Genomic DNA, 57,671 nt, shown 5'->3' with positions numbered 1-57,671 from the left:
ATCCTCGAGCAGGCCAAGGTACACCTGGCCGCGCACGATGGAGCCGAGCTGAAGGAATCGAGGGTGCTGCGCTCTCAAGTGGCCGCGAAAGCGACCGAGATCGAAGACCTGATGGCTGCCTTTATGGGCGGCGTGCCCGCTGCGCCGATGACGGATCAGATTGCCGATCAGTCCGCACCGGGCCTGTCGTTCCTCGCTGCTGCGTGAGGGCGCGATGGACTCGCGCATTTCCAAGCAACGTACGGCACTGGTGCTTGACCACCCGTTCATCGGCGCACTGGCGCTGCGGCTCAAAGTCCGTGAGGACCTGAGCTGCAAGACGTTCTGGACGGACGGCGTATCGCTGGGCTACAACCCGGAATACGCCAAAACCCTGAACGACCTAGAGGTTCGCGGCGTGTTCGCGCATGAGGTATGGCACGTCGCCGACGGCCACTGCTGGCGTCAAGGTCATCGTGATCCTGTAGGCTGGAACGCGGCATGCGACTACGTCGTCAACTTGATGGTAGTGGCTGCAGGGATGCAACTCCCGCCTGGTGCGTTGATAGATGTCCGCTTCAAGGGGATGTCGGCCGAGGAGGTCTACGGCATTCTCCAGCACGAGAAGCGCCAGGCTGCGAAGAAACCGGGCGGCAAGCAGCCACCAGGAGCCCAGCCGGGAAGCCAGCCTGCCAATTCGTCTGGCTCGCCGGGCTCGCAACCGGCCGGCGCAGCGGATGACCAGGCGACGGAACCTGCGCCGTCTTGCGGGGAAGTTCGGCAGTACGCCGGGCCCGACAAGGCAGCGAAGGAAGCAGAGTGGAAGGTGGCCGTGCTTCAGGCTGCGAAAGCCGCGCAGGCATGCGGCAAGCTCGGCGGCGCGTTACAAGCCGCGGCCGAGAAAGCCGTGGCGCCGGTGGTCGACTGGCGTTCGCTCCTGCATCGCTTCGCGCAGGATACGGCGCCGACGGACTATACGTGGGCGCAGCCGAACCGGCGATACCTGCACCTCGGGATGTACTTGCCGTCGTTGGGCGAGCCGGCCGTAGGTGATGCCGTGTTCGTCCGCGACGCCAGCGGCTCGGTTTGGGATGAGACGCAGGCACAGTTCGCAGCCGAGATCCTGTCGGTTGCCGACGCGGTACGTCCGCGGCGGTTGATCGTGATGGACTGCGACGAGCGCGTGACGCAGGTGCAGGTGTTTGAGCGAGGGGAACCGGTCGAGCTGGCGCCGCTGAAAGGCGGCGGCGGGACGTCGTTCGTCGATCCGTTCCGACGGATCGAGTGCGACGAGATCGAGCCCGCGTTCCTCGTGTACCTGACCGACATGGAAGGGAAGTTCCCGTCCGAGGAGCCGGCGTATCCGGTTCTTTGGGCGTCGACAACACCGATCAATCGCGCTCGGCGCGCGCCGTTCGGCGAGACGATTGAGGTCATTTGTTGACCCGCATCTGTTGCACGCAATTTTCTGAATCCCGCCCGGTCATCGTGACCGGGCTTTTTTTTCGCCGGTCACAAACGCATGCCACCGGATTGCCGGTTCAGTTGGGGCGAAAGCTATACGTTTTTCTGGAGCATTTCGGGTTTGCCCCCTCAACCGGTTGCGCGCGATTCAGCGCAACGCAGGCGTCGCGGCGCACTTCATCAGGCGCGCGAAAGCTGTTCAATTTAGCCATCCTTTCGGTCGAATGGCGGATGTGCCAGCTTGAACAATAGCTGCATGTCTGAGATTGCCGAAAATCCCCTTCTGAAGGTCGCACGACTCGAAGAGAACGCCGTGCAGCTGTTCTTTGAGTCGCTGAACCCTATCAAGCCGTACCTCGAACATCCAAACGTCGCCGAAGTCATGATCAATTCGGAGACGAACATCTGGGTCGAGGAGCGGGGGGTGATGCGCCGCATCGACGTCAAGTTCAATCAGGCGACGTTGAAGGGCGCCATCCATTCGCTCGCGGCCTCGGTGGAGAAGTCGGCGCAAGCCGGCACGGCGCAGGGAATTATCAACGGGGGGCACAAGAACCTCCGGATCGCGACCGTCATGAAGCCGACGGCGATCGATGGTGATGCCCTCGCGATTCGCCGTCACCGCGAGACAAATTATTCAATCACCGACTACGCGCGGATGGGTGCGTTCGCGCGCGTCCATGCGAAGCGAGAAATTGATCGCCCGATCTTCCCGCCAGGCGTTGCTGACGAGGCGCTTGCCGATGCGTTTACGACGATGGTTCAACAGCGTGCCAACGTTCTCGTCGCGGGTGGCACATCGACCGGTAAGACAACGTTCCTCAACGCATTGAATGGCCTCATTCCCAGCGAGGAGCGAGTCATCACGATCGAGGACACGATGGAGCTGAAGGTCAACCTCCCGAACCGTGTCCGACTCCTTTCAAATCCCGACAAAGGCGTCACAACGCAAGTTCTCGTTGCGCTTTGTCTGCGGTTCCGGCCCGACCGAATCATTGTCGGCGAAGTACGGGGCGGCGAAGCGTATGACTTCATCCAAGCGCTCAGCACAGGCCACGACGGCGGAATGGGTTCGATCCACGCGAACGATGCACGAGGCGGCCTGACACGCCTCGAAAGCCTTGCGATGCTCGGCATCCCGCCCGGCAGTCGGTGGGCGCTCGAAGACATGCGCAAGGCTATCGCCGATTGCTTCCACTACGTCATCCATCTCCGGCGCACCGGGGAGCTGCGTCACGTCTCCGAGGTGGTCGCGATCAAGGGCTTTCGTGATGGTGACTACGTTCTTGAGCGAGTTTTCTAATGGTCGAAACGCCGATGAGCCTCCCAAAAATTAAGTTGGCGCTGGGCCGCGAGTTTTGCATTGACACGTTGGCTGATGCCGTTCGGGAGGGTGCAAACATCCTGATCACCGGCATTGCCTCGAGCGGAAAATCGTCGCTTCTCTGCGCACTTGCCGCGTACGTGCCGCACACGGAGCGCGTGGTCGTGCTCGACGACTTGCGGGCTGTGATGGTGCTCGGAGGAGACCCCGCGACTGTACAGCCGGTTCTCTTGGACGGCAGCTGCTGCTTCGTCCAGTGGGCGATCGAAACGTACCCCGATCGGCTCATCGTCGACGACCTTCGCGAAACCGAGGCGACTGGGTTTGTCCGTGCCCATAGCGTAGGCCGAGCTGGCGGCATGGTCTCGATGCCGGGCACGAGCGCCCGCGGGGCGCTGGAGCGCCTCGCGGTCTTGATGGCCGTCACCTCGGCACCTCCCGATTCCAAGAGCCTTCCCGATATTCGCCTGGCGATATCGAAGTGCTTCTCTTACGTCATCCATCTTCAACGCGAAAACAACCGTCGCTACGTGTCGGAAGTGCTCGCGGTGCAGGGGTTCAAAGACGGGGACTACGTCCTCAATCGTATTTTCTAACCACACGGGGTTCATCCAATGAAGAAGCACCTTCAAACGTTGTGTTCGCTGGTCCGGGAAAAGTCGAAAGACACCGCCCGCTATCTGTTCGGCCGCGGACAACGAAAGTCGACTTTGATCGCAATGGCTCTCGCGATTGCTGCGCCGGCCGCGAATGCGGTCAGCCTTGATGACCTGGGAAGTGCCACTGGTCTGATCTGTCTGATACAGGCCTATGTCAGTGGCCCGTGGCTGTATGCGATCGGCATCGTGCTGATTATCGTCGGCGCCGTCGCGATATCGAACTCGGAAAGCAACATCGGGAAGTTTATCTCGTCGGTGCTCGTTGGCCTCGGTCTCGCGGCGTGCGCGATTCCGATCGTCAAGAACCAGCTGAAGGTCAACTTCACCTGTGCGTGAGCCGAAAAAGGTCAGCCGGTCGCTTTCGTTGCCGCGCCAGATGGGCGGCGCCGATCGCGGCCTCGCGATTGCCAACGGAACGCTGACGGCACTGCTCTGCTATAGCAGCATGTCGCCGCTCTATCTGCTCGTCGGCGTCGTGGTCCATTGGGTGCTCCGCTGGCTATCGTCAAGCGATCCGTGGTGGAAGGAAGTGCTGGTCGTCTACAACCGGTATCCCGATGTACACGAGCCGGTGCCGACTGCCGATGTCGCCGCCCGATTTCGGCGGCCATATGGATTTGATCAGGAGCTGCCGCTGTGAGCGCGAACCCGAAACGTCGAGCGATACAGGAGATCGCGCCGTGGGCGACGATGGTTACCCCGGAAGTCATTCTGGACAAGGATGGGTCCCTGTTGACGCTGTACACGTTCGAAGGTGTGGACGCGGATAGTCCGAACTCCGACGAAATCTCGGCGGCCCGCGACAATCTAGACCACGCCTGCAAGAACTTCGATCACCGGATCACCGCATGGTGGCGTATGTCGCACCGCCGCGTTCGGGGCAAGATTGGTGGTCAGTTCGCGTCGGAGATGGATCAACGTGTTGACGAGATCAACCAGAAGAGCGTGGGGAGCGGAAAGTACTTCCGCAATACCCACTCGCTGGCTCTCGCGTATACGCCCGAGACGGGGATCAACAAGCTGTTCGAGAAGGTTGCCTATCACATCACGGTGGGTGGCAAGTCGGTGCCGGTCGCGTTGCTCGAGACCCTCAAGGACATGGTTCTGGCGCGCAGTGCATTCGTGTTCGACATGGAGCGGATCGCGTCGGACATCAAGCGCTTCGAGGGAATTCTGGACGCTTTCAAGGGCGGCGTGGCGCGGCTCAAGATGAAACGCCTCGAGCTGCAGAACGCACTCGCCTTTCTGCACCAGACGGCAAATCCCTCGGTTCCGCCACGACGCGTGCGTTACCCGGTCACGATGCTGGACACCCACCTGACCGAAAGCTTCGTCACCTATGGCGCCGAACACATCATGTTCGAGTCTGCCCACGGGACGCGGTACGCAAAGATCATTGCCGTGAAGGAGTGGATGGGCTTTCAAGAGGCCGCACTCGACGTGCTGGCCGACGTCGACGCCGAGTTCGATGTGTGCGTGATGTTCCGCTTCCTGTCGACCAGCAAGGCGCAGGCGTACATCGAGAAGATGCGCAAGTTCTACAAGGTCGCGGCTTTCAGTCCGGTCAAAGTGCTGAAGAGCTTTTTCTCGAAGGACGAGAAGAAGGAAAGCATGGAGAACGAGAAAGGACGCGAGATCCTCGCCACTGAGGCGGAGACAGCGCTTGCGCGCCTGATCGCGGACGGCCAGCAGTACGGCTTCGCGAATATCTCGGTAGTCGTCTATGGGGACACGATCAACGAATGCGACGACAACGCGCGCGAAATTATCGGCCGCATCGGCAACGCAGGTTTCGGGGTGTTGGTCGAGAAACGGAATCTCGCTGCAGCGTGGGCGTCGACGCTGCCTGGCAGGTGGGACCAGCAGAAGCGCCTGCAGTTCGTCGAGACGCCGGTGGTCTCGGACATCGCGCCGGTGCGTGGTGTCGCGGAAGGCAGCGACGTTAACCAATGGCTTACGCAGCAGCTCGGACAGAAGGTCGGTCCGCTGACGTTGCTTCCGACTCGCCACCGCACATTGCAGCGCATCACGTTGCACGATCCGAGCGGGAAGTCTCATACGTTTATCGTCGGCCCGATTGGTTCGGGCAAGACGATCTTCCTCAACTTCCTCGTTTCCCAAACCGGACGCTTTCGGCCGCGGCGTATCAAGTTCGACAAGAACCGATCGACGCGGATCCCGACCGTATTCGCAGATGGCAAATTCGTCGATGCGACCGGCAAATTCGCGGCCGCGACCCAGGTCAACCCTCTATCGCTGTTGGCAGATCCCCGGCACTACACCTACGTGTCGGACTGGGTTCAGATGGCGATCGAGGGCGACGGTGAGGACTTCCGGTGCAGCCCGCAGCAGCAGCGGACGATTTACGAGCGGGTGGTCACGCTCGCGCAAGGCTACGAGCGCCAGTTCTGGACGCTCTCGTACCTGGCTCCTCTGTTGCCGGCGGACCTGCGCGAGCGCCTGCAGATCTGGACGCAGGGCGAGAAGAATGGTCGCTTCTTCGATCACGTGGAAGATGCGTTCTCCCTTTCGGATGACCTGGCGATCGAGATGGGTGAGCTGTTCGAAAGCTACCCGGTTGCCGCCGCGCTGTTCATGGACTACGCGTTCTATCGGATTTCGCAGTGGCTCGACGGAAAGCGCGTCACGATCATCGAGGTCGAGGAGTGCGGCTTCTTCTTCCGGTACCCGCGCTTCTACGCACGACTGGAAATGTGGGCGGTCACGATCCGGGGCCTGAACGGCACCCTCGTCATGGCGACCCAGTCACTCAGCCAGCTTGAGCGAGTCCCGAACTTCGAGATCCTGAAGGAGAACATCCAGAACTTCTTCTTTCTGCCGAACCGCGACGCTGTCAACAACAAGCGCCTCTACCGCGATGTGTTCGGGTTGACCGACGACCAGATCGCCATGATCAGCAACGGCATTCCCAACCGTGACTACCTATGGGTCACACCGGACCACTCGCGGATGTTGCAGGCGAAGTTCCCGAAGGAAGCGCTCGCGATCCTGCGGGCCGACGGTGCGGCGCAGCGCACGCTCGACAAGCACCTCGCTACCGGCTCGCCGACATGGCGCGAAGACTATCTGCAGGAAATGGCCACCCTCGACTGACAGGAATACAGATGACGCGAATTTCGACTCCAACCCAACTGGCCCTGTACCGCGACGTGTTCGGGCTCACGGTCGACGAGATTGATCAGATCGCCGTCGGGACATCCGTTCGCGAGCGCCTGCCGGCATCACGGGGCAGCCAGCAATGCTCGGCCGTGCGTCCGCCGCGAGACACACCCATGACGCCGTGCGCCGATCGTGCGGCACTTTCCCCCCTCGACTGAAAGGCCCACCGATGAAACTCCTGCCGACCCTCCGCGCCGCGGCCTTCGCGGCCTCCATGTTCGTTGCCCAGCATGCGTCCGCGCTCGAAGTATTCGATCCGATCAACTACGTGCAGAACGTGATTTCTGCGGCGAAGGCCGTCAAGGGCGAGATCTACCAGAACACCAACATCCTCTATCAGTACCAGATGATGGTGAATGATCTGCTGCAGGCGCAGAACTTGAACCCCGCCGCATGGAAGGCCGCGTACGACCAGATCACGGGCGACATCAACAAGGTGAAGGGGTTGGTAGGCACGCTCCAGGGGCTCTATGGGGACCTGAAGAAGGGCGGTGAATGGGTCACGCAGGTGCAGGGGCTGATCAGCCGGTCGGGTAAGTCGAACGCGCAGTGGTTCTCCGACATGAACACGTTGTACCAGCAGAACGACAAGGTCGCGCGGAACCTGTTCCAGATGGGCTCCAACATCATGCAGCACACGACCGAGATGGCTTCGCGCCGGCAGGAACTGCAGTCGCAACTGTCGTTGTCGCCGACCCAGCAGGCGACGGCGGAGATCACGACACACTATCTCGATATCGTGACGAGCCAGAACGCGGACATCCTCCAGTTGAACGCAGCCAAGGCGCAGAAGGACGCTCAGAAAGATGCGCAGCAGGCGGAGGAGGACAAGGAAAAGTCGGCCGACGCAGAGAAGTTCATGTCGAAACAACAAGCCGAACGTGCCGCCTACGGAGTCACAGAGCAATGAAGAACGGCGTATTGCGTTCGTGGGTTGCTTGCGGCTTGCTGATTCTGGTGCTTGCGCTACCAAGCATCGCGAGGGCGTCGGTGATGGACACGCTCAAAGACATGCTGCCCTCTAGCTGGAGCTCGAGCTATGTGAAGGGCGAGGTAGCGAAGGGTGCGACCGCGGCGATCGAAGAGATCACGAAGATCCTCAAGGACCTGATCGACCTCGCGGTTGAGCTCAGCAAGACCCTCGACAAGGACTCGGACAAGATGGCAGGTGCCCTTGCCGGAATCACCATTGTGCTGGCGGCTGTCCGGTACGCCGCGACAAGGGACCCCATTGCTGCTTGGCAGAGTCTTTTCGAGGACCTGGCCATTTTGGGCATCTTCTGCGCTGTCTACGTGTCCTATGGCAGATGGGCGCCGGGATTCTACAAATGGTTCAACGACATGGCCATCGCTGTTTCGGGGACGGACGCGCAGTCGTTGCCGATGTCCATGGTGAAGACGGCTGGCGCGCTCTACGACGCGGTGATGGAGGCATTGAAGGCGGAGCATTGGTACAACTACATGGCGTTGTTGATCAACCTCTTGCCACTGCTCGCTGCCTGGGCGTGCCTGATGGTTGCTTCTCTGGTTTTTCTCTTCTTCATCTCGCTCGGGACGATTCAAATGGCCGTCGCGATCGTGATGGGGAAGATAGCGTTCGCGCTTGGCATGTCGGAATACACGCGAGGGTGGTTCAAGAGCTGGCTCGATTTCACGATCGGCGCTGGCATGTACATGGTCGTCGCAGCGATCCTTCAGCGATTGATGACGGACACGCTCGCGAAGGCGTTTGGAAGCGCGATATCGAAGGGTTTGACGACGCCTTTTGCGGGAAGCCTGGCGCTGGATCTGTCGATCTTCGTGCTGATTCTGTCCTTCGAGATTCCGAAATTTGCGTCGATGTTCGGTGGTGGTGCTAACGCAAGCGGTGGCGCGATCAAGGGCCTGACGAAGCTCGCGACGAAGGGCCTGGCGTGATGATGGAGGTTCGTCTCTATGAACCCGTGCAAGTCGGGGAGCTCGCGACGCGCAACGAACGCCGCATCGAGCTCATCGCACAATGTGCGAACGAGTCGTCGCGCGACGAGTTTGAGCGGAAGTGGATGTCGCTGGTCCGGCGCTGCGCGGATTGGTTCTCATCCGTTCCGTTTAGCCCGGAGCTGTACCGTGAGCCGGCCGGCGCGTTCCGCTGGACGGTGGAAACGGCGTTCTATGCGATGCGTCTTGCGGGTGGGCTGAAGTTCGGTACGAATCTGACGTCGGAGCGCCGCCGGCGCATTGAGTCGCAGTACAACTACGGCGTGTTTCTCGCCGCGATTTGTTCGGGCTTGGACGAGCCCTATCGGCACTTCGAAGTCGAGCGAGCAACGGACCGGTCGGTCTGGAACCCGTCCATCCACGGCGCGGTTGGGCCGTGGCTCGCAGGGGCGAACTATCGCGTGGCGCGTCGGGCGACACCGCTACCGGTCGAGCGCATGCGCACCGGCATGCTAGCGCAGGCGCTGGTCGGGAGCGAACTGCTTTCGGGGCTCGACTCGGAGGTGCTGGCCGAGATATTCGGCGCGATCAACCCCTCGCAGAGCCCAATGGGCGTGGAGTCGCTGACCCACAAGGTCGTGCGACAGGCGGTCGCAACGGCGGCCGATTTCGATCGGAAGGCGCAGCGAGCGGTTTTCGAGCCCGTAACGTTCGCCGTGCCGTCAGCTATCCATGTGGCCGCCGAGTTGGAGCCGAAGGTTGTCCCGGTAGAGGCCGCGCCGCAGCCAACACAGCCGCCGACGCCTATGCCGACGCAACCGGTGACGGAGGACTCCGCTCCGGCGTCCGCTGCCGTGGGCGCCGAGGCGACGTCCGGACCGACGCTGCCGCCAGCTACACCCACCGAAGGCGCGGTTGCTGCGACACCGGCAGTACAGGTGCCTCAGTCTATGCCGGCACCGAAGAGACCGGACGAACGGCAAATGGCGCTCGAGCTTCCGCCTCCGCCCCCGGCCGTTAATCCCGCCGAGATTCGGCGTGAGCCGGCTGCAGCTGCGCCGGCGGGGGATCGCTTTGAAGAAATTCTGAAGGGCACGCCGCGCATGATTTCCGAATTCTTCGCGGCATTGCAGCAGGACGTCGCTGGCGGCAAGGCCAAGGTGCGCTGGACCGAGAAAGGCCTTGCGGTGTCGAAGCGCACGATCGGCGGATACGGCGTCGCCAGCGACACCCTGATCGAGCATTTGCGCCGGCGTAACCTGCTGCTCGCCAACGAGCCGACCGAAGTGACGCTGGCACCGCGCATAGGCGAGCTGATTCAGGAGCGCGGCGCGTGAGGGGCTACATCAACCACTTTCGCCCGATGTACGAGGTACGTGCTGCATTCGGTTGGCTGATTGCGGTCCTTGCTTTGCCGCTTTCTGGCATGCCGTACGGCTGGGCTTTCGCGCTATTTGCGCTCAGTCTGCTCGCTTTCCGCTCGGGGCAGGTGTGGCGCGCACTCAAGTTCCGGATGGGGTTGTCGACGAAATGGCTGACGACGCTTGCGGTCCCTGCGCTGCTCGCGATCCAGGCCCGGATGCGTGTTGAGGCCAACGCGATGTATCTCGGCACCGGGTTCGAGTGGACGCAGAAGCATTGCCAGATGGCCCACGATATCCTGAGGATGCCGACCACGGAGATTCCGGGGCTGCCCAAGTGGTTGCCTAAGACGAAGCCCGGGCGCGCGTTCGAGGAGATGATCGAGAATCTCTTTGCGCCGAAGAACAGCATCCGGGATCGAACGCCGCAAGGCGCCTCCTGGATTCACGGCCTGGAAGCGAACAAGGGGTACGTACCGTTCCACTATAAGGCGATGGGCGGCCACACGGCGGTGGGCGGTACCACGGGCTCCGGCAAGACGCGCACGTACGAAGTCATCTCGACGCAGGTGATTCACTGCGGCGACGTGCTGATCGACATCGACCCGAAGAACGACAAGGACTGGAAGGCGCGCGCCGAGCGGGAAGCGAAGCGTACCGGTCGCAAGTTCCTCTACTTCAACCAGGCGAAGCCGTCCGAGTCGATTCGCCTCGAACCGCTCGATAGCTGGTCGCAGCCGTCTGAAATCCCCAGCCGCATCGCGCAGCTGATGGAGGAGGGCCCGTTCCGGGATTTCGCGTGGCTGTTCATCAGCCGATCGGTGAACGGCGAACTGTACATCGGCGACAAGCCGAACCTGCGCTCAATCCTGAAATATGCGCAGCTCGGGATCGACCCGCTCTTGGAGAAGGCGCTGAAGCGGTTCTTTGTCGAGCACGAATTGGCCGACTGGGAGGAGCAGGTCGCATCGGCCACCGTCAAGATGGCAAACAAGCCGGGATCCACCCGCCTCGACGCGATGATTGGACTGTACCAAGCGCGCTTTGGCGAGGACGATCGCGGGCATGAGGCGATTGACGGGCTGATCGCGACGCACGTGCACGATCGCGAGCATTACATGCGGATCATTGCGTCGGCACTCCCCCTGCTGCAGATGCTCGCCACGGGCGAGACTGGCCTGATGCTTGCGCCGAAGGCCGACGACTTCGAAGATGAACGCGAGATCTGGACGATTGAAAAGGTCATTCGTCAGAAAGCGGTCCTTCATATTGGGCTCGATTCGCTGTCCAACAGCGTCGTCGCGAAGGCGATCGCGTCGATGATCCTGGCCGACGTGTCGGCCGTGTGCGGCTCGATCTACAACTTCTACGACGAACCGCCTGAAGTCGTGCTGATCATCGACGAGATCGCCGAGGCGATCAACGAACAGGTGATCCAGATCCTGAACAAGGGCCGAGGCGCCGGCTTCAAGGCATTCGTGGCGTTCCAGACGCGCGCCGACCTCGAAGCCAAGCTGGGGAATGCCGCAAAAATGCTGCAGGTTTTGGGGAACTTGAACAACCAGATCATCTTACGCTTGGAAGACACCGACACGGCTGAGTGGTTCTCGAAGAAGGTGGGGGATACCGCGATTCGCAACCTGATCGTATCGAGCAGTACGAGTAAGGCCAGCGAGGGCCACGTTGGCGAGTTCACCGGGTCGGTGACGCGGTCGCAGCAGCTGGAGGCAGTGCCGTTGATTCCGACGCGGCTGATACAGACCCTCCCGAACCTGCAGTACTTCATGCGGATCTCGGGCGGCGCGGTGTACCAGGGACGTATTCCAATTCTTACAGGCTAAATAACCACGCATGTCTGCCGTTTTTAAAAAAATCATTCGCGAGCACAAACTGTCCGCACACCTGACCCCGGTGTTCACCTTCGCCCCTGAGCTGGAGCTCGTGTGTGCGCGCGTGGCGGACTTCGTCGGTGAGCACTTCATCGGGAAGGCCGAACCGCTCGTCAAGGAGATGTTCGTGGATGCGCTCAGCGCATTCAAGCGCGTGCGCAAGACCGGCGATCCGCACGTCGCATTCATGCAGGGCCTGTTTGCCTCGGCGCACATGCTGTATGCGCGGCGCTTCGTCGTCCGCGATGGCGAGCGCTTCCATGTCTGGTCGCCGATGTTCGAGCCGGTGACGACCTTCGAGTCGCGCCATAAGCTGCCGGCGGAGATGATCAACGAACGGTGCCCGGAGAGAATCAGCCAACGCTCGGCAGCATTCCAGCTCGCGTCGCGAGCGCTTACGGGTGAAACCTTCCGTCTCTACTTCGAGGAATACGATGTCGCTCACGCCTTTTCTGATTCGGACGTTGACCAGGGTTGATGAGTACACCGTGCGCCGGGCGATGTCGACCGCCGCAGCGCAGGACGATCCGCTAGCCGCACCCCCCGAGGAATTTAGGAAGGGTGCCAACGCGATGGCGTACTCGCTCGCGATGTTCATCAGGCGGCGGCCGGTGCAGTTCTACGTTGGGCTGTCCGGCTTGATCGCCCTGCCGATCTATCTGATCGGGAGCTTCGTGGGAGAGCTGTATGGCGGGTAGCCGATTCGTTGGGCACATCAAGATGTGGTTCTTCTTTGTGCCGTTGCTGTCGGTAGCGCTGATGCCGGCGGTGCCCGACTCGTCGCTATTCGAAATTCCGGATGCTGAGGCTGCTTCGGTGGTGGCGAGCCTTGGGGAAGTGCGAACCGCCGAGGCGATCAATGCGACGAATCGGACCTTCAAACACTACTTCGTTGAAACAGGGCTGGTGCAGGCATCGATGGAGCAGACGCGAGACCCGCAGATCGAAGACGGGGGAATGACGGACTTTGCGAACCGGTGGGTGCACAATTTCTGGCGACTCGTGTACCGGATGGTCTACCGCCTCACGGTGATGAAGTACTGGCTGCTCGGCACGCTGGTGTTCGGGGCCGCGATGTTCATTGATGGGACGGTGCGCCGCAAGGTGCGGGCGGCGGCCGCCGGCTACGTCAGCCCGCTCTCGTTTCATTTGGCCGGGCACGGGATTCTGCTGGTTTTCGGTGTGGCGTTCACGGTGCTGATCGCGCCGGTGCCGCTCCTGGCGCCGTATTGGTTGGCGATTGCTGGATGCCTCGGCGCGCTCCTCTGGAAAGCAGCGTCTTCATACCAGTAGCCCCGGAAAGCTCCAGTTTTCCGCATAGCTTTCTGCCGGGTGGCCCACAACCGGTTGCGCGCAGCGTGAGCGCGCGACCGCAGAAAAGGTGGTCGAAATACCCGACGTTTCGGGCGAATCGGACGGCCCGACGACGTCAGAATGAATCATGGTCTACGGTCCTCGGAAAGCTCACTCCCCGTAGAGCTTTCGGCCTTGCCCCCTCTCCCCCGGAGGGGGCTTTTTTTCGTCCGGCGCCGGGCGATCGCTGTGAAAGCCGCGCGAAATCGTTCACGTTTCGGACGTGTATCGGGGCGCGGGCCCGCAAGAATAGACGCAAGCCGCACGTGCGGTTAGTCAACCAGATAGGATCCACATGAGCACGATCAATGAAGAAGCGCACGTCGGCACCCATACCGCGGACATGGCACCTGAGCACGCGGCGGCACATCCGCCGGTTGGCGACGATGGGGCAGTGTCGATGCGCGGGCCGGCTACGGGCGACGCCCGGCAGACAACGGACGGCGCTGACGACGGCGAGGTCGAGCGCGAGCTCGACGAGATGGCGCTGTCGGCTGGCGTCCTGCAGCGCGAGGGGCTGATCAGCGCCGCGGAAGCTGAGCAAAAGCTGGAGGAGGTGGCGCGCACGCGTACGCTGTTCCGCGATCTGTCGCCAGCGGAGCGCGCGCGCATCATCCAGCGCCGGCGTGAGATTGGCCGCGAACTGATCAACAAGCAGCTGTCCGGCGCGGCCGTCGTGACCGCGCGGGTCACGATGAGGCATACGCGCCTGAAGCCGCTGTTCGAGCAGTGGTGGCCGTACCTGAACCGGATGACGATCAACATGCAACGCTTCGGCCGGACAACGTACGGTGCGAACGAACAGGGCATCGTCAGTTCGTGGTTCGAGAAACAGCTCGACCAGCTCGAGGCTTATGTGAACGAGCAGCTCGACGTCGCGCAAGGTTTCCGGGAAAAGACCGAAGCCGAGATGCGCGAGCGCAAGGAGACCGTATTCGAGCCGAGCGTGACGAAGCCTTCACTCGACATCGAGGTCGAGGCATATTCGCGATTCTCGATGCGCCTGCTGTCCGTGATCCTGAAGTTCGATCAGGTGATGGACCATTTCGACTTCCTCGTCTGGAACGGAATTCGTGATCAGTCCGACGTCGATGACGAAACCGCGCGCTTCCTGCGCAAGTTCCATCCGGTCGGTCTGCGTGGGTACACGACCCACCTGAAGCTGATGAACACCGTTCGCGGCAACTGATCGGGACGGACGGTGCCATGCTCGACGAGTTGAATCCACAACAGCGCGAGGTGGCACTCCTGCGCCGCCATTGTCTCGCTATCGCGTGCCCGGGCGCGGGAAAGACCAAAATGAGCGCGACGAAGGCAGCGCTCCTTCTGGAGGATCCAACGGCGATGGTGGGTGCCGTGACCTTCAGCAAGGACGCGGCCGTCGAGCTGCGCGAGCGAATCCTCGCGATGGCGCCGCCCGATGCCAAGCGACGGTTGATTGCAGGTACCTTCCATTCGCTTGCCTTCAAGCAGCTTCAGCGGCCTGGCCGCGGCCGGCCTGACATCGCATCGGAAGGGGATCGCCTCGGGATGCTCGGGCGGGTGCTCGCCGAACTCGGGTACGACTGGAAGGTCGAAGAGGCGGTACCGATCGTCGAGCGGATCAAGACGAACTTCGGCCGAGCGGACGAAGGGTCGGCCGAGTCCACGCTCTATGCCGCCTATCAGGAGGCGCTTGAGCGCAACGGAAAGATCGATTTCCAGGACATGCTGCGCCTTGCAGTTGAGGGCATGCAGAGTGAGGACATCAGGCCGTATCGCTTCACCGACCTGCTCGTCGACGAGTTCCAGGATACGGACCCGCTGCAGTTCCGTTGGGTCGAGCTGCACGCGCGCGCCGGTACGCACGTCACTGTAGTGGGCGACGACGACCAGAGCATCTACGGCTTCCGGGCCGCGCTCGGCTTCCGTGGAATGGAGAATTTTGCCAGCACGTTTGAGGCCCAGCGCGTCGTACTCGGCAGCAACTACCGCTGTCGCTCGGAGATCCTGGCTGCCGCCGACAAGGTGATCCGGAACAACGTCGATCGTATGCCGAAGGTGCTCCATGCTGCGCGGGGTGCTGGCGGCGCGGTGGCAGCCCGGCGATTCGATGACGAGTATTGTGACGCCGTAGCCGCGGTAGAGGCGCTGCGGCCGCAGCTGGCCGCCGGCGCGACGTGTGCAATTCTCGCTCGGACCAACCGGATCCTCGACCCGATCGAGTCCGTATGTCGATCGCAACTCGTACCGTACTACCGCGCGTCCGGCGGCTCGGTGCTCAACAGGCCGCAGGCAGCGCTGATGTGCAACCTGCTGCAGGTTGTGGAGGGCCACAAGCAGAACGGGATCGACGCCGTCCTGGGCTACATGGGCATGAGCTCCTATGACCTCGGCGCGTTGCACAAGCGGATGGGCGCTGCATTCGTCCAGATGCAAAAGCAGGAGCTGGTCGGCCTCGGGCTGCGTGACGAAACCGCGACCGCTTACCGTGCTTTCATGAAGCGGCTCGGCGAATGGCAGGCGCTATGCCAGCGGTCGTTCCACTCGCTCGCGCTCGAAGGCGTCTTCGAATGGATGATGACCTACGCCAAGGGTGACGTCGCGATCCGGGCGATCCAGTGCACGTACGACGTGATCAGCCGGCTGAACGGCTCGTTCAATGAGCGCATCGAGTTCCTGAAGCGGGACAACAACAAGCCGGGCGATGGCGTGCTTGTCCTCACGACGATGCATAGTTCGAAGGGGCTCGAGTACGACCACGTGTGGATCAGCCGATCGGAGGAGGGAGTGGTGCCTGACGAAAAGAGCCCGGAGTCGGAGGAGCGGCGACTGTTCTACGTCGCCATGACCCGGGCTCGCGACAGTCTGACCATTTCGTCGATCAAGAGGAACGCCGTATCGAGATTCGTTATCGAATCGGGGATTCAGTAGAAATTGGCGACACCGCGCTGTCGTCAATTTTCGATGTGGCTACTAGCTCCCCTGAACCGTTCATGTGTTCTCTGCAGGGAATTTCGCTCGCGCTGCGCTGGCGTGCAAACGGTCGCGGCTTCGCGACCGATACCATTACGCTCGCGCCCGGGCACGATGTACCCGGAAAGCGAGGACGAACGCACAGCGGTTGAGGCCCAGGGTGAGCGCGTAGCCAATGTGAAGGACCAGGGTCGCAAGGACGAGGTCGATAACCACGCCATAGAAATACAGGATCCCCCATTCGACGAGAGACAAATCCCCGAGTGTGATTGGAAGGAAACGCCACTCGCTTGTCCAGATGCCAGTAGTCGACCTCATGCAAAAGTAGGCTGCGGTTTGGATGAGCCAGACAATTCCCGAGCTGTTGTCGTCCTTGAAAAACGGTACGAGGCTCCACACGATGTACCAGGAGAAAATCAGCACGGGAAGCGTCCAGCCGCATGCGACAACGAGGGAGGAAATGCGGAGAAGGCGGCGAGCGCTCTTCATCGCGTTGCTCCACTGGCTTCGAGGCGTTCCGTTGCGATCTCGCGCTCGACGGGAGCGTTCTCGATCACGAGTTCACGCGGCACGCGCCGCAACTGCCCATTGAGCGCGGCTTGCGGGCCCAGGCGGATCGTGCCGCAATAGAGCACGTCCCCGTTCACGCGGCCGTTGATTTCGAGCGTCTCACGCGCGTGGACGTCGCCCTCGACGACGCCGTCGACTCGGACGATCTCGCCCTGTACCTTCCCCTTGACGATGCCCCCGGCGCCGATGTGCAGGAGCCCGGCGGTCGAAATGATGTCACCGTTCGCGATGGCAAAGACGCTCAATCCGTGGTCGAGGATCAGGGTGCCCTCGACGACCAGGCCGGCCATGAGGACCGACACGTTTTGCGGTTTGGCTTTCATTCGGACCTCTTTCAGAACAGTGGGACGTCGCCGGTCTTGGCGGGCGTCGGTGGTTTCGGGGCGTGTTCGATTTTTGCCGGCTCGGCGTGCGCTGCGGGCGACGGCGTCTCCGCGCTGGCCGCCTCCTGCCGCTGGCGTGCAGGAGCTCGGTGAGCGCGGGGAGGCGCGGGCTTCGCTTGCGCGGTCGGCGCGACGGCGGGGGCAGCGGCTGTTGGGGCTTGTGCCATCGTGGGCGACGGTGGGGGTGCCGCGTCGGCCGGTGTAGTCGCGGTGGACTGCTGGCCGACCGCCGGCATGGAAGCGGCGCGCGAGGCGCGAATGGGCGACGCGGCGGCCTTCTCTTGATCTGTCATTGGCGACGGCGTCGCGCGATCCGCGGGCACGGTCGACCCTTGCGGTTGTGAAACCCGTGATGGCTGGGCGGTCGTGGGCTCGGCGTCGGCTGCGGTCCGATCTACTGGCTCGGCGAAGTCAGCACTGGTGAGCGGTCGCTTGGACTCGTGGGGCGCCGAGGCCGCGGCCGGCGCGGCGGCGTGCGCTGTTGCGGCACTTGCACTGTGCGTTGCGGCCGGCTCGACGTGTGCTGCGGCTTGTCGTGCATGGGCGGCGTGCCAAAGCTTCGCAGCAGACACTCCCGCAACACCGGCGCCCAGCGCCAAGGCGAAGGCGATGGCCGTCGGCCGGCCGAAGCGTCGACAGGTCGACGTTAGCCGTTCGATCGTACGTTTGCGCATCTTGTGGTGCCCGGCCGGAGCGGGAAGCGCCCGGACGTGGCTGTCGATGTCGATGACGACCGGTTGCGACGAGTACTGGGCGTGCAGTGCCTGGATCTCTCGAATATCCAAGATTTACTCCTTGGGTGGGGTGTTGCCGCCGGCGACCGGCGCGACGCCGGTATCGGACATGAGCTTTGCCGTGCGGATCAGACCGACCTCTTTCATCCATCGCTCGGCTGCAACGAAGCGGGCGTCGAGCGGCTGGCGAGTCTTCCAGCCCGCCATGAGGCACGACAGATGAAAGATCAACTGCGACCCGCGCTCACTCTTGTCCGGGGCGGTACCGGGACTTGCCGCGTCGATGCCCAGTGTGCGTTCGCTTACGTGTGCGTCGACCAGTTCGCTTGCCAGTAGGTCGCGTTCTTCTCGCAACCCGGTGAGTTCCGAATCCATCCGCGCGATCCATTCGGCCGCTTCCATCTCTTCCGGGCAACCCGCATCGGCGAGTGCGTCGAGCATGCGTTCGTTCGTTTGGTTGCAACGCTCGACGAATTCGAGAAGGCGGTCGCCGGCGCGTTCGGGCGTCTGTTCATCGAACCCGGCCAGTAGCGCGGCGTGCTCACGAGCCCGGTGAGCGTAGGGATGGGAGTCTTTCGTCGTGGACGGCATCCAGAACGCGAGGGCACGCTGGAGTTGCCGGATCCGAGCGTCGCGGTCGACGATGAGCGGGGAAGTGGCCGTGAAGGGGCGATCGGGATCGAGGAACGATGCGCCTTCCTCGGGGTGATCTTCGATCCACGCGTAGACGCCTGCGCCACTGTGCCCGGCTGAACTCAACGACAGGACGATGGTGCCTTCGAGGCCGCCGTAACATTCGAGCAGCTGGCGGGCCTGGGCCAGGTTCAGCGGGATCGACCTCCCGAGCTTGCTTGCGGGCCTGGGCTGATCGACAGATTCGCGGTGCGGGGCTACAGGTGAGGGTTTGCTCACGAGATAGGTCTCCGGAAAGGGTGATGGGTACGTCGCGATGCGGTGCGCGCGACAGGCTCAGGACGAGCTTATTCACCGGACGACGAAGTCAAGATCCGGCGATGCCGTGCTGCAGATGCGGTTGGGTCAGTCGCGAACGGTGCCGTCGGCGTCGTAACGATCGTTGTCCGGGATGCACGCCGTTCTCACGTACAGGATGCGGCCCTCGGCATTCTTGAGAATGTTGGCGCGCTCCTGCGCCGTGATCTTGTCGGCGAGCTGCGCCTCCATCGTCGCGGTGAACAGGCGGTCGTACTGGGTCAGACACCGGACCAACAGGCCGGCCAGCGGGCGCGTCACCTTCAGCTCGATCTGCTCACTCGGAAAAGCCAGGGAGCGCGCGTTGTGCTTCTCGACCCATGCGGTGGCCTTGCGCATCCAGTCCGCTGCATCGCGTAGCGCTATCTCGAGCGCACGGACCTTGCCGCCGCGGGCGACAGTAATCTTCGCCGCGCAGAAGTTGTAGTCGCTGCGGACGAATGTGCGTGCAAAGAGCGAGCTGTAGTTCAGGATCGTGACGGCGTCGGAGTCCGGCACGATCTTGTCGATCCGGCTGTCGCTCGTCAGCCGCTGGATCGGCTTCAAGCCCGTCGATGTAGCGAGGTTCACCGCGGGCTTCTCAGCGGTGGATGGAGTGTTTTGTGCGGGCGTGTCAGGGTGCCCGCGCCCTTCGTGCGGTGGTTCGAGAACGGCAGACATGATTTTTTCGGGTGGTCTCTCTCATTGACGATTCTGAGCGAGGCACCTGCGATGGGTACCGGCAAAAGCGTGGCCCATTTCGTGAGCTTTTCGGGAATTGCGGGCCGCAATATTCGCGATACTGACTCTACTTCTCGCGTCCCAGACGCATCGACCTTGACTTCGCTGGCCGAAGTCCATCTTTTGTACAAGCCGTGCCAATGGGCATGCTCCGACTGGTTGGCAACCAGTGTGGAATTCCTTTCTGATGAGCGCCTCGCCCGCGCTCCCCATTTCAGTCATGAAACTCGTTGCCGGCCGCATTCATTTGCGCCGCGACGTCGTTCGAACCCGGACAACGGGTGTCTCTCTCCAGGCCTCTGTCCTGGGTAGAACGACAGTAGTCGACTGAGCCGTGATCCTGCGGCGGAATGGCACTTCCGAAAATGGGCTGTAGCGCAGCGTGACCATGCTGTGCGAGGACGACCTAACGTCCTCTATATGAGCCGTCCGGCTCCCTGAGCACCACGTCCCCGGAAGGGACGTGGTGCTTGGGTCATTTATCCGAATCCACGAAGCGCGTCCCTCTGCCGAGGAACGCGCTTTTTTTTCGCCCTTTTTTCTGTCCTGGAGGTACGTGTGCTTCCCAATCGTCTCAATTCCCGGATCGCCTCTGTGATCAGCCAAACGATCGCCGAGGAAAGGTCGGCCATCGACACGACGTCACCCGCATGGCGGGAGCGTTGCGAAGTGGCACAAGTCGCGATGTTCACCGACTCCGACCGCCGGATTTTTCTGTCCAGTATCGCCACCCGCCGCGGAGAGGCGGCCGCCAACGCCCTCGAGCAATCGGCGGACGCATTGCGGACCCAGGCGATCTTCAAACTTGCGAGGAAACCTTCATGAATGCAGTTGTCAGTATGGTCGGCGGTCCTGTCAGGAGCGTCGTCGAAGAGCGGGCCATGCGGCCGCCGGTGATCGGTAAAATTCGGCCCGGCATCAAGGTGTTGACGTCGAGCGCGCGAGGAAATCCGGACGCGGTCACACTGTACGACGCGATGGTCGCCGCCGGTGACTCGTTCGAGACGATCGGGAAGGCGATTGAGTCACGCTGCAGAATCAAGCATCCGTTGGCGCCGCGCAATACCGACTATTTCACCTGCCGCCGCTCGGACTTCAACAACCCGGACGTGGCCGAGGAGATTCTCAAGCTCTACGGCGAGGATCGCGGCCAGGGCGTCAGGCTCTACCGCTTTCCGGTGCTGTTCGCCTTCAACGACTGGATGCAGAACATCCCAAACGAGATGGCGGCGTGGGGCTCGAGCGGTCGCAAGTACTTCTCACAGTACGGGCCCGATGGCCTTCGCTATTGCAAGACATACGCAAAGGTCGAGCGCGATCCTCGCGCAACGCGCACGGTCCGGCATTTCGGCGGCCGCGATGTGATCTTCCGTCAGGATGAGGCTATCCCCGATGGCATCTGCAACCCCGAGCAATGCCCGCAGTATCAAAGCCGGCAGTGCAACCTCGGTGCCAACTTCGTCTTCGCCATTCCCGACATCAAGGGTCTGGGGCTGATCGAACTTCCCACGAACTCAATCTACGTGCTGCAGAAGGCATACGCGGCGATGAAGACGGTCCAGCTGGCCCGCGGCAAGCTGACTGGCACCCGGTTCTGGATCTCGAAGCGGGAATTCGACATCACGCGGATCAACGAGGCCGGTGAAGCGGTGCGTCAACCGCAGATGCTGACCGTGCTCGATGCGGATATCGACATCGGCGCGTTGCTCGACGGTGCAGAGGAGGCGCCGGCCGCGATCGAAGCCGCTGGCTCACCCGCACTGGCAGATTCTGGCGGCACCGTGATTCAGCTTCACCCTACCGAAGATGAAAGTCCCACGGGACACGCTGATCAGTCGGAAGCCGGTGACGGCCCGCCCGAGTCGATGGAAGAGAAGCGCCACCGCATGCAGGACCTGCTGCAGCGTCTCCGCTTCGTTGACGACGAGCAGCGCCGGGCGTTTCGCATTTACGGGCACTTCCGATTCAGTCGTGGCTGGATGGAGCGGTCCGCCGACGTCGACAAGATGATCGCGCGGCTGACGACAGCGCTCGAGGATCCGGATTCGCTTCAACGTGAAATCGGCGTGGCGGTCGAATCGTTCAACAACGCGTAACTGATACCCCTTTCGCCGGCCCTTCGGGGTCGGTGTCCTTTTCTTTGGCAGCGCGAAACAGAGAGTCCTTCAGCAAAGCGATTTGCTCAAGTGCTTTCGAACGCGTGTCTCACGCATCGAAATCGTCCGCGCAAGCGGCCATATCTTGACTATCCATCTTGGAGAAAACCATGCGCCGGATCGGCAACTTCGCGGCGTTTTTCGGCGCCGAGGACGTCCTGAGCAATTGGCATCCTAGCCGCTTCACCTACCACGAAGTGGAATTCAATTGCGTTGAGCAGTTCATGATGTACGCCAAGGCCATGCTGTTCGACGACCATGTAGTGGCCGCGAGGATTCTGGAGACGCCTTCTCCGAAGAAGCAGAAGGAGCTTGGTCGAGACGTGTCTGGCTTCGACGAGGAAATTTGGCTCAGGTCTCGCGAGTCGATTGTGTTTGTGGGATGCCGAGAGAAGTTTCGGCAGAACCCGGACCAGGGACGGGTGCTGAGTGGAACAGGCTCGACGATTCTTGTTGAAGCCAGTCGGTCCGACGGCATATGGGGAGCGGGGATTGGGAAATTCGATCCGCGAATCACCGACCCTACAAAGTGGCCAGGACTGAATCTGCTCGGTAACACGCTGATGAGGGTCCGCGACGTTCTCTTCTCAACGTAATTTCCATGTCCGTCCCTTGTCGACGGGCATCGCTTATCGGCTGCCGTGAGGCGGCCGTTTTCATTTTGGAGGCGCAGATGAAGATCGCGCATTTTTCTGACCTGCATTTCTCACCCGGCAACCTCGACGAGGCGGACCGTTGTTTCACCTACGCGGTGGGCGACGCTATTGCGCGGCAAGCTGGTGTAGCGGTGATCAGCGGCGACTCGACCGATCACCGGCTCGACGCACATTCGCCTGCTCTCCACGCGCTCGCGAAGCAAGTGCACCGACTCGCGGAAGCAATGCCGGTGCTCATGCTTCAGGGCACGTTCTCGCATGAACCGCCGGGCACGCTGAAAAACTTCGCGCTGATGGGCGCGCGGTATCCGGTGGCAATCGCGGACCGTCCGTGCCAGATGGCGCTTGTAGATGGCGAATTCTGGTTCTCACAAGGGCCGGTGTTCACCGACGAGGAGTTCCGCTATGCGATCGACGGTGGCGCCAGCACGATATTTACGTGCCTTCCGACGATGAACAAGGCGGATTTGGCGTTGCGCGTCGGCGCGTTGGCAGCATCGACGGACCTCGCTGACTCGCTCGCCAGCTTTCTGTCTGCTGCGGGCCGGATCAACACCTTGGCGCGTGACGCAGGCGTTCCGACCGTCGGCGTGTCCCACGGGACCGTCAATGGGTGCGAGACCGAACACGGCGTCACGATGGCAGGGTTCGATCATGAGTTCAGCCTCGGTGCGCTGTTTGCCGCGGAATGCTCGGCGTTCATGCTTGGGCATATCCACAAGGAGCAGACGTGGGAGCGTGAAGGGCGCTTGGTGGGGTATCCGGGCTCGATCGGGCGCTTCCACTACGGCGAGCTCGGCGACAAGGGCTACCTGTCGTGGGACGTGACGGCATCCGATGCACATGCCGTACTGGTTCCGACACCATCTCGCGAAATGGTATCCGTGTCGTTCGACGGGCCGCCGGACGCGAACGAGCTCGAAGCGCTCGCCGCAGCATCCGCGGGAAAGTTCGTGCGCATTCGCTGGCAGATCGATGAAGAGCATAAGCAACTGGTCGACCGCAAGGCGATCGAAGCGATGTTCTCGGCGGCGGCCGGCGTGAAGCTCGAGCCGCGCGTGCTTCCAGTCATGCGCAGCCGGGCAGAAGGGATCAGCACCGCGCCGACGGTCGACGCAAAGCTGACTCGCTGGTGTGAACTGGCCGACGTCGATGCTGCTCCGCTGGTTGATCGCCTGCAGCTGCTCGAGACTGGCGAGCCGGAAGCAATCGCTCAATCCATTCTGGCGCGTCTCGCCGCGACCGGCGGACCTGCAGGTGATCAGTCTGGCCTGCCGGAAGTTGCATCGGTGCTGTCGCTGGCCACATCGGCGACGAGCAGTTCGGATGCTCCCCCGAGCGCCGGCGACCCGGCCTGGCTCAGCGACGATCTGTTCGCGGCGTAATGCCGCCCACCGACGGTTTGTTCTCCGTCACTTTTGAACACTAGCCGTGTTCCGATAGCCCGCGTGGCTATCGAAACAAGGTTCACCCCGCGCCCATTGGCGCATCGACGGCAGCATCGCTGCATCCATTTTCTTACTACCCTGACGGGGCGTGTTCTCCGTCAGGGGCGCACTCCGTCTCAATTCCGGAGTGTGCTCATGTTTGGTCTCTATCCTGCTGGTGTCCGTTGGGCCCAGACCTTTACCGCGTCGACCGACGCGAAATCGCTGCAGAAGCTTCTCGTCGAACACGGCGGATGCACGGCGGCACTTTTCCACCAACCGTTCGGTGTCCAGCGTGGCGCCGTCATCGCGCAACGCGATGGTCTGTTCGTGATGACCCACGTGGTCGAAGCTGACGAGGCTGAGATCGTCGTGACACCGGGCGTCGAGCTGCAGAACCTCCTGTGGTCGTTCGACTCGGGGTACTCGGGTCAATGGTCCGGCCGCGAGTTGCAGATTCTCACGGGTTGCCCCGATTGGGAGTCGGTGCTCAAACAGACGTCGGACGCGTTCCGTCGCCTCTGTGGAATGGTGGAGGCGGCGGTTGCTGGCACGTTGGGTAAGCCGGCTTCCCGGCCTGAGCCGACGCTCGCCGTCGATGACGACGAAGTCCCGTTCTTCTTTCCCGACGAATATTCGCAGCCCATCTCGCTTTCGGAGATCCAGTCATGCGACCTCTGAGACTGCTGCTCGAAGGGTTCACGGGCGTCCGGGACGGGATGAAGCGCGACAGCGTGGAACTCGATCTGGAGTCGTTGCCCAATGGGTTGATCGCGTTGACGGGGCCGAACGGCGCCGGCAAGACGACGATCATGGACAACCTGCACCCATACCGGATCATGCCCTCGCGCGCCTCGAAGTTGTCCGTTGATGCGTTCTCGTACTGGGATCACATCTGCGGCGTGCAGGCGCGCAAGGAGTTCGAGTGGGAGCACGACCGCCTGCGCTATCGGTCGACCTTCGCGTTCCGCAAGCCGGGCAAGACGGGCAAGGCGGATTACTTCCTGTTCTATCGCTCGATGGACGGGGAGTGGCGACCAGTCTCGCTTCCGGACGGCACAGTGTCGGACGGTAAGAGCGAAACCTACGATCGATGTGTTGACGCGATTTGTGGCTCGCTTGAATCGTTCTTCACGAGCGTGTTCTCGGCACAGAACCGTCGACCGCTCGCGTCCTACGGTGCGACCGAGATCAAGGGGCTCCTCGCGGAGCTGCTGAAGATCGATCACCTTCGCGCGTTGTCGACGAAAGCTGCCGATGTCGCGAAGGCACTCGGCCGGCAACTCGGTGTGGTGCAACAGGACCTCACCGCGTTCTCTGGCAAGCGTGAGCGTGTCGAAGAGACGCGCAAGGCCATCGCAACCGACGCAGCAGATATCGCCGCCGCACGGGACAAGCGTACGACCGCGCAAGCGGAGATTGCCACGCTGACGCAACAGCACGCCGTGCTGGTTGCCAAGCAGGGCGAGAACGCTGGCACGGCGGCGCGCTTGGGTGAACTCGGCGCGCGGCGCGGTGAACTGCAGGTCTCGCTTCAGACGTTGGAGCGAGACAAGCAGGCCGAAGAGAAGCGCTTCATGCAACGCGCAGCGGCGCTGCGCGAGACCATCGCCGGCCACGCAGCTGTCATTCGGCAAGCCGAGCTGATCCGCGGTGCCGCGGCTGCCCGCGACGAAGCCGAGCTTTGTCTCGGAAAGGCCGAGGCACTGGTTCAGCCCTTGCAGAACGCGATCGAGGAGCTCGATGTGAAGCGGTTGCGCGCGGCGACTGTCGAGTCGACGCTCTCCGGGTTGGAATCGGAGGGTACGACGAAGGCAGTCCTGATCCGCAACCTGACCGAGCAATCCTCGGTAATTGGGGCCGTGCCGTGCGCCGGGCTGGATATCCATGCGACGTGCCCGCTACTCGCGCAAGCGAGGAGTGCCGCGCATCAAGTGGACGTTCAGACCGTCTCGCTGAAGGATCTTCGGACGCGATATCGACAACACAAGACGGAGCTGGACCAACTTGCGCCGTCTGTCGCAACGCTGTCGGTGAAGCGTGCTGAGCTTCAGCGTGTGAACGCGGAAGTCACGGCCGCACGTCAGGCGCTCCAGCGTGCGACCGAGCTTGCTGCCCGGAAGCCCTTGCTGGACGCTGCCGAGGCCGGGCTGGCGAAGGCCCATGCCGATCTGGAATCGCTCGATGTAGAGCGAAACGAGGCGATCGCCCGTCGGGAGATGGAGTCGACGCGCCTTACTGGGCAGTTGCGTGAGGTCGAAGCGGAGGTGTCGCGCCTGGCTGCGGTCGATGTGACGCAAGCGATTGCGGATGTCGATCGCCAGCTGGTCGCACGTCGCGATCTCTGCACGGGACTGGATGCGCGGATCGAAGCATTGATCCGGAGCCAGGCCACGCGCGAAGCAACGATTGCTGTTCTCGAGCGGGAGCTGGAGGGGTTTTCAGCGACGCAGGCGCTCGCCGAGCGCATCTCCGACGAGATCGCGAAGTGGAAGCTGCTCGCGAAAGGGCTGGGCAACGACGGCGTGATCGCTTTGACGATCGACGACGCGGGCCCGGCACTGACGCAGAAAGTGAATGACCTGCTGCTCGTGTGCTACGGCACGCGGTTCACGGTCGAGATCCAGACCCAGCGCACGTTGGCCAATGGTGAAACGCGCGAGGGCTTCGAAATCCTCGTGCACGACGCCGAAAATGACAGCAGCAAGGGTGTCGGCGTGATGTCTGGTGGTCAGAAGGTGTGGATCAACGAAAGCCTGACACGCGGAGTCGCTCTGTATATCGCGGGCAACGCGGGACAGCCGTACGAAACGCTCTTCAGCGACGAGTCGGATGGACCGCTTGATCCCGATCGCAAGGTGCAGTTCATGCGCATGAAGCGCGAGGTTCTGCGTCAGGGAGGGTATTCGCGGGAGTTCTTCATCTCGCAAACGCCAGACCTGATTGCGGAGGCCGACGCCGTCATCGACGTGGCCGCACTCGCGAGGTAGTGCAGCACACATTTTTTAACCCTGGTGGGGAACGTTCCCCACAGGGGCGTTCCTCGCCTTTTTTCTTTCCGAGGAACGCAATGAAACTGAAGTCCAAATCGGCTGCGCTGGTTCGAAGCCTGACGCTCTCGATCCGTCCGAAGCCCATTCGCATGGGTACGGAGCATGTCTATGAGCTGAACGGCTCGCGCCTGCGGGACGTGCTCGTCAACGGGCGCTGGGTAACGGTGGCGGCTACGGCCGCCGTCGCATCCTGAACCGTCGACGGAGGAACGCTCGATGAACGATTTGACGAATCTTGTGATGCTGTTGATTGCGATGCATGGCGGCGGCCAGCCGCCGGCGTCTGCTTACCGCTACGCAGTGGTCGCGCAGGCCGCAGTCGAAAAGCGGCAGGCCGTGAGAACGGACGCGGTCATCTGCAAGGATGGCCTGGTCCACACCTTTCCGGCAGGGCATCCGAAGCCCTGCATCTGAACCCCTGAACGTCGGCCCCATTCTCGAAGGAGAGCGGGGCCGCTTTTTTTTGAGACCCCTGAATGCCACTTTTGAATATTGATCTGGCGCATCTCGCGTCGGACGTCTTGCCGGAAGGTGCTCGAGATTCGTTCCACGCGATGTCAGTTCGGGCGCGTTTGGCCACCCTCGCCATTGCTTCCAACGGGGCGGGTAACACGTCGGTGCGCGATGTTGCGCTGCATGCGCTGTCGGTGATTGACATGCCCGCGTACGTGGGAATTTCGGCGATCCGGACTGCGCTTCAATGCAGCAGCGCGCTTCTGCGGAGTCCCGTCGATCGCTTCGGCTTTCTCGTCGCAGTCGCCAGTTCGACTGTCCCGCAGAAGGAAGGATTTGCCGAGTACACCAAGTGGCCGCGGAAGGAGTGCGATCGCTGGCTCCTGACCGTAACCGCACGTGATGTGGCGAAAGCACTGGCGAGCCGCTAGCTCACTCGCCAGTTGGCGTCGATGACGCATCTGAAGTTCACGCTCACGGAATGTGAGCGAGGCCGTTCCTTTAGATATGGAGATCATCATGAAGAAGCAAGTCGGTTGGGCGGTTCTGGTGGCGTGGTTGTGCTGTTGTGTATTGATCGCCCTTACCGGGCGTGCGCACGCGCAACCCGTGCCGCAGATCGAAGTTGCGTTTTCGCCGGACGGCGGGGCGGAGAGTCTCGTGCTTCGGACCATTGGGTCTGCCCGTCAGTCGATTCGAGTGCTGGCCTACTCGTTCACCGCACCCGCAGTAACGCGCGCGCTCATCACCGCGAAGCGTCGCGGCATTGACGTTGCCGTCACTGTCGACGCGCGCAGCAACTTCGACGAGGACCGTAGCGGCCGCGCTCGCGCTGCTCTGGGCTCGCTCGCATACGCCGGTATTCCGGTTCGCGTCGTGAGCGTCTTTCCGGCTCAGCACTCGAAGTACGTCGTCGTCGACGGCGCTACGGTTGAGACCGGAAGCTATAACTACTCGCAGCAGGCGGCGCGGTACAACGCCGAGAACGTTGTTGTGGTGCGGGGCGACACACGCGTCGCAGATGCTTACCTGAAGAACTGGGAGGCGGTGTCGGCGCGCGGCGAACTGTATCGCGCGCCCTGATTGTTTCTTCTCTTAACCCACGCGGGAACAGCTCCCGTGTGGGGCTGCTCCTGCACTTCTGGAGCAGCACATGTTTTCTGAAATACTGTTGAAGATGGAATCCGCTATCGAAGCGCTCGTCGGGCTGATTCGGCAGGGGTACACACTTTCGAATGCGATGAGCGGCGGCAAGGACTCGACCTGCACGGCGATCCTGATGCTGGAGGCGGTGCGGCGAGCCGGCGTTGATGTGTCGCGCGAGCATTTCGTGACGAGCGCGGACACGACGATCGAAAATCCGAGCATGCACTGGCATCTGCAGGCCATGCTTGACGAGATCCGAGCCGCCTGTGCGGCGGCTGGCGCGCCAGTATCGGTGCACGTCGCGAAACCGTCGCTATCGTCGCAGTTTGTTGTCGCGACGATTGGCCGCGGCACGCTTCCCCGCACCCCGGAGAACGGGGTCAAGAACGGGAAGCGGATACGTGCCTGCGCCGCTGACTGGAAGGTCGACCCGCAAGACCGAATGCGTGTCTCGCTCGAGCGATCGGCGGCCGCCGGAGGCGGTCGCGAAGTGGTCACCGTGCTTGGCAATCGGTTCAGCGAAAGCGGCACTCGGTCGGCAGCGATGATCGGTCGCTGTGAGAACGCGCTGAAGCCCGTTCGTAACGCGGACGGTTATCTGACGCTCTCGCCGATCGCGGAATGGTCGACCGACTGCGTGTGGTCGATGCTTGCGCTCTTCGCGGAGGATGCCGGCAGACCTTTCCCGTCGCCGGTATCCGGCGAGTCGGTACGGCGCCTGTCGGAGCTGTACCGCGCTGGAAACGAGGGGACGTGCGGCGTGATCCTCGGCGAAGGTGGTGCGCGGTCGCCGTGCGGCAGCCGATTTGGTTGCGCATTTTGTTGCGTGACTGGCGAACGCGATCGCTCGATGGAGTCGATGGTGAAGGAGGTGGATCACCAGCATCTGGAGGGCCTGAATCGTTTCCGGAACTACCTGGTCGCGGTGCAGTGGGATCTCGGTCGCCGGGAACTAGTTGGCCGGAAGGTGAGCGCCGCCGGATACCTGGCGGTCAAGCCGGACGTGTTGTCGTATCTGGAGCGTGTTCGCTTGCTGCAGTATCTGCTCACGCTCGACGTGCTTGAAGTCGAGCGGGCCGAGCGGCATGGGGGAGCGTTGGCCGCGGGCGAGATCCCTGACACGCCGCATAACCGGGCGCTTTGTGACGTGCAGTTCGAGATGGTCACGCCGGCGCAGTTGGCGGCGATCGATTTCTACCTCTCGATGCACCACTACGCGCCGCACGCCTTTCCTGCACTTTCGGTCTGGTTCGACGTGCATCGGCTCGGACGACGGTACCACGTCCCCGTCCTCGATCCGTTGGCGAAGACCGATATCCCGCACCACGGGTGGTTCTTCGTCGGCGCGTACGATGCCGAGGTACCCACGGATGGGCTTCGCGACTATGCCGCGGAGCAGTGGAATCGCTATACCCATCCGAGGCGGCCGAGCCGGTATGCTCGCACGAAGTCTGGCGAGCAGATCGTCTATTTCGAAGAGAGCGACCAGTTCGAGGTGGACGCCGAGGCAGCGTGTGCATTCGTGACCTGTAGCTTCGATGCTGGCTGGTCGGTGAAGGTGCAACTGCATTCGGGGATGGAGTCGGCCCGCTTCTGGTTGAACGAAGGGATCGTGCGGCTACCGGCCGGGATGGCCGGCCGGTATCAGGAGATGGCAAAGCGCGGGCAGTATTTCGCCCACCTCGCCGAGCGACACAACCTGACGCCAGTAGAGCTGGACCGATTTCTCGTCGACAATGCGATCTCGGACTCCGAGCACCGTACGATGCTGAACCTGGCGCCGGTCGACCTGTTCTCGCAGGCCGCATGACGGAAAGTAATCTTGGACACAGCCCGGCACTCATGTGCCGGGTTTTTTTTTCGTCAGCTGCCCTGGGATCGAGTCTTACATTCCGAGTGTGTAAGCGTGGATGATCGCGTAAATGTGATACACGCAAGCCAAAGCCATTGCCGCAGTCATCTTCCGGTCGCCTCGACGGGCCGGCGACTGATCGCTGAGAAACACCATTGCCTCAAGCGCTGCGCGTGCTAGGTCAAGTATGAACTTCATTGTGTGATTCCTCGCCACGTATAGGGCACGACGTGCGCCCTCTCAATGAAGCAATACGACAATGCCCCGAGATGTTTCACCCCCCCTTGCGAAATAAATCTCGACGGGCACCGGCTCGATGTTGGCCGCGTCCACCGTGGGAGTTCGATCGGCGTGGCGACACCTCGACGAGGTGTCGTTGTCGCCTACCCACAAGGCTTCTTATGCCGCGCTGTTATCGGGGCTTTTCAGCAATGCGGCGAGGTCAGCGTCCGGCGATGTCGGGGTGGAATGCGCCGTCAGAATTCGCGCGCGACCGATTACGAGGTTTCGAGAGTCGATCGAGATGCGCTCGATATGTCGGCCGCGGGCAGCGCGCTCGGGGGTCTGCTGAAACGGATGGCCACGATGGATGTAGTCTTCGAGGTCCGGCTCGCCTAAAACGACCTGGTGCGTGTCGTTCCCGGTCAGCGCGACGCAGAGCATTGCGAACGGGATTCCAGCCAGCTCCCGATCGGCGATACGATTGAGGACAGCGTCACGCGCTTGGTGATCTGCTCTCAAGATGCCCTGCGAGCCCTTGTGATTGTCGATCTGAACGACGATTTGCTTGGCCTCGGAACGGCGGGCAATGAGCCTGTATCGACAGATCACGAAATCGCCGCCCGCGAAATAAATGAGGTCTGTGTAGCGCGTTACGTAGTCCATAGGAACCCTCCGATAACAAAGAAGCCAGCGAAAGTGCTGGCTTCTTCAGGCTATCGACGTGGCCAAGAAGTCAAGTTGCGCCGTTGGCTTGCGGAGCGGGTTGGAGGGTGGCGCGAATTCGGATCACGGTCCGTTGGCTTGTGAGGCCCAGCGCGTCCATGACGTCATCGTTGCTCCGGCCAGCGAGCAGGAGGCGGCGTGCGAAGGTGTTGCGAAGGGTGCGCGGGCTCATGTCGGGCACGCGGATGTCGAGCGCGAGCAGTTCGTCGCGCACGATCCGGCCGAGCATCTCGTCCGTCATCGGCCCGCCCGCGCGGGGCGACGGGAACAGCAGCGCGCTGGCGGCCGCTGCTGTGTGGTTCCTCCATCGCTCCAGCACCGGCCGCGCGAAGTCTTCCAGGTTGATTCGACGCGCTTCGCGTGGGCCTCGCTTGGGGATCAGGATGTGCGGCCGCGCCGGCGAAAGGTCGAGGTCGCTGGTTGTCGCCTGACGAATTTCCTGCGCGGTGATGCCTGTCGAAAGCAGCAGCGCGACGACCGCGCGATTGCGGACCGCACGCTCGTCGAGGCCGTCGAGCGAGGCAACCGACTCCTGCAGGCGGCGATCGTCGGCCTCGAGCAGGTACACCGGGACGGGCTCATCCTCCGGCCACGTCTGCGTCAGCGTATAGGCGGCCGCTGGATTGGTCTTGCGCACGCCGACGTCGACGAGGTGTCGGCCGAGCCGGTCGAGGAGCTTCTGGTAGCGAAGCCGCGTCGTGGTGCCTGGTTTGCACCGGCGGTCCACGTCAGCTAAGAACGATTCGAGGTGATCCGGGCCGAAGGTGGCCAGCGACCGCTGCGCGGCCGCGAGGTGGCGCATGAAGCGCTCGAACATGGCTTCGTGTTGGACGATCGACCGGGGCGAGAACGCGCGCCGATCGGCGCCGGCGGCTTCGGTGCGCTGCCATTGCTGATAGGCCTCGGTTGGTGCCGACAGCCAGAGAGTCGGATCGCCCATTCGACCTTATATACTGAATATTGAGTGCCCCAAGCATAACGCGAATCTACGATTCGCGTCCTTTGCCAGCAGACGGGAGGGGTGACCCGGTCCCGTCACTCGGGCGACGCTCGCTTGTTCGACCTGCATTCCAGCCAGGTTTTCGCACACCAAGCAATGTACTGACAGACCGCTCATGCCGTTGCTTGGACGCGGTCTGATAGATCGGCCGCGGACAACCGTTCGCGAACGCTGAGATAGACGATCGGAAGTGATGCGTCCGCCAACGTCCAGTCGATCAGGCCGCTCAGATCGACACCCGGAAAGGTCGCTGGGCCTATCCGCCGAAGGGCATCGACGACTGCCGCTTCGTTCCGGCTCTGGAACGCGAGATCCGAAAAGGCTTGCTCTTCGATTTCGAGCAGGACGGGCCAGCTCCAGGCGTGCGTCAGTCCTGCCTTCAGATGGCGATCCGCGATCGACGTGGCGATGCGGCGCAAGTCTTCCGTGGCGCGAGCGAGCGCGTGCTCGAAGCGCACTGGGTCGGGTTGCGGACCGGGCGGCGTATCGGTTTCTGAGTTTTCCATAGGGGGCGTCGAGGTGATGCGGCGGCCGGTTGTGTCGAAGCCGGCCGCCGTCATGCGTTGCACTGTAAATATATCCAGTGTCGAGACTCAGTTCAAGAATTGGAGGGCTGGGGCGCGATCTCGAATGGTGCGCGGTCCTTGCCATCGATCCAGGCCGGCGGACGGCCACGACCGCTCCATGTTGCGCCGGATTCGGGATCTCGATAACGTGCTCGCGTGGATTGGTGTTTGCGCGCTTTGCTGCCGCCGAAAATCTCTCGGGCGGAAAGATCAAATTCCACCACCATGCGCTTCACTTCGGCCAGCACGGTTTGGCGTGCTGCGGTCTTGGCATTCTCGATTTCGGCCTCGAGGACGGCGCGTTGTGCAAGCAGCGTTTGGTAAGTCGACATCATTTCTCCTGTCGCGGTTAGGGAATCGATATCAACCAGCGTACCGGCTCACATGGAAAGTCAAGTTCCGCTCGTTGTAGCGCAACAACCGGATCAACTCCATCGACGTTCGCGGCGCGGCTGCTTGTCCACTCAATCGCTTTCAATCGAGACGAAGTAGCGTCGATTATTTTCGGTCAGTTTCTGATCGGAAAATCACTGACAGCTCTATCAGTCAAACTCTTTAACGTTTAGCGCATCGACGGCGCGCTGCGGCCATGGCTAGACCGTGTACGGCCTCGCCGGCAAAGACGTCGACGTTGCGTGGCAATCGTCCCTAACTCCCGGGAGCACGATTTTAAAGATTGGTGTTTGATTGAGCGGCCTATTGATATAGATAAGCGAATAACTTATTAATTAATTTCTCGTATGGTATTTGTAAGTAAATGCCGTGAGCTCATCGCCAAGCCTGACAATTGTTGACCATCTTTCAGTTTTGGCTGTGCGACTATCTGCGAAAAATTCAGAGCGAGACCAACTATGCGCCGCAGCACGCGCGATATTGAGATTCGGCACGTTCAACGGGAAACGGCCAAACAGGCGATTATCCTCGACCATGCTCCGCTGAAAAGCGAAGGGCGTGCGCTATGGATCAAGGCGACTGCGTGGGTCATGACGGCGGTGATGTATTTCGCGCCGGCTGTGTTTCTCGCGGATCAAACGGCGCATGCCGCACCGATTGTCGATCCGCGGGCGCCGATTCCCTTCCAGCCGACGGTCACGCAGACGAGCACGGGCGTGCCGGCAATCAATATCCCCGCGGCCAATGCGAATGGGATCAGCGTTGGACAGTATCAGTCGTTTAACGTGGGACCCGAAGGTCTCGTGCTGAACAACAGTACGGTGGCGGGGACTCCGCTGCTCGGCGGTACGCTGGGCGCGAATCCGAATCTGAATGGCCGGCCGGCGACGACGATCGTCAACCAGGTCAGCTCGACCGGGCCAGCGGCCTCATTGTTCGGGCCGCTCGAGGTGTTCGGGTCACCGGCGGCCGTGGTCGTGGCATCTCCAAATGGCGTCAGCGTCAATGGTTTGAGTGTGACGAACGTCACGAATTTGACGCTCACGACCGGCACTCCGCAGTTTCTCACCGGTGTCGGCGGCACGGCAACCGATTTTACCCATGCCGGTGCCGTTGCGTACGACGTACGCTCCGGCAATATTTCGATCAGTGGGCCAGCAGGTAATGACGGCACGCCGGGGGCTGGGGTGGAGGGCACTGTTGGGAATCTGGACCTCATCGGCCAAAGTGTCTCCGTCAATGCTCCGCTGCGCGCCGATCAGCGCGTGAACATCGTCACGGGCAACCAGCTCGTGACGCCGGCGTCATCGAATGCGACCGGCATCACGTACGGAACGGCTGCAAACGGCACGACGAACACAGCGGCGGCGATCGGCAAGAACGTCGCGGTCGACGCGAGCCAGTATGGTTCGGTCACATCGGGCACCGTCTATATCGTGTCCACAGCAGCCGGTATGGGAGTGAACACCCAAGGCCCGCTGTCGGCAACGGCGGGCAACGTAGTCGTCAATGCAAACGGCGACGTGTCGGTCGGTCAAACGTTTGCCAATCAGAACGTGAATCTGACCAGCGCGGGCAACACGACGATTGCCGGTACGGGCCTGGCAAACCAGAACTACACGGTCGCGGCGAACGGCGACATCAACGCGCCGGGCTCGGTGTCGGCCGGGCAGAACGTCACGATGACGGCGGGCGGCAATTTGAACGCCGCGTCCGTCGCCGCGAACGGTGCGGCCAGCCTGACGGCCGGCCAATCGATGACGATCGGGGCGCTGTCGGCGCACGACATCGCGCTGCAGACGACGAACGGCGATCTCACGGTCGGTGGCTTGAGCGCACCCGGCACGGTGTCGGCCAAGGCCGGGCGGGATCTGACGGTCAACGGCGCGGTGCAGGGCGGTAGCACGGTCGCGCTGGCGGGTGCACGCAACGCGACGGTCAACGGGCAGGTGTCGGGCGTCGGCGATACGACGATCACCGCGCAAACCGGCTCGGCCATGGTGAACGGCAATGCGCAATCGAATGGCGCGTTGTCGGTGACGGCGGGCCAGAACGCTGCGGTTGGCGGTACGGTGCAGGCGCAGGGGCCGGTAACGATCGCTGCACAAGGCGGCTCGATCACGGGGCAAGGGAACGTCGCGTCGTCGCAAGGCGCGGTCAACCTGAACGCTGGCCAGGCGATCGCGCTGAACGGCGCGGTCCAAAGCGGCAGCACGATCAACGCGACGGCCGGCACGAACGCAAGCTTCGGCGGGACGGTTTCCGCGCCGGGCGCGGTGACGATTCAGGCGGGGCAGGATACGACGGTCGGCGGAAACGTCACCAGCGGCGGGGCCCTGAATGTGACGTCGGGCGGCAACACCAGCGTGCAGGGAACGGCCGCGTCGGTCGGCGACATGGCGCTCGCGGCCAGCGGCGGCACGTTGACGACCACCGGCAACGTGGTGTCGCTCGGCACATTGAACGCGAGTGGATCGCAGGGAGTGAGCCTGGGCGGTCTCGTCTACAGCGGCGGCAACGCATCGATCGGATCGAGCGCGGGTAGCGTCGCGATCGCGGGTGCCGTGTCGACACCGGGCGCGGTCAATATCAACGCCGGGCAGGACGCGACGGTCGCCGGAACGATCCAGAGCGGCCAGACCACGACGATTGCAGCCGCGCGCGATGCGAACCTGAACGGTGGCCTCGCAGTCAGCAACACGGGCAACGCAAGCGTGACGGCGGGCCGCGACATCAACGGCACGGGGGCGATCAGCGTCGCGAACGACACGACGCTCAATGCTGGCAACAACGTCGCTATCTCAGGCGCGATCCAGACTGGCAACAATCTGAGTGCAGCCGCTGGCCAGAACCTGTCGGTCGGCGCGACGACGGCGGTCGGCAGCAGCACGCTGACGGCGACCAACGGTAGTGCGACGCTCGCAGGCGATGCCCTGTCGGGCGGGGCGACGACGGTCACGGCCGGCACGGACGTGAACGCACAAGGCAGCTTGAAGAGCATCGGTGATCTGAACGCCAATGCGAAGACAGGGAATCTGACGGCAGCCGGTCCAGTTTCGACGGCGGGCAGTGCGACCCTGAACGCCGGCCAGAATCTGACGCTGAACGGCCAGACGACCGCGTCGAAGAATGCGAACCTCACGGCAACCAACATCACGACGCAGGGTGTGGCCGTCGGCGGCAATCTGACCGCCACTGCAACGAATAGCCTCGACACGTCGGCCGGCCAGCTCAGCCAGCCCTTCAGCGCTACCGCACCGGCCTTGTCGGTCGGCGGCAATGCGACCCTGTCGGGTGCGAACGTGAAGACCGCGAATGCAGTGGTCGGCGGCACGACGCAGATCACTGGTACGCAAAGCCTGACGACGGGTGGCACCGCCGCGTTCAAGGGCGACGCGACGCTCGGCGGCAGCACGGTCAATAACGTTGGTACGCAGATGGCGGCCGGCAACCTGAACGTGTCGGGCACGACCGTCTCGAATTCGGGCAGCCTGTCGTCGCTGCAGACCGCGAACGTCACCGCGACGAACCTCAATAACTCGGGAACGATCTACGGGCCGACGTCGAATTTCGACGTGTCGGGTGCGACGACCAACTCGGGCGGCCTGCTCGCGACGAACGCGCTGAACCTGACGACGGGCAGCCTGAGCAACGCGAACGGGCTCATTTACTCGGGCGACGTCAACAACCCGACTACGGCGGTTGGCAACACGACCGTGACGGTCATGGGCGGCAATGGTTCGTTCGACAATACCAACGGTCGGATACTCGCGCAAAACGTGGCGACGCTGAATCTGCCGAATCAGACGCTCGACCCTTCGGTAGCCAGTTATGGGACCGTCAACGGCGGCAACGGCCTGAATCTGTCCGCGCAGTCGGTGAACAATTCCGGGACGTGGACGCTGCCGGGGACGGCGGTCACGGTCTCGGCCACGCAAGGCATCAACAACGCCGGCACGATCAATCAGGGCACGGGCTCGCTGACGCTGAATGGCGCGGTCGGCAACACGGGAACCGTCAACGGCAACGACCTGACGATCAACGGCTCGCTGGCGAACCAGGCCAATGCCACGGTGACGGCGAACGACGCGCTCACATTGAACGGTTCAGGGACTAATGCTGGCGCTGTCCAGGCCGCCAACACGCTGAAGATTGCTGGTTCGAGCTATGACAACTCGGGCGGTACGACGAAGGCGGGCAACAGCAGCAGCCCGGCGGGCAGCGGCAATGCGACGATCCAACTGAGTGGGGATCTGACGAACGCAGGCGGTACGCTGAGCGCGACCAACGATCTGTCGGTGACCGCGAACAATGTCAACAATTCGGCCGCGTCGAGTGCGACCACCACCACGACCACGACGACGGTAACGAATTCGGCGCTGACGATGGCGCTGCTTGTGGGAACCGAGCAGTTCGATTCGGGACGCTGGTATCACGCGAACCAGGCCTGCTGCATAACCGCGACGTGGTCGCACGATACCTCGCTCGCGGATCTGCTGTCGGTGGACGGCCTCGCGAGTCTGAGCACGTTGAATCAACCGACGAACGCTTGGTCGGCGACCGGTCCGTACATTACGGCAAGCGCGCCCGTCGCCACGTCGGGCACCGTGACGTTCGTGCAGGTGCCGACGGTGACCGGCTACAACAGTCACGGCACTGCGATGACGGCGAATCTCTGGTTCGTCGAAACACCCGATAACGCCGGCATGGCGATCGCTAAAAAAACAGTCACCTTGCCGAGCGTCACGGAGACCACCACGACGGTCGGTGCGGTCACAACGACCCCATCCGTCATCGCGGCCGGTCACGATCTGAATCTGACAGCCAGCACGTTGAACAATCAGGGCGGCTCGGTGAGCGCCGGCCATGATGCGAACGTCAACGTCCAGGCGTTGAACAATGGCGGATCGTCCTATACGTCGACCGTGTCCGATACCGTCAATGTGGCGTCGATCAACGCGATGCTGTCGCAGTTGCCGTCGACGGTTTCGATTTGGAGCACCTACTACGGGCCGAACGCAGTCAACGACTGTCTGGTCAACGCCGGGACGTGTATCGATCCGGCCGGGATTCGGGTGGCAAGTCAGGGAACGGTGACACCGACCACGACGTCGCAAACGGTCACGGTGCAAGGTTCGACGGGGCAGATCGTTGCCGGCAATAATGTGAATCTGTCGGGCGGCAACCTGACCAATGCTGGCACGATCACGGCCGCCAACGACGTCACGGTGCATGCGGCGAGCTTCACCAATCAAGGCACGAACGTCGGTTCGAAAACCGTGACGGCAGGTTGCGCGCCGGGCTATTCCGGTTGCACGTCGAACGGCACGACGAATCCGAACTCGGAAACCTATAGCTACCAGCAGACCAACAGCAACGTCACGGCGGGCCATGACATCGTCATTGCCGCGAATCAGGTCAGCAACACCTACGGGAATCTGGTCGCGAAGCGCGATGTCGTGATCGGTGGTGCGGGCACGACGGCTGCTGCCTCGACGCAGGCATCGACTGTGACCAACACGTCGGGCGCAATTGAGGCGGGCAACAACGTTCAGATCAACGCAGGCACGGTGACGAATACGATCGCCGCGCCGGTCACGATCCACCAGAACTACGGAACAGGCTCGCCATATTCGGGTTGCGGGCAGAACTGCGAAGCCTATATCGAGGTGCAGTCGGCCAAGCCCTCGACGATCACGGCGAACAACAACTTGTCGATCACGGCTGGCGTGTTCAGCAACACCGGCAGTCTCGTGACGGCTCTGAACAACGCGACGATCAACGCCAGCTCGAGCGCGTCGAGCGACAACCAATACCTGCACGCGTATTGGACCGGTAACCCCGCCGGCATGCGCACGTGGGGTTGCCAAGGTTCGGCCGCGACCTGCCAGAACCTGTACGGCGGGGCGTTCAGTCTCGGCGATGCGCAAGCCGCACCGGGGCTGCCGTCGAATGTCGGGATGTCGGATTTCGTGCCGGCCACGATTCAGGCGGGCAACTCGCTTGCGGTGAACTCGCCGACGTTGACGAACACCGGCAACGTGATCGGGCAGTCGATCGCGCTGACGGGTTCGCAGCTCGTCAACGGGATCACGAATCCGAACGTCTTTACGCCGCCGCCGGTCGTGTCGGGGCAGGTGATCTCGCTTGGGCCGGTGTCGGCTCCGGCCGGCGTAGCGACGACTGTCAACGGGTTCGGCCAGGTCGTCGATGCAAGCGGCCAGCCGACGTCGGTGACGGGCACGGCGGGCTTGCCCCCGAACACGCCGATCGGCGCGCGAACCGTCGGCACGCCGGTCGCACCGACCGTCACGCAGGCAAGCGCGCCATTGAGCGCGACCGTCAAGACGATTTCGGGGCAAACCACCACGATCACCTACCTGACGAACAACCCGGCCGCGCAGGTCGTGGACACGGTGTCGTCGGCGTCGTTGATCGCCAATCTGCCGGCGAATCTGCAGCCGGCCAATGTGCCGTTCTACTACGACCCGTACACCGAGAATCAGCAGATCGAGTTGGCTGCGCTGCAGGCGACCGGCAAGAGCAGTTTCTACAGCACGACGAGTGCGACGGACAGTACGAGTCAGGCGTCGATCGCCAATCAGGACAAGGCCGCGCTGTACGGTGCGGCGCTCGAGTACGCGAAGGACCACGACATCGCGCTCGGAACGACGCTGTCCGTCGCGCAACTGGCGATGGTCGATCATCCGATGCTCTGGTACGTCGAGCAGTCGGTGCCGGAACCGGGTTGCTCGGCGACGGGTGGCGCGACGTGCCCGACCGTGCAGGCGCTGATGCCCGAAGTGTTGTTGCCGAAGAACTACGCGGTCGTCAATGCCGATGGCGAGATCACGGGCACGAACGTCACGCTGAATTACGCGAACAGCATCCTGAACACGGGCACCGTCACGGCGCAGAACTTGACGGTCAACACGAACTCGCTGACCAACGAACAGCGCTCGACGAACATCGGCACGATCTACCAGACTGGTCAGGACGGCGTGCTCTTGCAGACCACGGGCACCGTCGCGCAGCAAGGCGGCTTCATGTCGGCGGCCAATTACGATCTGCAAGTGCAAAGCCTGAACCAGATCGGCGGTGCGCTTCAGAAAACCGGCGCGGATGGCACCGTCGACGCAGCCGGCACACAAGCGATGCTGGCGAATCTGAAGGGCCAACTTGGCGGGAACTTCACGCAGCAGACTGTCAGCGACAACCTGCACACGGACGTGGTCGACGGAGATGCGTGGTACGACCAACTTTTCATGACGGGTGTGATCGTCGGGCTGTCGATCATGGGCGGGATGGCGGCGTCGGCGGCGATCGGCGCAGCGGCAGGAGCGACGGCTGGCTCGGGTTCGGCATTTGCAGCAGCAGGAACGACCACCGGTGCTTTGGGGGCGGGCACCGCAAATGCGGCGCTGTCGGCGGGCTTCGCCGGCATGATGAACAGCACGATGAGCCAGTTGAACAGTGGCGGCACGTTCAGCGTGGGCACCATGCTGACGACGGCCGGATCCGCAGCGCTGACTGCTGGTTTGACGAACGGCATCACGTTTAGCAACGGCGCAGCCGGTTGGTCGTGGACTGCCTCGAACAATAGCCTTGCTGCGCTGGCCGGGGTGCAGACGGTGGGGAACACCCTCGTCCCGCAAGCCGGTGCGGCAACGGGTTCATTGCCGACGACGATCACCGCAATCGCAGCCGAGTCGGTACTTCAAGCGACGATTCAAACGACGCTGCAGGGCGGCAGCTTTCTGACGAATCTGCGCAACAGCGCGGCGACGAATGCGGCAGCATCGATTGCCTACACGATCGGCAACCTGAACCAGGACGGCGCGCTGACCGGCGCGGCGTATGTCGCAGCTCATGCGGCGCTCGGTTGTGCGGCAGGTGCGGCGACCGGCCAAGGATGTGGTGGCGGTGCGATTGGCGGGGCCGTGTCGGCCGCGTTGACACCTGACGTGTTGAGGGTGATTGACCCGAGCGGTGCGGCGCTTGATCAAGGCCAGATGGCTATGCTGGCGGCGATTTCGACATGGGCCGGTGGTGGCCTCGCGGGCCTCGCAGGTCAGAACGCGATGGCTGGTGCCACAGCGGCTCAAAACGAGGCGCTGAACAACGACGGAGGAAGTCCTGACCATACTGCGGCAGCCGTGAAGAATGGTGGGGCGCTTAGTGCCGCTGTAGACATGATCCTGACCGCGGTGATGCCGTGGAGAAGTCAGACGGGGCAAACCTACATGCAACCCGTGACGTCGACGGTCAAAGGTGTTGGCTCGCTGGTGCAGGCCAACTATGGGAACAAATCCCAACCCCCCGCTGATGCGAACAATCAGCTTTCAGGGAACGATAACAATACGAGTGGGACCGCTGGCGCTGTAGTGACCCCACCGACGTTGATTTGCACACCTGGTGGCGGTTGCGTAATGATGGTGCCGCTCGTATCGTCGGGATCTACCGTAGCCTCGGGTCAGGCACCGCTGCTAAGCGATTCCAATAGCACGAATGGCACGGGCACATCCGGAAATAGCGGAATTTCGCCCGACCCGGGTAAGACAGCGGTTTATGTTTCAGTTGCGCCGGATGGTACAGTTCAATACGTTGGAATAACGGATAATATTGATGCCAGAGCCGCAGCGCATATGTCTCAAAAGGGAATTTCCATTGATGCAATACCGGGGCTGGAAAATATATCTCGTGCGGATGCGCGTGCGGTAGAGCAAGTTTTGATTGAATATAATGGCCTTGGTAAGAATGGAGGTGCGTTATTGAACAAGATAAATAGCATTTCAACCTCTAACCCGATATATGCAAATTCGCTGTCTCGTGGAATGGGGATATTGAAATCTGTCGGATATAATGGATTTTGAATTATGATTAAATCTGGTGACGTATTTTGCATAGAAACTTCGAAAGGGGGGGGATATTTTCAATATGTGAAGAAGGTATCGCCGATGGGGGCATTGATCCGTGTTCTTCCTGGAATCTATAAGGATCTGCCAGATAATCTTGCAGAAATGGTGGAGGTGGAAACAAATTTCTGGATATTTTTCCCGGTTGGTGTTGCAGAAAAAAGAGGGATAGTAAAGAAAATTGGGAATTTTGAAGTTCCTGGGCATGCACGAGCTACGCCATTGTTTCGGACTGGAATTCCGGATCAGGAAACTCGGAAAGTTGAGAACTGGTGGCTGTGGGATGGGGAGAAATCATGGCCTGTAGGAGCAATATCTGAAGAGCAACGGCGATTGCCAATACGTGGGGCATGGAATGATACGCTGCTCATTGAAAGAATTGAGCAAGGGTGGCTTCCAGAAAAAGACCCGTTTTGAGTTTGTTGAGGTTATTGGAGAGCTTTGAAGGGGAAATGCAATGCATGCGAATCGGCTGTCGATAGCCTCGCTACTTGTGGCAGTCAGTTTTTCTGTTCAAGTATCTGCGGCCGGCATCATCCCCGACGGCGGCACTGCGACGTCCGTATCGACTGGCGCTGGCGAACGGCAGACTGTCAACATCGCCCCCGCCATCGGTGGCGTCTCGAACAACACCTACTCGGCCTTCAACGTGTCGAAGGCCGGTGCCGACCTGAATAACGTCGGCATCAACGCGCGCACGATCGTCAACCAGGTCACGAGCACGAATCCATCGCTGATCCAGGGCAACATCAATGTCCTCGGCCCGCGCGCGAACGTGATCCTGGCTAACCCGAACGGGATCACGGTCGACGGTGGCAGCTTTACCAACACGGGGCATGTCGTATTGTCGACCGGGCAGGTGAGCTTCAACGATCTCACGCTCGCACCTGGCGTCGTACAACGCAACGTCGTGCTGACGACCAACCGTGGCGGAATCGCGATCGGGCCCGGCGGCTTGTCCGGAACGCTGGTCAATCTCGACCTGATCGCGAAGCAACTGAGCATCAGCGGCCCGGTGACCAACGATTTCACCAGCTCGACGAGCGGCATCCGCGCGATCGTCGGCGACAGCACGACCACCTACGACACCAGCTTTTCTCCGTCCGACAACGGCCACGACTGGTTGATCGGCACGACCTCTCCCGGCACAAAAAGCAATGCAGTAGCAGTCGACATCACGGCAGCTGGCGGCCTCACGGCAGGCCGCGTCCAACTGATCGTCACCGACCAGGGCGCGGGTGTCCGCAGCCTCGGCAAGCTCTACGCGAACGCCGGCGACGTGGTGGTCACGACGAGTGGTGATATCGCGATCGCTGACGGATCCGTGAAGGCAGAGCGTGACGTCGCGCTCACGACACCCGGCTCCATGTCGTTGCAGGGCGCACAGGTCACCGCCGCAAACAATGTGAACGTACAGGCCGGCGATATCGCGCTGTCCGACGATGCCACCGGCCCCACGACCCTGAGCGCAGGCAACACGGTCAACCTGACGAGCAGCGGCGCGATCAGCAACACCGGCAGCCTGATTCAGGCAGGCGCGACGGCGAGCGACGGCACGACAACCGGCGGTGACGTGATCCTGACCGCCGCCGGCGACATCACGAACCGTTCGAGCGCGACCAACCTCGGGATCGTCTTTGCCGCCAACGGCCAGACGAAGCTGACGGCCGGCGGCAACATCATCAACGACAACGCCCGCATCCTGTCGAACGATGCAGTGAGCCTCACCGCGGCCGGCGACGTGCAGAACATCATCGACCATACGGGCGGCACGAACGGCGGCCAGCCGACCGCGTATTCCGATCGCGGCGGCAGCTTCCTGTTCTTCACGCACACGACGAGCGGCTTCAACGTCGATTACGGCACCGTCAGCAATCCCGACCAGCTTGCGTATATCGCCGCCGTCCACGGTCCGGTGACGATCAACGCGCGCAATTTCAGCAACTCGGGCGGGATCGTTCAATCGAACGATAGCGACGTCAACGTCACCGCCCAGAACGCCTTCACCAACGCCGCCGTCTTCACGGGCCAGGCGAGCTATACGCGCAGCTGCTGGATCTTCTGCCACGCCGACGCGTCGAGCAACGTCACGCCATACGGCGGCTCGATCCAGGCGGGCGGCAACATCGCGATCAAGGCGGGTACGGTCGCCCGCAACGTCGGCGGCAACGTGTTCGCGACGGGCGACATCAAGGTCGACGCCCCCATCACGTACGCGCAAGGCGTCACGGGCTATTCGGCGATCAACCAGCACCGGGGCTTCAAGGCGTTCTTCGGCAGCACGTGGGCGCAAATCATCGCGATGGACATCGGTGGCGGCTTCACCGCGAACGGCAGCGTGACGCTGACGGGCGACGGCGTGATCGACGGCGGTTCGTTCAGCGGCGGAAAAGGCGTGACGGCGGCCGGCGGCATTACGACCGTGCGCGCGCCGTCGCGCACGCCGGTGCAGATCGACCAGCACCTGGGCCTGACGACGTGGTGGTGGCGCTAACCCATGAACTATCAAAGCAAAAATCGTCTCGGGCTGGCAGTCGTCGTTTTCCTCGCCGTGGTGATTTTCATTGCCGCGTCGCAAAGCGGCGGTTTCGGTAAGGCCGCATTGACGCTCGGGCATCCGCACGCACAACAACGATGAAACCACGCGTTTTCCCTCGACTGAAGCTGCCGCTGCTGGTCGCGAGCCTGGCGGTGCTGCATGTACCGGCACATGCGCAAACCCCGCCTCCGGCGGCCCGCCCCGTGCAGGACCCGGCGCAACTTATCATCGAACAGCAGCGCGAACAGGCGCGCCAGCGCCAGCTCGAGCAGCCGCCCGCATCGATCACGATTGCGCCGACGTCCGAGACGACGCTCGATATCCCGCCCGGCACGCCGGTCGATTCCATCGTCGAAACCGGCCCGACCTTTCCGGTGCAACGGATCGTGCTGCAAAGCGCCGACGGCAAGCCGTTCGAGCCGCCCGGCGGCATCACGGCCCAGCAGCTCGACGTGGTCGTGGCGCCGTTCATCGGCCACGATCTCGGTTCGCACCGTATCAACGTGATGCTGAAGCGGATCACGGACGTATTCGTCGAACATGGCCTCGTGACGACGCGCGCACTACTCGGCCCGCAGAATCTCGCGTCCGGCACGCTCAAGATCACGATTCAGGTCGGCGTGATCGAAGCGTTCACGATCAACGGCAAACCGATTCACCGGCTCAAGGCGGGCGAGTCGTCGTCGGGCGGCGGCTGGTTCACGGACGCCGGCTACGAGAGCGCATTCCCGGCGGCGTCCGGCGATCCGCTGCGCCTGTCCGACATCGATCAGGGCGTGGCGCAGATCAACCGCCTGCGCCGCAATCAGGCAACGGTCCAGATCCTGCCGGGTCAGAATCCGGGCGAATCGATCGTCGATATCGGCAACAAGCCGGGCGATCGCCTGTACTACACGTTGGGCGTCGACAACTACGGCAGTTCGGCCACGGGTGTGACGCGCTATCGCGCAGGCGTCGAGGCCGACAACCTGCTCGGCCTGCAGGAATCGTTGAGTCTGAATTTCCTCGACAGCCTCGACAGTAACGCGATCGTCGGCTCGTTCGCCGTGCCGTTCGGCCGCCATACGTTCAGCTACACGATCTCCGATTCGGAGTATCAACAGCTGATCGGCACGACCGCGCTCGAATATGGCCGGACGCTGTCGCACATCTTCGGCTGGAACTATCTGGTCAGCCGCAGCCTGAGCGACATCACCAGTGTCGACGCCACGGTGTCGTGGCGGCGCACCGACCGCGAGGTCAACGGCATCGATCTCGATCCGCAGCGCGTCGCCGTGTTGCGGCTGGCCGGCAACTGGCTGCACAAGTTCGTGATGAACGATGCGCAGGGCAATTTCACGATCAACGGCGGGTTGTCGCAGGGGCTGCCTTGGTTCGGTGCGAACCACGATCCGCATGGCATTTCGCGCGACGAAGCGCACAGCCAGTTCACCAAGGTGGATGCGACGGCCGCGTTCACGCTGCCGCTGCCGAAGGTCGGTCGCGCATTGCTCGCCTATCGGGGCGTGTTGAGCGGGCAATATACGAACATGGCATTGTTCGGCTCGGAGCAACTGTACCTCGGCGGGATGGATACCGTCCGCGGCTTCCGGTCGGGAGAAATCGCCGGCGATCGCGGTTTCTATTCGCGCAACGAAATCGCGTGGGTGAACGCGCCGGCGTGGAAGGACGGTCGGATCGAACCGTACGTGTTCGTCGACGCGGGCAAGGCGAGCCTGGTCGCGGTGCCGGGTTTCCCGACGCTGGCCGGGGCGGGCGCGGGATTGCGTGCGCAATGGCAGTGGCGCAAACAGTTTCTCTCCGGCGAGGTCCTGATCGGGCGCGCGCTGACGCAACCGGCCGCACTCGGTCCGAAGGCAACGCTGGTGCTGGCCACGATGAACTGGAATTACTGACCGGTCGCACCCGTCATTCCAAGAAATGGGTGCATTTGTGCGAAGCGCCTGCTTCGCGGCTTCTTGTTCGACGACTAAACGATGATGAAAGTGACACTGAATCACGCGCTGATGGTAACCGTGCTTGCCGGCGCATTCGCCGGTTCCGCTCACGCCCAAACGCCGACCGCGTCCGCGGCAACGAACACCGTAGCGACGGTGAACGGCACGGCAATCACGCAGGCGGAAGTCGATGCCGTGTTGCGGGCGTCGCGGCAACCGGATACGCCGCAGGGGCGTCAGGCGATCAAGAATCAACTGATCGCGCGCGTGCTGATCCAGCAAGCCGCGGAGAAAGCGAACTACGGCAGCAAGCCGGAAGTCCAGGCAGCAATGCAGGTCGCGAAGGCGAATGCCGAGACGCAGTTGTATCTGAAGGACAACGTGAAGCCGGAGCCGGTGACGGATGTGCAGGTGAAGTCGCGCTACGACGAAATTGTCGCGTCGCTCGGCAAGGACGAATACAAGCCGCGCCTGATCGTCGTCAGGGATGCCGCGACGGCGGCGACCGTCGTGAGCGAACTGAAGGCGGGCAAGTCGTTTGAAGGTCTGGCTCGCCAGTACAGCATCGCGCCGAGCCGCGATAGCGGTGGGGAGTTGCCGTGGGTGAGCTTCAAGACGCCGGCGACGGAAGGCAAGACGTCCGGATTGCCGGTTGCGATCGCCCAGGCGCTTGAGAAGCTGCCGGTCGGTGCCGTTACGCCCGATTCGATCCCGGTCGACGGCGCGCGCGCCGTCGTGAAGCTGGACGCCAAGCGACCGACGCAGGTGCCAGCATTTAATCAGGCGCAGGCCACGATCCGCCAGCAACTCGAGGCGCTTGCACTGGAAAAGGCAAGTGCGCAGTTCGTCGGTGGCCTGTTGAAGACCGCAACGATTCAGCAGTAGGCAATCGATCGGTATGTCGCATCATCGATCCGCGCGCCGGGTTAGAACGAAGGCAGAACTGCTGCCCTTGCCGACCGCCCATGTCCGCGCCATTTCGCTCGAAAATCACCTCGCGCTTGCGGCTATCCGCAGCGGTCATGGAACATCGGAAACGATGATCTCATTGCTGCGGGTGCTGTACCTCGGATACTTCATCGTTGCACCCGATGTGGCTGAAGGCGACCTGGCGCTTTTTCTCAGAGCAGAATCGCTGCTGCAAGAGAGTATCGATTCTGCGGCGAGCGGACTGGATTGGAATCTTCCGACCGAGCGTTTGGGGCCGATCGAGCAACTGCTGCTGAGGATGGATGCACTCGTCGCCAGCGTTCCGAAATACCGCTATCTCGAGGCGTGGGACAAGCTCGGCCGCTTTGCCGGATCTGACGAATGTTCGCCGTTACCGGGAAGTCAACTGAACAAGGTGCCGCAATGACGGTCGCTGAGGAGCCGATAGGAATCGAAAAGTTGCAGCGAATCGCTGCGGCCTTCGGTTTGACCACAAAATCGAGAAGGCGATGAGTCGAATGCAGCCAAACGAATTGTCCAAATTGGTTACAGATGACGAAGACGACGAGGAATGTCGTCTGCGTTGTTGAGCGTTGCGTGCGACTACGACACGGCCGCGGCGTCGGTGCTGACAGAGGAAGACTGAACGGCTCGTTCGGGTTGGCCTGATGCGGTCATTGGCTGCCTGGGTCCGGCCAGAAGCGGTCAACCGACAACGACGTCTGGATCGGCGACAATTCGCATATCGTTCTCCTGTACAAGCTTTTAGGAACCACTACATGAGTCGCCCAATCCGACCACCTGACTTGCTGGTGATGTTCATGCTGACCGCGCTTACACACGAGGGCACAATAAAGCACGTCAGAACAGGCTATCGTCCGATCTACAAAATCCGGCCGGACTATTGGTCGTCTGCCCATCACGAGTTCGCGGAGGGACGCAGCGTCGCAACACGTGAGCAGTGCTTGGCCGAGGTCTGGCTGGTTACACCGGAGGCCTATCCGCATACGCTCTGGACCGGTCGCGTACTGGACGTTGCCGAGGGGGCACGAGCCATCGGTCAGGCCGAGATCATAGAGGTGTTAAACCCGTTGCTCGTGACGGGTAGCAGCGCGTCGTAACGATCTCGCGCCAGCCTTAAACCTTAAATGCATGGCCGTATCGTTTGGCACGAGCCTGCTTGCGGCCAGGGCCGGCCATTCCGGTTCGCGTTTGGTCGGATACTCGAACGACCGCTCCGCCTTCGTAAGCGAGTAGTCAACCTCCAAATGAACGCGCTGCGGGTACGTGGTTGGAATTTTGGGGAACAGGACACATGTGCATTCCGCAACCCGCTTCTGGCTCACTCAGGGGAGTGTTCCAAAACATCCCATTCTGACCACTCGGGAATCGACCCGCGTCGAATAATGGTCTTGATCAACTCGACGCACTTGAGTACTGCTTCATCTATGATCGCATCAACAGGAATCTTGGCGTTCAATATCTTCTTTGTCCCAGTCGCATCCTTGCCCTCGTGGACGAGCGTGCTTCTGATCTGGTACATCTCCTTCATCAAAGCAACGTTCCTCTTTCGCTCTTCTGCGTCGCCGCCAAAGAGGCGTGTCGATCGAACGGTTATTTTGTGCGTCATCTCGGTAGTGCCCTGCCCCAAAAGCGCCTCAAACGCGATGGCAAGCTCCAGCGCTCGATCCCCGACACTTCTACGCCGTTGTGCTTGATTGAGGCGTTGGAGGGCTAGGCGAACCTTTCCTTTCGTTGGATCGTCAAGGTTCAGGTATGCATTTACGATTTCGACCGCCTCGGTGGGGTCGAGCGGGGGGTATTCCTCTGATCGGTGGGGCAAAATTTCGAGTGCTCGCATCCTCCTTGCATTCATCGACACTGCAAGCTGTATGTCCGGATCACTGTACGCAAACCAAATATATGCCGAGATCGGAACACGGGGGCCGACCACGGTCAGAGCTAAGGTGATTTCGCCTAAAAGCGCTTCGTCTGCGACATACGCCTTCATTTCGTCCTGATCGTTACCGTTGCCGGTTGGGTCGAAGACCAGCGGCGAAACGGTTCTCTCGAGAACTAGGGCGGACTTCGGTTGTACGAAATCGAGTGAGGTCATCAGCACTGAGTCGGATGCGCCGAATTTGTACTCGGTGAGCATTCGCTTCTGGGGGCCATCGGGAAGATCGGTTATTGGGACGATCTTGACGCTTTTAGTCAGCGCGATCTCTTGATCGACTGGTACCCCCCAAAGAGCTTCGATCATCTTCCCAGCTGCTTCCTTGGTTCCAAGCACCTTGAGCATCCAGTCGATCGCCTCTTCTCCTGACCCCGACCGGATGGCTCTCTGTATCATCCTCTCGGCAACCTGCATTGGGTAAAGGCACCCGCTGGACGCACTGTCATATGCGATGTGTAACGTGCGTTCACCGGGGAATCGGTTGTCCTGTTTGATCGATGCTAGGATGTCTTTAGCCAAATCTCCTATACGCATGCCAGCGGCGATTCGAACGTCGCAAATGTCGGAGTCGAGTGCAGTCTTTAAATCCAAGTCGTAAACCGCCTTGACGGTTTCTTTGGATGCTGTCTCTAGTTGTTGAGCGAGACTGGGGGCGTCGCGCCGTTGTTTTGCCTTTCTGCGTGTTTTCATATTCGCTCATTTGTTGGCAGGTGCTGGTTGGCGTTGGCTTGCCCTACGCGTCGGGACCACGTTCGACGTACCTTCGCTCTGGATTCTTTCCGACACGGAAAAAATGTGTCTTCACGCATCATTGACACGTGAAAGGAGGTGAAAGAACCATAGTGAGGTAGAACACGGTTCGCGCTTCACAGTGCCGCAAGCAAGGATAGTGGAGCGGCAGAGTACGCGTCTAGGTCGGCTTTCGCGACGGCCGATGACAGTCCGACTTCGGTCATTCGGACTCGAGCACGCCGAAAGTCCGCTTCGGGTCGGGTTGAGCCAGTCGCGGTCTGTCGGAGCGGCCACCGACCGGGCTCGGCCGAGATGGAATGGACACCGCCCTCCCTTCGGGGACGTAGGGCCCAGCAGTTCCGCTGTGAACTTGAGCTCGATAATAGGTTCGGCGGTCGCCAAAAAAGTGCTGGCCGGTGCAGTTGCGCTTGATCGAGTCCAGGATGCTCGTGTCAATGACAGACGGACGTAATCAATTTCATTGAGGTGGTTAGCGCGCTGTGTTTTATCAACAGGCCCTAGCAAAACTCCCGCGCTGACGTCGGCAGAGCCCCGAGTAGCTCGGTCCGGTCGACGAGCTTGCTCGCGATCAGATGCCGCACCTTGCCTTCGGCCTGCCATACACCATAGACGGCAAGCAGCGCTGCGCCGAGCGCCTCCTTCCGAAACTTCTCCAGCAGACCGGGCCACAGGATCACGTTGACCTGGCCCGTCTCGTCCTCGAGCGTCATGAAGAGCACTCCGTTCGCCGTGCCCGGCCGCTGCCGTACCGTGACCAATCCGCAGGCGCGCGCGAGCTGGCCGCTGCGCAACGTCTGCAGCTGCTCGGCCGACTGTAGGCGATCGAGCGCGAGGCGATCGCGCAGCAGCGCCAGCGGATGCCGGCCGAGCGTGAAGCCCATCGCGCGATAGTCCGTCACGATCTCCATGCCCTCGGTGGCCTGCGGAAGTGCCGGCACCGCGTCGTCGCATTCCGTGCCGCGCAGCAGATCCCGATCGGGCACGGCGGCCGCGGCCAGCCAGAGCGCCGCGCGGCGGTTGCCGCCGGCGAGGGAGCGCAGCGCGTTCGCGCGCGCGAGCACCTGCAGGTCGTGCCGATCGAGCTGCGCCCGGCGAGCGAGATCAGCGACGTCGACGAACGGACGCACCGCGCGCGCGAGCTCGATACGGCCGGCCGTGTCTTCGCGCATGCCGTTCAGCAGTGAGAAGCCCAGACGCACGGGCGCCGCTGTTGTCGGCCCTTCAATCGCGGAATCCCACGTGCTCACATTCACGTCGACGGGCAGCACCTGAACTCCGCGACGCTTCGCGTCCTGCAGCAGCTGCGACGGTGTGTAGAAGCCCATCGGCTGGCTGTTCAGCAACGCGGTGAGGAATACGGCCGGTTCGTGGCGGCGCAGCCAGGCGCTCGAGTAGACGAGCAGCGCGAAGCTGGCCGCGTGGCTCTCCGGAAAGCCGTACTCGCCGAAGCCCTTGATCTGCGCGAAGATCGATTCAGCGAACTCGCGATCGTAACCGCGCTCGAGCATTCCGTTCACCAGGCGGTCGTGGTACGGCTCGAGGCCGCCTTTGCGCTTCCATGCCGCCATCGCGCGGCGCAGCTGGTCGGCCTCGCCGGCAGAGAAGCCGGCCGCCAGCATCGCGACCTGCATCACCTGCTCCTGGAAGATCGGCACGCCGAGCGTGCGCTTCAGGGCCTTCTCCATGCCTGCGGACGGGAACGTGACGGGCTCCAGCCCCTGCCGGCGGCGCAGGAATGGATGCACCATCCCGCCTTGCACCGGGCCCGGCCGCACGATTGCGACCTCGATCACCAGGTCGTAGAAACACTGCGGCCGCAGGCGCGGCAGCATCGACATCTGCGCGCGCGATTCGACCTGGAACACGCCCATGCTGTCGCCGTCGCACAGCATGTCGTACGTCGCTTTGTCCTCAGGCGGAATGTCCTGCAGCTCGAACGTCTCGCCGCGTTTCTCCGAGATCATGTCGAGCGCGCGCCTCACCATCGATAGCATGCCCAGTGCGAGCACGTCGATCTTCAGGATCCCGAGCGCCTCGATGTCGTCCTTGTCCCACTGGATGATCGTGCGGTCCTGCATCGCGGCGTTCTCGACCGGCACGAGTCGCGTGAGTTTGCCGCGGCTGATCACGAAGCCGCCCGAGTGCTGCGACAGGTGACGCGGATAGCCGAGCAGCTGCGCGGCGAACGCGGCCCACTGCTGGTTGAGCGGCGCTTCGGGATCGAGGCCGGCCTCCGCGAAGCGCTGCAGCAGATCCGCGCGTGAGTCGAACCAATGGTGCTGCTTGGCGACGCGATCCACGATCGCCGGATCCACGCCGAGCGCCTTGCCCGCTTCCCGCAGCGCGCTGCGCGGCCGGTAAGTGGTGACGGCTGCCGTCAGCGCGGCGCGATCGCGACCGTACTTCCGGTAGATGTACTGCATGACTTCTTCGCGGCGCTGGTGCTCGAAATCGACGTCGATATCCGGCGGCTCATTGCGTTCCTTGCTGATGAACCGTTCGAACAGCATCGACTGCCGCGATGGGTCGACCTCGGTCACCCCAAGGCAGTAGCAGACCGACGAGTTCGCCGCCGAGCCGCGGCCCTGGCACAGGATCCCTTGCTCACGCGCGAACTGCACGATGTCGTAGACGGTCAGGAAATACGCCTCGTAGTTCAGGTCCGCGATCAGCTGCAGTTCGTGTTCGATCTGCGCCTGCACGTCGACCGGGATGCCAGCAGGGAAGCGCCGGCGCGCGCCGATATAGGTCTGTTCGCGCAGATACGTCGCCGGGTCGGTACCAGCCGGCACCAGTTCGTCCGGATACTCGTACTTGAGGTCGTCGAGCGAGAACGTGCAGCGACGCGCGACCCGCACGGTTTCCTCAAGCGCGCCGGCCGGGTAGAGGTTCGCGAGCCGCAGCCGCGATCGGAGATGCCGCTCCGCGTTCGGCGCGAGCTCGTACCCGCACTCGGACACCGGCCGGCCGACCCGGATCCCGGTCAACACGTCCTGCAGCGGCTTGCGCGATCGCACGTGCATGAGCGGCCAGCTGGTGGCCACCACCGAGACGCCGTGGCGCGCGGCGACGCGCTCGACCACGCCGCGGTGGATGTCGTCCATCGCGCGTGCGTGCAGCGTTAGCGCTACCCACGCGCGAGCGCCGAACACGCGCGCGATCCATTCGACCTGGGCGTCGAGGCGCTGCTCGTTGGCCGGGAAATCGGGCGACAGGATTGCGATGCAATTGGGAAGGGTGCGCAGGTGGGTGAACGGGGCTTCCGGGTGCTCGAGATCGAGTGGCGCAAGTCGGTACGTGCCTTTCTTGCCGCGCATGCGCCCGAGCGACACCAGCTCGCAGAGATTGCCGTAGCCGTCACGATTCATCGCGAGCGCGGTGAACGCGAGAGCGTGCGCGCCGTCGGCGGCCGTCAGTCGGAAGTGCGAGCCGACGATGAGCGGCATGTTCGCCGCCTTCGCTTCGACGTGCGCGCGCACGACGCCCGCGAGCGAGCACTCGTCGGTGACTGCGATCGCGCTGTAGCCGAGCTGCGCCGCGCGCGTGACGTATTCCTCCGCGCGCGACGCACCGTGCAGGAACGAAAAATCGGAGGCGACCTCGAGCTCCGCGTAGGCGGGCAGGGCGCCGAAATTGCCGGCGTCCACGGTAGATCAACCGAACAGGCCGTGCAGGAAGAAGCGCGCTTCGCTTTCGTCGCTGGCTGTCGGCCGCTCCTTGTAGATCCAATAGCATATGCCGTTGTCGTCTTCGGCGACGAAGTAGTCGCGCGTCACGGTCTGCCCGTCCTGCCAGCCGCCTTCGATGCGCTCGCCAGGCGACACCATGCGCAGCGGCGTGCCGTAGAACGGTCGATGCTGGCGCGTGAGAAGTGGCACGGGCTTGGCAAGCAGCCAAGCGGGGCGCGGCAAATCAGCCGGCAGCGGCGACGGCTTCGGCGCGTCGCGCATCGGCACCCATCGAGCGGCCGGCTCCGGACGGTAGTCGGCCATGGGAGCCGGGACAAGCACGTTCTCGGCACCGAGTCGCGCGGTCAGCAGTTCGAGCAGCCGGGCGTGATCCTGCGGCGTTCCGCCGGGCTCCGGAAACAGCGAGTCGCTCAGCGCGGCTGCTTCCTGCACGCTGCGTGCGACCAGGCGCACCGCAATCACGGGGCCGGCGAGCTCGACGTGGCCGAGCCGTTCCTTGACGAGCCGGGTGAGGTGTTCCTCGAAGCGAGTGGGCGCGCCCAACACGATTTCGATTTCGGTCGCGGCGATCGCCTCACGGCCGCGCTCGTGCTCGAGCAACAGTGTGAACGCGGCCACGTCCAGCTGCTTCGCGGTGAGCCAGCCGGTCAGCTGCATGATCAGCCGGCGCGCGACGAACAGTAGCGCCTCGGCGTGCTCGACACGATCCATCAGTTCGACGCGCGTGTCGAACGACGGCGGCATTTCGATCCAGTCGTAGGCCGCAGGCGCGGTGCCGGCGACCTGGTCGAGCCAGTCGAGCAGCTGCGTGCCGCAGCGCTTTTTCAGCCCGGCGCGCGGCAGGCGCTGCAGATCGGCAAGCGTTGCGCAGCCGAGATCCTCAAACCAGTTCGCGTAGCGCCGCGCGTCCGGCGCCACGACGAGCGGCACGCGCGCAAGCGCGCGGCGCAGCGATCGTTGGGAAAGCGCGAGTCCGCCGCGCAGGCCGCGGGCGACCATCCACGCGGCCGGGCCCGACGACGCGACGGATACCGCCGCCGTGACGCCGAACGATGCGACGACGTCGCGCACGCGCTTGCGCAGCGCGCGGATGCCGTGGAATAGGCGCAGACTGGCCGTCACGTCGAGCACCACCACGGCTTCCTCGGCGTCGACGACGCTCGGGGTGAACTGCAGCAGCGCATAGGCAACGCCGAGCACGAGCTCGCGCTCGCGCGCGGCGTCACGCTCGCGGATCTGCGCGTCCGGCGCGAGGGACAGCACGCCACCGCGGCGCATGCCGGCGACCACGCCGAGCGCACGCGCGGCGCGATCGAGCGCCACGACGCGGCCACCCTCGAGCACGACGAGCCCGCGCGCATCGTCAGGCGACGGCGCCGGCGATTGCGGCCGGAACACTTCGAGGTTGAGGTGCGGCAGATGCACGCCGATCCAGACTTCCATGGCGGTTCAACAAAATCGGCGAGGGAGACAAGGGCACGAACAGCGGCGTGTCGCGCGCCGGCCCGCGGCGCTTCACGAACGTGACGTCGACGCCGTCGCGCTTCGGCGCCAGCGCGAGCCGCAACGGCGCCGGCGACGCATCGCGCGCGGCGGCCGCCGGCCGGAACAGGAAGAACAAGGCGGCCCCGCTCTGCGCGGCCAGATTGAGCCGCCGTAACGCGTCCGTACGCACATGCGACTGCCAGAGCAGGACGGCTGCACACGTGCCCGCGCGCAGTGCTTGCTCGACCGCCCATAGCGCGTCAGCCGTACGCGGCGCCGGCAACGTAACGAAGCTGGCCGGATTGACGCCCCAATACGCGAGCGCAAGCGGCTGGAGCGCATGCGGCGGCTGGATCAGCATGATCGGTCGGCCGGCCGAGCGCGCGAGCACGGGCGCGAGTAGCCGAAGCTCGCCGATACCAGGCTGCGGCGCGAGCAGTTCGACCAGCGCGCCGGCCGGCCAGCCGCCGCCGGGCAGTTCGGCCGACAATTCCGGATGACCGGTATCGACGCCGCGCGTGCCCGATCTAGGCAGTTGCGACGCCTTCCAGAGACTCGGATGTATCGCTTCCGGATGGGCGAGGGCGGGGTTCATGGGGTCGCTCACAAAATACTGTATAAACGTACAGTGTTAGTTTAGCGCGAATTCTGAGAAATGCAGAGGCACGTCGACGATCGCGGCCGCGGTTTCGGCGTCCCATCGGCCGGCAAGCGCCGCAGAAGCCCGCCGCAAGCGGCTTTGCTCCGCGTGGGGCGTATCATCGACGGGGGAACGCAGAAAAAGGGGCTCGAATGTGCACGAATTATGTTGCAACGCAGCGCAGCCGATACGCGGCTCACTTCGCGATCGATCCACCGGCTGCTGATTGGCCGCCGGAGATCTTTCGCGACTACGCGGCCCCCTTCATCCGGCGCTCGGCCGACGGCGGCCGCGAGTCGCTGATGGGGACATTCGGAATCCGGCCGCGATCAAAGATCAAGGGCCACGACTTCGACACGATGAACGCGCGCAGTGAAACAGTCGGGGAGAAGGTCAACTTCAAGGATTCGTGGCTGAACTGTCGCCTGGCACTGCTGCCGGCCGATGTCGTGTTCGAGCCGCGCTATCCGGCGCTGCCGGATCTCGATGTGCCAAACCGGGCGGACCTGATCAAGGCGATCCTGAAACAAAAGTCGGAGCGGTGGGGAATTCGAGTGGCGTCCGACGAACCGTTTGCGGTCGCCGGCTTATGGCGTCGCTGGCCGGAGCCAGACGGGGCCGAGACGTTCGGCCTGTCCATGCTCACGGTGAACGCCGATGACCACCCGGTGCTGCGCCAGTTTCACCGACACCTGAATGACGATGGCACTTCCAAGGAAAAACGCGGCGTCGTAATCCTGCTGCCGGATCAATACGACGACTGGCTGGGCTGCAAAGATCCGGAGGTCGCGCGCACGTTTCTCACGCTTCTACCCGCCGACGGTTACGCGGTGGCTGCGGCCCCGAAAGCCGCGAAAGCGAAAACAGCAAAGGAGAGCGCTCCACCGAGCAATGGCACGCTTTTTTGAAGGTGCTCAGAAAAGGAAACCCTCATGGCTCAACCGATGACCGTGGTGCAGCAGACTTTCATTAACTGGTGCATCGCGTACTCCAAATTTCAGATCGCCGACGCGATGTCGATCAGCATGGTGTCGCACGACGTTGGCAGCTACGAGGCACTCGTTGCAGATGCTCAACTCGGAAAGTACGGCTACTGCACAGAGGACATGGTCCATCTAGGTCGAAACCTTTTTCCTGCCGAGCCAGGACAACCGAGGCGGGCAGGATTTGATGCCGCCTATGCCCTTGTGTGCACGGAACTCGACGAATGGCTGAGCGGACTCGTCATGCCAATGAATCAGATATCGTTCCCGCCAGACCCCGCTTTCACGCCGAATACGTGACCGCACAGCCGAACGTCACGCTTCCTTTTCGGGCCACCAGGGCTTCGGTGCCCGATCGACCAGATAGTCGTCGAGATTCTTGCCCTCAAGCCATTTCGGACGGGGCCCGAACCCTGACCATTCCTTACCCGACGACGGATCGTAGTACTTCGTAGCTGCACGGCGCTTGCGCGGTTTGCGGAAACCTGCCGCCGTCAAAAGCTCCTCCTCTGAGATACCGTAGAGCGGGACCTGCTCGCGGATCGCATCCAATGCAACGCGCTTCTCGTCTCTCTTTGCGTCGGCAAGCCGATCGTTCAATTCACGCAACTGGGTCTGAAGAGTTTCGATTTCGGTAGGCACTGGACCGGCCAGAGTTTCATAGACACTCACGAGCCGTTTAGCGCGTAGCGCCGCTCAAACTCGACAGGTGACAAGT

General features: G+C 62.4%; 52 protein-coding genes (1 of these 52 running past the window's edge). 38 read left to right on the top strand and 14 right to left on the bottom strand.

Annotation, left to right across the window (positions count from 1 at the left end; translation table 11 throughout):
* From BDI24065_RS35615 to BDI24065_RS35535, 17 genes are all read left to right on the top strand, one after another.
* Nucleotides 1-207 carry the end of a hypothetical protein gene (locus BDI24065_RS35615; protein ID WP_175035114.1) on the top strand. It extends 723 nt beyond the left edge of the window, so the window shows 207 of its 930 coding nt (coding positions 724-930); its start codon lies off the left edge, out of view; the stop codon is at nucleotides 205-207.
* 7 nt (nucleotides 208-214) lie between these two features.
* Nucleotides 215-1,423, top strand: coding sequence for a vWA domain-containing protein (locus BDI24065_RS35610; RefSeq protein ID WP_175035113.1), 1,209 nt, complete (start codon nucleotides 215-217; stop codon nucleotides 1,421-1,423).
* A 276-nt stretch (nucleotides 1,424-1,699) separates the two neighbouring features.
* Nucleotides 1,700-2,746, top strand: a complete 1,047-nt coding sequence (locus BDI24065_RS35605) for a CpaF family protein (RefSeq protein WP_175035112.1) — start codon at nucleotides 1,700-1,702, stop codon at nucleotides 2,744-2,746.
* Nucleotides 2,746-3,363: an ATPase, T2SS/T4P/T4SS family gene (locus tag BDI24065_RS35600; RefSeq protein WP_175035111.1), complete on the top strand. Its 618-nt coding sequence runs from the start codon at nucleotides 2,746-2,748 to the stop codon at nucleotides 3,361-3,363. Before BDI24065_RS35605 ends, BDI24065_RS35600 begins: the two co-directional genes overlap by 1 nt.
* An 18-nt stretch (nucleotides 3,364-3,381) precedes the next feature.
* The gene (locus BDI24065_RS35595) at nucleotides 3,382-3,762 is read left to right on the top strand and encodes a conjugal transfer protein TrbC (RefSeq protein WP_175035110.1); all 381 of its coding nucleotides are present in this window, start codon (nucleotides 3,382-3,384) and stop codon (nucleotides 3,760-3,762) included.
* Entirely contained in the window at nucleotides 3,755-4,066 is a 312-nt protein-coding gene (locus BDI24065_RS35590) for a VirB3 family type IV secretion system protein (protein ID WP_175035109.1), read from the top strand. The genes BDI24065_RS35595 and BDI24065_RS35590 overlap by 8 nt, the downstream gene beginning before the upstream one ends.
* The gene (locus BDI24065_RS35585) at nucleotides 4,063-6,540 is read left to right on the top strand and encodes a VirB4 family type IV secretion system protein (protein ID WP_175035108.1); all 2,478 of its coding nucleotides are present in this window, start codon (nucleotides 4,063-4,065) and stop codon (nucleotides 6,538-6,540) included. The genes BDI24065_RS35590 and BDI24065_RS35585 overlap by 4 nt, the downstream gene beginning before the upstream one ends.
* Nucleotides 6,541-6,551: 11 nt before the next feature.
* Nucleotides 6,552-6,764 carry a hypothetical protein gene (locus tag BDI24065_RS35580; protein ID WP_175035107.1) on the top strand — a complete coding sequence of 71 codons (213 nt, stop codon included), beginning with the start codon at nucleotides 6,552-6,554 and terminating at the stop codon, nucleotides 6,762-6,764.
* Nucleotides 6,765-6,775: 11 nt separating this feature from the next.
* Nucleotides 6,776-7,516 (top strand): type VI secretion protein, encoded by a 741-nt coding sequence (locus tag BDI24065_RS35575; protein WP_175035106.1) that lies wholly within the window; start codon nucleotides 6,776-6,778, stop codon nucleotides 7,514-7,516.
* Entirely contained in the window at nucleotides 7,513-8,523 is a 1,011-nt protein-coding gene (locus BDI24065_RS35570) for a type IV secretion system protein (protein ID WP_175035105.1), read from the top strand. The genes BDI24065_RS35575 and BDI24065_RS35570 overlap by 4 nt, the downstream gene beginning before the upstream one ends.
* Nucleotides 8,523-9,860, top strand: a complete 1,338-nt coding sequence (locus BDI24065_RS35565; protein ID WP_175035122.1) for a TraI domain-containing protein — start codon at nucleotides 8,523-8,525, stop codon at nucleotides 9,858-9,860. The genes BDI24065_RS35570 and BDI24065_RS35565 overlap by 1 nt, the downstream gene beginning before the upstream one ends.
* The gene (traD, locus tag BDI24065_RS35560; protein WP_175035104.1) at nucleotides 9,857-11,725 is read left to right on the top strand and encodes a conjugative transfer system coupling protein TraD; all 1,869 of its coding nucleotides are present in this window, start codon (nucleotides 9,857-9,859) and stop codon (nucleotides 11,723-11,725) included. The genes BDI24065_RS35565 and traD overlap by 4 nt, the downstream gene beginning before the upstream one ends.
* Nucleotides 11,726-11,735: 10 nt before the next feature.
* Complete coding sequence (locus BDI24065_RS35555; RefSeq protein ID WP_175035103.1) at nucleotides 11,736-12,251, top strand: hypothetical protein; 516 nt, start codon at nucleotides 11,736-11,738, stop codon at nucleotides 12,249-12,251.
* Nucleotides 12,208-12,471, top strand: a complete 264-nt coding sequence (locus BDI24065_RS35550) for a hypothetical protein (protein ID WP_175035102.1) — start codon at nucleotides 12,208-12,210, stop codon at nucleotides 12,469-12,471. Before BDI24065_RS35555 ends, BDI24065_RS35550 begins: the two co-directional genes overlap by 44 nt.
* The gene (locus BDI24065_RS35545; RefSeq protein WP_175035101.1) at nucleotides 12,461-13,066 is read left to right on the top strand and encodes a DUF4400 domain-containing protein; all 606 of its coding nucleotides are present in this window, start codon (nucleotides 12,461-12,463) and stop codon (nucleotides 13,064-13,066) included. The genes BDI24065_RS35550 and BDI24065_RS35545 overlap by 11 nt, the downstream gene beginning before the upstream one ends.
* Before the next feature lie 355 nt (nucleotides 13,067-13,421).
* The gene (locus tag BDI24065_RS35540) at nucleotides 13,422-14,315 is read left to right on the top strand and encodes an ATPase (protein WP_175035100.1); all 894 of its coding nucleotides are present in this window, start codon (nucleotides 13,422-13,424) and stop codon (nucleotides 14,313-14,315) included.
* A gap of 17 nt (nucleotides 14,316-14,332) precedes the next feature.
* Nucleotides 14,333-16,039 carry an ATP-dependent helicase gene (locus tag BDI24065_RS35535; RefSeq protein ID WP_175035099.1) on the top strand — a complete coding sequence of 569 codons (1,707 nt, stop codon included), beginning with the start codon at nucleotides 14,333-14,335 and terminating at the stop codon, nucleotides 16,037-16,039.
* A 135-nt stretch (nucleotides 16,040-16,174) separates the two neighbouring features.
* Here BDI24065_RS35535 and BDI24065_RS35530 read toward each other — a convergent pair whose 3' ends face one another.
* The 5 genes from BDI24065_RS35530 to BDI24065_RS35510 form a co-directional block, all read right to left on the bottom strand.
* Entirely contained in the window at nucleotides 16,175-16,570 is a 396-nt protein-coding gene (locus tag BDI24065_RS35530; RefSeq protein ID WP_175035098.1) for a hypothetical protein, read from the bottom strand.
* Nucleotides 16,567-16,974 carry a bactofilin family protein gene (locus tag BDI24065_RS35525; RefSeq protein WP_175035097.1) on the bottom strand — a complete coding sequence of 136 codons (408 nt, stop codon included), beginning with the start codon at nucleotides 16,972-16,974 and terminating at the stop codon, nucleotides 16,567-16,569. Before BDI24065_RS35525 ends, BDI24065_RS35530 begins: the two co-directional genes overlap by 4 nt.
* An 11-nt stretch (nucleotides 16,975-16,985) precedes the next feature.
* Nucleotides 16,986-17,819, bottom strand: coding sequence for a hypothetical protein (locus BDI24065_RS35520; protein WP_175035096.1), 834 nt, complete (start codon nucleotides 17,817-17,819; stop codon nucleotides 16,986-16,988).
* A 3-nt stretch (nucleotides 17,820-17,822) separates the two neighbouring features.
* Nucleotides 17,823-18,680 (bottom strand): hypothetical protein, encoded by an 858-nt coding sequence (locus BDI24065_RS35515; protein WP_175035095.1) that lies wholly within the window; start codon nucleotides 18,678-18,680, stop codon nucleotides 17,823-17,825.
* A 126-nt stretch (nucleotides 18,681-18,806) separates the two neighbouring features.
* Nucleotides 18,807-19,418, bottom strand: a complete 612-nt coding sequence (locus BDI24065_RS35510) for a DUF1845 domain-containing protein (RefSeq protein ID WP_175035094.1) — start codon at nucleotides 19,416-19,418, stop codon at nucleotides 18,807-18,809.
* A gap of 618 nt (nucleotides 19,419-20,036) precedes the next feature.
* Between BDI24065_RS35510 and BDI24065_RS35505 the strand changes: the two genes are divergently transcribed.
* The 11 genes from BDI24065_RS35505 (at nucleotide 20,037) to BDI24065_RS35455 (ending at nucleotide 30,179) form a co-directional block, all read left to right on the top strand.
* Entirely contained in the window at nucleotides 20,037-20,303 is a 267-nt protein-coding gene (locus BDI24065_RS35505) for a DUF7696 family protein (RefSeq protein ID WP_175035093.1), read from the top strand.
* Nucleotides 20,300-21,574 (top strand): recombination directionality factor, encoded by a 1,275-nt coding sequence (locus tag BDI24065_RS35500; RefSeq protein WP_175035092.1) that lies wholly within the window; start codon nucleotides 20,300-20,302, stop codon nucleotides 21,572-21,574. Before BDI24065_RS35505 ends, BDI24065_RS35500 begins: the two co-directional genes overlap by 4 nt.
* 170 nt (nucleotides 21,575-21,744) lie before the next feature.
* Entirely contained in the window at nucleotides 21,745-22,230 is a 486-nt protein-coding gene (locus tag BDI24065_RS35495) for an NADAR family protein (RefSeq protein ID WP_175035091.1), read from the top strand.
* Nucleotides 22,231-22,307: 77 nt separating this feature from the next.
* Nucleotides 22,308-23,675 (top strand): metallophosphoesterase family protein, encoded by a 1,368-nt coding sequence (locus BDI24065_RS35490; protein WP_175035090.1) that lies wholly within the window; start codon nucleotides 22,308-22,310, stop codon nucleotides 23,673-23,675.
* Nucleotides 23,676-23,873: 198 nt separating this feature from the next.
* Nucleotides 23,874-24,398, top strand: coding sequence for a hypothetical protein (locus tag BDI24065_RS35485; protein ID WP_175035089.1), 525 nt, complete (start codon nucleotides 23,874-23,876; stop codon nucleotides 24,396-24,398).
* On the top strand, nucleotides 24,386-26,707 hold the full coding sequence (locus BDI24065_RS35480) for an SMC family ATPase (protein WP_175035088.1): 2,322 nt from the start codon (nucleotides 24,386-24,388) through the stop codon (nucleotides 26,705-26,707). Before BDI24065_RS35485 ends, BDI24065_RS35480 begins: the two co-directional genes overlap by 13 nt.
* Before the next feature lie 80 nt (nucleotides 26,708-26,787).
* The gene (locus BDI24065_RS35475; protein WP_175035087.1) at nucleotides 26,788-26,964 is read left to right on the top strand and encodes a hypothetical protein; all 177 of its coding nucleotides are present in this window, start codon (nucleotides 26,788-26,790) and stop codon (nucleotides 26,962-26,964) included.
* Nucleotides 26,965-26,986: 22 nt separating this feature from the next.
* A complete protein-coding gene (locus BDI24065_RS35470) occupies nucleotides 26,987-27,184 on the top strand; it encodes a hypothetical protein (protein WP_175035086.1) in 198 nt (65 codons plus the stop codon).
* Nucleotides 27,185-27,246: 62 nt separating this feature from the next.
* Nucleotides 27,247-27,654 carry a hypothetical protein gene (locus BDI24065_RS35465; protein ID WP_175035085.1) on the top strand — a complete coding sequence of 136 codons (408 nt, stop codon included), beginning with the start codon at nucleotides 27,247-27,249 and terminating at the stop codon, nucleotides 27,652-27,654.
* Nucleotides 27,655-27,742: 88 nt separating this feature from the next.
* Nucleotides 27,743-28,306, top strand: a complete 564-nt coding sequence (locus BDI24065_RS35460) for a phospholipase D family protein (protein ID WP_175035084.1) — start codon at nucleotides 27,743-27,745, stop codon at nucleotides 28,304-28,306.
* A gap of 70 nt (nucleotides 28,307-28,376) precedes the next feature.
* On the top strand, nucleotides 28,377-30,179 hold the full coding sequence (locus tag BDI24065_RS35455; RefSeq protein ID WP_175035083.1) for a phosphoadenosine phosphosulfate reductase family protein: 1,803 nt from the start codon (nucleotides 28,377-28,379) through the stop codon (nucleotides 30,177-30,179).
* 441 nt (nucleotides 30,180-30,620) lie between these two features.
* On the opposite strand, the gene BDI24065_RS35450 is transcribed toward BDI24065_RS35455, so the two are convergent.
* From BDI24065_RS35450 to BDI24065_RS35435, 4 genes are all read right to left on the bottom strand, one after another.
* Nucleotides 30,621-31,106: a hypothetical protein gene (locus BDI24065_RS35450; protein WP_175035082.1), complete on the bottom strand. Its 486-nt coding sequence runs from the start codon at nucleotides 31,104-31,106 to the stop codon at nucleotides 30,621-30,623.
* A 70-nt stretch (nucleotides 31,107-31,176) separates the two neighbouring features.
* Nucleotides 31,177-32,106: a tyrosine-type recombinase/integrase gene (locus BDI24065_RS35445; RefSeq protein WP_175035081.1), complete on the bottom strand. Its 930-nt coding sequence runs from the start codon at nucleotides 32,104-32,106 to the stop codon at nucleotides 31,177-31,179.
* 173 nt (nucleotides 32,107-32,279) lie between these two features.
* Entirely contained in the window at nucleotides 32,280-32,726 is a 447-nt protein-coding gene (locus BDI24065_RS35440; RefSeq protein WP_254609927.1) for a DUF2471 family protein, read from the bottom strand.
* Between the two features lie 38 nt (nucleotides 32,727-32,764).
* Nucleotides 32,765-33,064 carry an H-NS histone family protein gene (locus BDI24065_RS35435; RefSeq protein WP_175035080.1) on the bottom strand — a complete coding sequence of 100 codons (300 nt, stop codon included), beginning with the start codon at nucleotides 33,062-33,064 and terminating at the stop codon, nucleotides 32,765-32,767.
* A 519-nt stretch (nucleotides 33,065-33,583) separates the two neighbouring features.
* Between BDI24065_RS35435 and BDI24065_RS35430 the strand changes: the two genes are divergently transcribed.
* The 8 genes from BDI24065_RS35430 to BDI24065_RS35395 all read left to right on the top strand — a co-directional run bounded on the left by BDI24065_RS35430 (nucleotide 33,584) and on the right by BDI24065_RS35395 (nucleotide 48,567).
* Nucleotides 33,584-41,998: a beta strand repeat-containing protein gene (locus tag BDI24065_RS35430; protein ID WP_254609926.1), complete on the top strand. Its 8,415-nt coding sequence runs from the start codon at nucleotides 33,584-33,586 to the stop codon at nucleotides 41,996-41,998.
* Between the two features lie 3 nt (nucleotides 41,999-42,001).
* On the top strand, nucleotides 42,002-42,457 hold the full coding sequence (locus tag BDI24065_RS35425; protein ID WP_175035079.1) for a hypothetical protein: 456 nt from the start codon (nucleotides 42,002-42,004) through the stop codon (nucleotides 42,455-42,457).
* 40 nt (nucleotides 42,458-42,497) lie between these two features.
* A complete protein-coding gene (locus tag BDI24065_RS35420) occupies nucleotides 42,498-44,534 on the top strand; it encodes a two-partner secretion domain-containing protein (protein WP_175035078.1) in 2,037 nt (678 codons plus the stop codon).
* Nucleotides 44,535-44,537: 3 nt separating this feature from the next.
* The gene (locus tag BDI24065_RS35415) at nucleotides 44,538-44,678 is read left to right on the top strand and encodes a hypothetical protein (RefSeq protein ID WP_175035077.1); all 141 of its coding nucleotides are present in this window, start codon (nucleotides 44,538-44,540) and stop codon (nucleotides 44,676-44,678) included.
* Nucleotides 44,675-46,474 (top strand): ShlB/FhaC/HecB family hemolysin secretion/activation protein, encoded by a 1,800-nt coding sequence (locus BDI24065_RS35410; RefSeq protein WP_175035076.1) that lies wholly within the window; start codon nucleotides 44,675-44,677, stop codon nucleotides 46,472-46,474. Before BDI24065_RS35415 ends, BDI24065_RS35410 begins: the two co-directional genes overlap by 4 nt.
* An 81-nt stretch (nucleotides 46,475-46,555) precedes the next feature.
* On the top strand, nucleotides 46,556-47,401 hold the full coding sequence (locus tag BDI24065_RS35405) for a peptidylprolyl isomerase (RefSeq protein ID WP_175035075.1): 846 nt from the start codon (nucleotides 46,556-46,558) through the stop codon (nucleotides 47,399-47,401).
* A gap of 13 nt (nucleotides 47,402-47,414) precedes the next feature.
* Entirely contained in the window at nucleotides 47,415-47,873 is a 459-nt protein-coding gene (locus tag BDI24065_RS35400; protein ID WP_175035074.1) for a hypothetical protein, read from the top strand.
* 352 nt (nucleotides 47,874-48,225) lie between these two features.
* Nucleotides 48,226-48,567, top strand: coding sequence for a hypothetical protein (locus tag BDI24065_RS35395; RefSeq protein WP_175035073.1), 342 nt, complete (start codon nucleotides 48,226-48,228; stop codon nucleotides 48,565-48,567).
* Between the two features lie 221 nt (nucleotides 48,568-48,788).
* On the opposite strand, the gene BDI24065_RS35390 is transcribed toward BDI24065_RS35395, so the two are convergent.
* The 4 genes from BDI24065_RS35390 to imuA all read right to left on the bottom strand — a co-directional run bounded on the left by BDI24065_RS35390 (nucleotide 48,789) and on the right by imuA (nucleotide 55,925).
* Nucleotides 48,789-50,093 (bottom strand): HEPN domain-containing protein, encoded by a 1,305-nt coding sequence (locus BDI24065_RS35390; protein ID WP_175035072.1) that lies wholly within the window; start codon nucleotides 50,091-50,093, stop codon nucleotides 48,789-48,791.
* A 560-nt stretch (nucleotides 50,094-50,653) separates the two neighbouring features.
* Nucleotides 50,654-53,803, bottom strand: coding sequence for an error-prone DNA polymerase (locus BDI24065_RS35385; protein ID WP_175035071.1), 3,150 nt, complete (start codon nucleotides 53,801-53,803; stop codon nucleotides 50,654-50,656).
* A gap of 6 nt (nucleotides 53,804-53,809) precedes the next feature.
* A complete protein-coding gene (locus BDI24065_RS35380) occupies nucleotides 53,810-55,288 on the bottom strand; it encodes a Y-family DNA polymerase (RefSeq protein ID WP_175035070.1) in 1,479 nt (492 codons plus the stop codon).
* Nucleotides 55,209-55,925 carry a translesion DNA synthesis-associated protein ImuA gene (imuA, locus tag BDI24065_RS35375; RefSeq protein WP_175035069.1) on the bottom strand — a complete coding sequence of 239 codons (717 nt, stop codon included), beginning with the start codon at nucleotides 55,923-55,925 and terminating at the stop codon, nucleotides 55,209-55,211. Before imuA ends, BDI24065_RS35380 begins: the two co-directional genes overlap by 80 nt.
* 197 nt (nucleotides 55,926-56,122) lie before the next feature.
* Here imuA and BDI24065_RS35370 point away from each other — a divergent pair, with 197 nt between their 5' ends.
* Nucleotides 56,123-56,878, top strand: a complete 756-nt coding sequence (locus tag BDI24065_RS35370) for an SOS response-associated peptidase family protein (RefSeq protein WP_175035068.1) — start codon at nucleotides 56,123-56,125, stop codon at nucleotides 56,876-56,878.
* A gap of 24 nt (nucleotides 56,879-56,902) precedes the next feature.
* On the top strand, nucleotides 56,903-57,253 hold the full coding sequence (locus tag BDI24065_RS35365) for a hypothetical protein (protein ID WP_254609925.1): 351 nt from the start codon (nucleotides 56,903-56,905) through the stop codon (nucleotides 57,251-57,253).
* 15 nt (nucleotides 57,254-57,268) lie between these two features.
* Here BDI24065_RS35365 and BDI24065_RS35360 read toward each other — a convergent pair whose 3' ends face one another.
* A complete protein-coding gene (locus BDI24065_RS35360) occupies nucleotides 57,269-57,625 on the bottom strand; it encodes an H-NS histone family protein (protein WP_438820044.1) in 357 nt (118 codons plus the stop codon).
* Nucleotides 57,626-57,671: the final 46 nt, after the last annotated feature.

Source organism: Burkholderia lata (genome assembly GCF_902499025.1).
In the GTDB taxonomy this organism is placed as follows: Bacteria; Pseudomonadota; Gammaproteobacteria; order Burkholderiales; family Burkholderiaceae; genus Burkholderia; species Burkholderia lata_C.
This window is presented reverse-complemented; position numbering and strand designations above follow the sequence as displayed.

Coding starts and splice junctions, on each gene's coding strand:
- BDI24065_RS35430 (WP_254609926.1), top strand. CDS start 33,584: ATGCGCCGCAGCACGCGCGATATTGAGATTCGGCACGTTCAACGGGAA.
- BDI24065_RS35405 (WP_175035075.1), top strand. CDS start 46,556: ATGATGAAAGTGACACTGAATCACGCGCTGATGGTAACCGTGCTTGCC.
- BDI24065_RS35450 (WP_175035082.1), bottom strand. CDS start 31,106: ATGGACTACGTAACGCGCTACACAGACCTCATTTATTTCGCGGGCGGC.
- BDI24065_RS35460 (WP_175035084.1), top strand. CDS start 27,743: ATGAAGAAGCAAGTCGGTTGGGCGGTTCTGGTGGCGTGGTTGTGCTGT.
- BDI24065_RS35395 (WP_175035073.1), top strand. CDS start 48,226: ATGAGTCGCCCAATCCGACCACCTGACTTGCTGGTGATGTTCATGCTG.
- BDI24065_RS35525 (WP_175035097.1), bottom strand. CDS start 16,974: ATGAAAGCCAAACCGCAAAACGTGTCGGTCCTCATGGCCGGCCTGGTC.
- BDI24065_RS35470 (WP_175035086.1), top strand. CDS start 26,987: ATGAACGATTTGACGAATCTTGTGATGCTGTTGATTGCGATGCATGGC.
- BDI24065_RS35475 (WP_175035087.1), top strand. CDS start 26,788: ATGAAACTGAAGTCCAAATCGGCTGCGCTGGTTCGAAGCCTGACGCTC.
- BDI24065_RS35440 (WP_254609927.1), bottom strand. CDS start 32,726: ATGACGGCGGCCGGCTTCGACACAACCGGCCGCCGCATCACCTCGACG.
- BDI24065_RS35495 (WP_175035091.1), top strand. CDS start 21,745: ATGCGCCGGATCGGCAACTTCGCGGCGTTTTTCGGCGCCGAGGACGTC.
- BDI24065_RS35425 (WP_175035079.1), top strand. CDS start 42,002: ATGATTAAATCTGGTGACGTATTTTGCATAGAAACTTCGAAAGGGGGG.
- BDI24065_RS35365 (WP_254609925.1), top strand. CDS start 56,903: ATGGCTCAACCGATGACCGTGGTGCAGCAGACTTTCATTAACTGGTGC.
- BDI24065_RS35610 (WP_175035113.1), top strand. CDS start 215: ATGGACTCGCGCATTTCCAAGCAACGTACGGCACTGGTGCTTGACCAC.
- BDI24065_RS35545 (WP_175035101.1), top strand. CDS start 12,461: ATGGCGGGTAGCCGATTCGTTGGGCACATCAAGATGTGGTTCTTCTTT.
- BDI24065_RS35485 (WP_175035089.1), top strand. CDS start 23,874: ATGTTTGGTCTCTATCCTGCTGGTGTCCGTTGGGCCCAGACCTTTACC.
- BDI24065_RS35510 (WP_175035094.1), bottom strand. CDS start 19,418: ATGTCTGCCGTTCTCGAACCACCGCACGAAGGGCGCGGGCACCCTGAC.
- BDI24065_RS35605 (WP_175035112.1), top strand. CDS start 1,700: ATGTCTGAGATTGCCGAAAATCCCCTTCTGAAGGTCGCACGACTCGAA.
- BDI24065_RS35595 (WP_175035110.1), top strand. CDS start 3,382: ATGAAGAAGCACCTTCAAACGTTGTGTTCGCTGGTCCGGGAAAAGTCG.
- BDI24065_RS35415 (WP_175035077.1), top strand. CDS start 44,538: ATGAACTATCAAAGCAAAAATCGTCTCGGGCTGGCAGTCGTCGTTTTC.
- BDI24065_RS35490 (WP_175035090.1), top strand. CDS start 22,308: ATGAAGATCGCGCATTTTTCTGACCTGCATTTCTCACCCGGCAACCTC.
- BDI24065_RS35535 (WP_175035099.1), top strand. CDS start 14,333: ATGCTCGACGAGTTGAATCCACAACAGCGCGAGGTGGCACTCCTGCGC.
- BDI24065_RS35565 (WP_175035122.1), top strand. CDS start 8,523: ATGATGGAGGTTCGTCTCTATGAACCCGTGCAAGTCGGGGAGCTCGCG.
- BDI24065_RS35400 (WP_175035074.1), top strand. CDS start 47,415: ATGTCGCATCATCGATCCGCGCGCCGGGTTAGAACGAAGGCAGAACTG.
- BDI24065_RS35600 (WP_175035111.1), top strand. CDS start 2,746: ATGGTCGAAACGCCGATGAGCCTCCCAAAAATTAAGTTGGCGCTGGGC.
- imuA (WP_175035069.1), bottom strand. CDS start 55,925: ATGAACCCCGCCCTCGCCCATCCGGAAGCGATACATCCGAGTCTCTGG.
- BDI24065_RS35555 (WP_175035103.1), top strand. CDS start 11,736: ATGTCTGCCGTTTTTAAAAAAATCATTCGCGAGCACAAACTGTCCGCA.
- BDI24065_RS35550 (WP_175035102.1), top strand. CDS start 12,208: ATGTCGCTCACGCCTTTTCTGATTCGGACGTTGACCAGGGTTGATGAG.
- BDI24065_RS35575 (WP_175035106.1), top strand. CDS start 6,776: ATGAAACTCCTGCCGACCCTCCGCGCCGCGGCCTTCGCGGCCTCCATG.
- BDI24065_RS35390 (WP_175035072.1), bottom strand. CDS start 50,093: ATGAAAACACGCAGAAAGGCAAAACAACGGCGCGACGCCCCCAGTCTC.
- BDI24065_RS35410 (WP_175035076.1), top strand. CDS start 44,675: ATGAAACCACGCGTTTTCCCTCGACTGAAGCTGCCGCTGCTGGTCGCG.
- BDI24065_RS35500 (WP_175035092.1), top strand. CDS start 20,300: ATGAATGCAGTTGTCAGTATGGTCGGCGGTCCTGTCAGGAGCGTCGTC.
- BDI24065_RS35435 (WP_175035080.1), bottom strand. CDS start 33,064: ATGTCGACTTACCAAACGCTGCTTGCACAACGCGCCGTCCTCGAGGCC.
- BDI24065_RS35540 (WP_175035100.1), top strand. CDS start 13,422: ATGAGCACGATCAATGAAGAAGCGCACGTCGGCACCCATACCGCGGAC.
- BDI24065_RS35455 (WP_175035083.1), top strand. CDS start 28,377: ATGTTTTCTGAAATACTGTTGAAGATGGAATCCGCTATCGAAGCGCTC.
- BDI24065_RS35530 (WP_175035098.1), bottom strand. CDS start 16,570: ATGAAGAGCGCTCGCCGCCTTCTCCGCATTTCCTCCCTCGTTGTCGCA.
- BDI24065_RS35480 (WP_175035088.1), top strand. CDS start 24,386: ATGCGACCTCTGAGACTGCTGCTCGAAGGGTTCACGGGCGTCCGGGAC.
- BDI24065_RS35445 (WP_175035081.1), bottom strand. CDS start 32,106: ATGGGCGATCCGACTCTCTGGCTGTCGGCACCAACCGAGGCCTATCAG.
- BDI24065_RS35420 (WP_175035078.1), top strand. CDS start 42,498: ATGCATGCGAATCGGCTGTCGATAGCCTCGCTACTTGTGGCAGTCAGT.
- BDI24065_RS35370 (WP_175035068.1), top strand. CDS start 56,123: ATGTGCACGAATTATGTTGCAACGCAGCGCAGCCGATACGCGGCTCAC.
- BDI24065_RS35580 (WP_175035107.1), top strand. CDS start 6,552: ATGACGCGAATTTCGACTCCAACCCAACTGGCCCTGTACCGCGACGTG.
- BDI24065_RS35380 (WP_175035070.1), bottom strand. CDS start 55,288: ATGGAAGTCTGGATCGGCGTGCATCTGCCGCACCTCAACCTCGAAGTG.
- BDI24065_RS35465 (WP_175035085.1), top strand. CDS start 27,247: ATGCCACTTTTGAATATTGATCTGGCGCATCTCGCGTCGGACGTCTTG.
- BDI24065_RS35570 (WP_175035105.1), top strand. CDS start 7,513: ATGAAGAACGGCGTATTGCGTTCGTGGGTTGCTTGCGGCTTGCTGATT.